50 protein-coding genes and 2 pseudogenes (2 of these 52 cut by a window edge) are annotated in these 57,671 nt (G+C 44.2%); 27 read left to right on the plus strand and 25 right to left on the minus strand.

The window, feature by feature from the left end:
- The 5 genes from ACED42_RS00525 to hinT form a co-directional block, all read right to left on the minus strand.
- A protein-coding gene (locus ACED42_RS00525; RefSeq protein WP_371700947.1) for a phosphotransferase crosses the window boundary here: on the minus strand, positions 1 to 647 show its 5' portion. Its footprint begins 220 nt before the window's first position; the window shows 647 of its 867 coding nt (coding positions 1-647); its start codon is at positions 645 to 647; its stop codon lies beyond the left edge, outside the window.
- 226 nt (positions 648 to 873) lie between these two features.
- Complete coding sequence (gene lpoB / locus ACED42_RS00530) at positions 874 to 1,464, minus strand: penicillin-binding protein activator LpoB (protein WP_012604411.1); 591 nt, start codon at positions 1,462 to 1,464, stop codon at positions 874 to 876.
- Positions 1,465 to 1,603: 139 nt separating this feature from the next.
- Positions 1,604 to 1,987 carry a YcfL family protein gene (locus ACED42_RS00535; protein ID WP_009847158.1) on the minus strand — a complete coding sequence of 128 codons (384 nt, stop codon included), beginning with the start codon at positions 1,985 to 1,987 and terminating at the stop codon, positions 1,604 to 1,606.
- A complete protein-coding gene (locus ACED42_RS00540; RefSeq protein WP_371700948.1) occupies positions 1,987 to 3,378 on the minus strand; it encodes a COG3014 family protein in 1,392 nt (463 codons plus the stop codon). Before ACED42_RS00540 ends, ACED42_RS00535 begins: the two co-directional genes overlap by 1 nt.
- A gap of 228 nt (positions 3,379 to 3,606) precedes the next feature.
- On the minus strand, positions 3,607 to 3,957 hold the full coding sequence (hinT, locus tag ACED42_RS00545; protein WP_009847160.1) for a purine nucleoside phosphoramidase: 351 nt from the start codon (positions 3,955 to 3,957) through the stop codon (positions 3,607 to 3,609).
- Positions 3,958 to 4,233: 276 nt separating this feature from the next.
- Here hinT and ACED42_RS00550 point away from each other — a divergent pair, with 276 nt between their 5' ends.
- Entirely contained in the window at positions 4,234 to 6,225 is a 1,992-nt protein-coding gene (locus ACED42_RS00550; RefSeq protein WP_017096887.1) for a methyl-accepting chemotaxis protein, read from the plus strand.
- A 196-nt stretch (positions 6,226 to 6,421) separates the two neighbouring features.
- The gene (locus tag ACED42_RS00555; RefSeq protein WP_009847162.1) at positions 6,422 to 7,588 is read left to right on the plus strand and encodes a DUF1887 family protein; all 1,167 of its coding nucleotides are present in this window, start codon (positions 6,422 to 6,424) and stop codon (positions 7,586 to 7,588) included.
- A gap of 247 nt (positions 7,589 to 7,835) precedes the next feature.
- Here the strand turns inward: ACED42_RS00555 and udp are convergent, their stop codons facing one another.
- The 4 genes from udp to ACED42_RS00575 form a co-directional block, all read right to left on the minus strand.
- Positions 7,836 to 8,594, minus strand: coding sequence for a uridine phosphorylase (gene udp, locus ACED42_RS00560; RefSeq protein ID WP_009847163.1), 759 nt, complete (start codon positions 8,592 to 8,594; stop codon positions 7,836 to 7,838).
- A 313-nt stretch (positions 8,595 to 8,907) separates the two neighbouring features.
- Positions 8,908 to 11,265 carry a zinc/cadmium/mercury/lead-transporting ATPase gene (locus tag ACED42_RS00565; protein ID WP_269336037.1) on the minus strand — a complete coding sequence of 786 codons (2,358 nt, stop codon included), beginning with the start codon at positions 11,263 to 11,265 and terminating at the stop codon, positions 8,908 to 8,910.
- 171 nt (positions 11,266 to 11,436) lie between these two features.
- Complete coding sequence (locus ACED42_RS00570) at positions 11,437 to 12,900, minus strand: MATE family efflux transporter (protein WP_009847165.1); 1,464 nt, start codon at positions 12,898 to 12,900, stop codon at positions 11,437 to 11,439.
- Positions 12,901 to 13,089: 189 nt separating this feature from the next.
- Positions 13,090 to 13,506 carry a CBS domain-containing protein gene (locus ACED42_RS00575; RefSeq protein ID WP_009847166.1) on the minus strand — a complete coding sequence of 139 codons (417 nt, stop codon included), beginning with the start codon at positions 13,504 to 13,506 and terminating at the stop codon, positions 13,090 to 13,092.
- Positions 13,507 to 13,792: 286 nt separating this feature from the next.
- Between ACED42_RS00575 and ACED42_RS00580 the strand changes: the two genes are divergently transcribed.
- Positions 13,793 to 14,026: a hypothetical protein gene (locus ACED42_RS00580; RefSeq protein WP_012604416.1), complete on the plus strand. Its 234-nt coding sequence runs from the start codon at positions 13,793 to 13,795 to the stop codon at positions 14,024 to 14,026.
- A 238-nt stretch (positions 14,027 to 14,264) separates the two neighbouring features.
- Here the strand turns inward: ACED42_RS00580 and ACED42_RS00585 are convergent, their stop codons facing one another.
- On the minus strand, positions 14,265 to 15,251 hold the full coding sequence (locus tag ACED42_RS00585) for a glycosyl transferase family protein (RefSeq protein WP_017096890.1): 987 nt from the start codon (positions 15,249 to 15,251) through the stop codon (positions 14,265 to 14,267).
- Positions 15,252 to 15,418: 167 nt separating this feature from the next.
- Here ACED42_RS00585 and ACED42_RS00590 point away from each other — a divergent pair, with 167 nt between their 5' ends.
- From ACED42_RS00590 to ACED42_RS00615, 6 genes and pseudogenes are all read left to right on the plus strand, one after another.
- Positions 15,419 to 16,027: a TetR/AcrR family transcriptional regulator gene (locus tag ACED42_RS00590; protein WP_371700950.1), complete on the plus strand. Its 609-nt coding sequence runs from the start codon at positions 15,419 to 15,421 to the stop codon at positions 16,025 to 16,027.
- A 149-nt stretch (positions 16,028 to 16,176) separates the two neighbouring features.
- Positions 16,177 to 16,536 (plus strand): hypothetical protein, encoded by a 360-nt coding sequence (locus tag ACED42_RS00595; protein ID WP_371700951.1) that lies wholly within the window; start codon positions 16,177 to 16,179, stop codon positions 16,534 to 16,536.
- 91 nt (positions 16,537 to 16,627) lie between these two features.
- Positions 16,628 to 17,227: a thiol:disulfide interchange protein DsbA/DsbL gene (locus ACED42_RS00600; RefSeq protein WP_009847171.1), complete on the plus strand. Its 600-nt coding sequence runs from the start codon at positions 16,628 to 16,630 to the stop codon at positions 17,225 to 17,227.
- Between the two features lie 237 nt (positions 17,228 to 17,464).
- Entirely contained in the window at positions 17,465 to 17,959 is a 495-nt protein-coding gene (locus ACED42_RS00605) for a peptidylprolyl isomerase (RefSeq protein WP_012604419.1), read from the plus strand.
- Positions 17,960 to 18,064: pseudogene (locus ACED42_RS00610) on the plus strand (hydrogenase); the annotation flags it as partial. It abuts the gene before it with no gap.
- A 17-nt stretch (positions 18,065 to 18,081) separates the two neighbouring features.
- Positions 18,082 to 18,510: a MarR family winged helix-turn-helix transcriptional regulator gene (locus tag ACED42_RS00615; RefSeq protein ID WP_371700953.1), complete on the plus strand. Its 429-nt coding sequence runs from the start codon at positions 18,082 to 18,084 to the stop codon at positions 18,508 to 18,510.
- A gap of 87 nt (positions 18,511 to 18,597) precedes the next feature.
- On the opposite strand, the gene ACED42_RS00620 is transcribed toward ACED42_RS00615, so the two are convergent.
- The 4 genes from ACED42_RS00620 to ACED42_RS00635 all read right to left on the minus strand — a co-directional run bounded on the left by ACED42_RS00620 (position 18,598) and on the right by ACED42_RS00635 (position 22,211).
- Entirely contained in the window at positions 18,598 to 19,458 is an 861-nt protein-coding gene (locus ACED42_RS00620) for a DMT family transporter (RefSeq protein ID WP_371700954.1), read from the minus strand.
- Between the two features lie 110 nt (positions 19,459 to 19,568).
- Positions 19,569 to 20,666: an alkene reductase gene (locus tag ACED42_RS00625; protein WP_017096896.1), complete on the minus strand. Its 1,098-nt coding sequence runs from the start codon at positions 20,664 to 20,666 to the stop codon at positions 19,569 to 19,571.
- Positions 20,667 to 20,680: 14 nt separating this feature from the next.
- Positions 20,681 to 21,058, minus strand: a complete 378-nt coding sequence (gene gloA, locus ACED42_RS00630; protein WP_017101600.1) for a lactoylglutathione lyase — start codon at positions 21,056 to 21,058, stop codon at positions 20,681 to 20,683.
- Between the two features lie 217 nt (positions 21,059 to 21,275).
- Complete coding sequence (locus tag ACED42_RS00635) at positions 21,276 to 22,211, minus strand: LysR family transcriptional regulator (protein WP_371700956.1); 936 nt, start codon at positions 22,209 to 22,211, stop codon at positions 21,276 to 21,278.
- 330 nt (positions 22,212 to 22,541) lie between these two features.
- Between ACED42_RS00635 and ACED42_RS00640 the strand changes: the two genes are divergently transcribed.
- The 5 genes from ACED42_RS00640 to ACED42_RS00660 all read left to right on the plus strand — a co-directional run bounded on the left by ACED42_RS00640 (position 22,542) and on the right by ACED42_RS00660 (position 28,678).
- Positions 22,542 to 23,471, plus strand: coding sequence for a hypothetical protein (locus ACED42_RS00640; RefSeq protein WP_017096898.1), 930 nt, complete (start codon positions 22,542 to 22,544; stop codon positions 23,469 to 23,471).
- A 634-nt stretch (positions 23,472 to 24,105) separates the two neighbouring features.
- Positions 24,106 to 24,747, plus strand: a complete 642-nt coding sequence (locus tag ACED42_RS00645; RefSeq protein WP_371700958.1) for a magnesium transporter — start codon at positions 24,106 to 24,108, stop codon at positions 24,745 to 24,747.
- Positions 24,747 to 25,736 carry an efflux RND transporter periplasmic adaptor subunit gene (locus ACED42_RS00650; RefSeq protein ID WP_371700959.1) on the plus strand — a complete coding sequence of 330 codons (990 nt, stop codon included), beginning with the start codon at positions 24,747 to 24,749 and terminating at the stop codon, positions 25,734 to 25,736. Before ACED42_RS00645 ends, ACED42_RS00650 begins: the two co-directional genes overlap by 1 nt.
- Positions 25,737 to 25,991: 255 nt before the next feature.
- On the plus strand, positions 25,992 to 27,968 hold the full coding sequence (locus ACED42_RS00655; protein ID WP_102257821.1) for an alkyl sulfatase dimerization domain-containing protein: 1,977 nt from the start codon (positions 25,992 to 25,994) through the stop codon (positions 27,966 to 27,968).
- A 221-nt stretch (positions 27,969 to 28,189) separates the two neighbouring features.
- The gene (locus tag ACED42_RS00660; protein WP_102548248.1) at positions 28,190 to 28,678 is read left to right on the plus strand and encodes a hypothetical protein; all 489 of its coding nucleotides are present in this window, start codon (positions 28,190 to 28,192) and stop codon (positions 28,676 to 28,678) included.
- A 91-nt stretch (positions 28,679 to 28,769) separates the two neighbouring features.
- On the opposite strand, the gene ACED42_RS00665 is transcribed toward ACED42_RS00660, so the two are convergent.
- Both ACED42_RS00665 and ACED42_RS00670 read right to left on the minus strand, forming a co-directional pair.
- A complete protein-coding gene (locus tag ACED42_RS00665; protein WP_371700961.1) occupies positions 28,770 to 31,868 on the minus strand; it encodes an efflux RND transporter permease subunit in 3,099 nt (1,032 codons plus the stop codon).
- Between the two features lie 8 nt (positions 31,869 to 31,876).
- Positions 31,877 to 32,992 (minus strand): efflux RND transporter periplasmic adaptor subunit, encoded by a 1,116-nt coding sequence (locus tag ACED42_RS00670; RefSeq protein ID WP_102249539.1) that lies wholly within the window; start codon positions 32,990 to 32,992, stop codon positions 31,877 to 31,879.
- Positions 32,993 to 33,210: 218 nt separating this feature from the next.
- On the opposite strand from ACED42_RS00670, the gene ACED42_RS00675 reads away from it, so the two are divergent.
- A complete protein-coding gene (locus ACED42_RS00675) occupies positions 33,211 to 33,825 on the plus strand; it encodes a TetR/AcrR family transcriptional regulator (RefSeq protein ID WP_004736309.1) in 615 nt (204 codons plus the stop codon).
- A 43-nt stretch (positions 33,826 to 33,868) separates the two neighbouring features.
- Here the strand turns inward: ACED42_RS00675 and ACED42_RS00680 are convergent, their stop codons facing one another.
- Complete coding sequence (locus ACED42_RS00680; protein WP_102249538.1) at positions 33,869 to 34,780, minus strand: LysR family transcriptional regulator; 912 nt, start codon at positions 34,778 to 34,780, stop codon at positions 33,869 to 33,871.
- A 156-nt stretch (positions 34,781 to 34,936) separates the two neighbouring features.
- Between ACED42_RS00680 and ACED42_RS00685 the strand changes: the two genes are divergently transcribed.
- Together ACED42_RS00685 and ACED42_RS00690 are read left to right on the plus strand one after the other, a co-directional pair.
- On the plus strand, positions 34,937 to 35,242 hold the full coding sequence (locus tag ACED42_RS00685; RefSeq protein ID WP_017101594.1) for a monooxygenase: 306 nt from the start codon (positions 34,937 to 34,939) through the stop codon (positions 35,240 to 35,242).
- A 70-nt stretch (positions 35,243 to 35,312) separates the two neighbouring features.
- On the plus strand, positions 35,313 to 35,687 hold the full coding sequence (locus ACED42_RS00690) for a hypothetical protein (RefSeq protein ID WP_009847186.1): 375 nt from the start codon (positions 35,313 to 35,315) through the stop codon (positions 35,685 to 35,687).
- A gap of 93 nt (positions 35,688 to 35,780) precedes the next feature.
- Here the strand turns inward: ACED42_RS00690 and ACED42_RS00695 are convergent, their stop codons facing one another.
- Positions 35,781 to 36,299: a lipocalin family protein gene (locus ACED42_RS00695; protein ID WP_102249537.1), complete on the minus strand. Its 519-nt coding sequence runs from the start codon at positions 36,297 to 36,299 to the stop codon at positions 35,781 to 35,783.
- Between the two features lie 322 nt (positions 36,300 to 36,621).
- On the opposite strand from ACED42_RS00695, the gene ACED42_RS00700 reads away from it, so the two are divergent.
- A complete protein-coding gene (locus ACED42_RS00700; protein WP_102249536.1) occupies positions 36,622 to 38,337 on the plus strand; it encodes an amidohydrolase in 1,716 nt (571 codons plus the stop codon).
- Positions 38,338 to 38,438: 101 nt separating this feature from the next.
- Here ACED42_RS00700 and ACED42_RS00705 read toward each other — a convergent pair whose 3' ends face one another.
- Complete coding sequence (locus ACED42_RS00705; RefSeq protein ID WP_102249535.1) at positions 38,439 to 39,695, minus strand: MFS transporter; 1,257 nt, start codon at positions 39,693 to 39,695, stop codon at positions 38,439 to 38,441.
- A gap of 101 nt (positions 39,696 to 39,796) precedes the next feature.
- Between ACED42_RS00705 and ACED42_RS00710 the strand changes: the two genes are divergently transcribed.
- The 5 genes from ACED42_RS00710 to ACED42_RS00730 all read left to right on the plus strand — a co-directional run bounded on the left by ACED42_RS00710 (position 39,797) and on the right by ACED42_RS00730 (position 47,485).
- Entirely contained in the window at positions 39,797 to 40,564 is a 768-nt protein-coding gene (locus tag ACED42_RS00710; protein ID WP_371700965.1) for an ABC transporter ATP-binding protein, read from the plus strand.
- Positions 40,565 to 40,581: 17 nt separating this feature from the next.
- Positions 40,582 to 41,493, plus strand: coding sequence for an ABC transporter substrate-binding protein (locus tag ACED42_RS00715; protein ID WP_371700967.1), 912 nt, complete (start codon positions 40,582 to 40,584; stop codon positions 41,491 to 41,493).
- Positions 41,493 to 43,490 (plus strand): Fe(3+)-hydroxamate ABC transporter permease FhuB, encoded by a 1,998-nt coding sequence (gene fhuB, locus ACED42_RS00720; RefSeq protein ID WP_371700969.1) that lies wholly within the window; start codon positions 41,493 to 41,495, stop codon positions 43,488 to 43,490. Before ACED42_RS00715 ends, fhuB begins: the two co-directional genes overlap by 1 nt.
- 281 nt (positions 43,491 to 43,771) lie before the next feature.
- Entirely contained in the window at positions 43,772 to 44,728 is a 957-nt protein-coding gene (locus ACED42_RS00725; RefSeq protein WP_269336062.1) for a GntR family transcriptional regulator, read from the plus strand.
- A 603-nt stretch (positions 44,729 to 45,331) separates the two neighbouring features.
- Positions 45,332 to 47,485, plus strand: a complete 2,154-nt coding sequence (locus ACED42_RS00730; protein ID WP_102249532.1) for a TonB-dependent receptor — start codon at positions 45,332 to 45,334, stop codon at positions 47,483 to 47,485.
- Between the two features lie 140 nt (positions 47,486 to 47,625).
- On the opposite strand, the gene ACED42_RS00735 is transcribed toward ACED42_RS00730, so the two are convergent.
- On the minus strand, positions 47,626 to 48,105 hold the full coding sequence (locus ACED42_RS00735; RefSeq protein WP_009847195.1) for a hypothetical protein: 480 nt from the start codon (positions 48,103 to 48,105) through the stop codon (positions 47,626 to 47,628).
- A gap of 261 nt (positions 48,106 to 48,366) precedes the next feature.
- Here ACED42_RS00735 and ACED42_RS00740 point away from each other — a divergent pair, with 261 nt between their 5' ends.
- The gene (locus tag ACED42_RS00740; RefSeq protein WP_017100407.1) at positions 48,367 to 48,498 is read left to right on the plus strand and encodes a hypothetical protein; all 132 of its coding nucleotides are present in this window, start codon (positions 48,367 to 48,369) and stop codon (positions 48,496 to 48,498) included.
- Between the two features lie 505 nt (positions 48,499 to 49,003).
- On the opposite strand, the gene ACED42_RS00745 is transcribed toward ACED42_RS00740, so the two are convergent.
- The 3 genes from ACED42_RS00745 to ACED42_RS00755 are packed head-to-tail and all read right to left on the minus strand — an operon-like array spanning position 49,004 to position 52,348.
- The gene (locus ACED42_RS00745; protein ID WP_009847198.1) at positions 49,004 to 49,729 is read right to left on the minus strand and encodes a DsbA family protein; all 726 of its coding nucleotides are present in this window, start codon (positions 49,727 to 49,729) and stop codon (positions 49,004 to 49,006) included.
- A gap of 10 nt (positions 49,730 to 49,739) precedes the next feature.
- A complete protein-coding gene (locus ACED42_RS00750; protein ID WP_009847199.1) occupies positions 49,740 to 50,267 on the minus strand; it encodes a protein disulfide oxidoreductase in 528 nt (175 codons plus the stop codon).
- Positions 50,264 to 52,348: a protein-disulfide reductase DsbD family protein gene (locus tag ACED42_RS00755; protein WP_371700972.1), complete on the minus strand. Its 2,085-nt coding sequence runs from the start codon at positions 52,346 to 52,348 to the stop codon at positions 50,264 to 50,266. The genes ACED42_RS00750 and ACED42_RS00755 overlap by 4 nt, the downstream gene beginning before the upstream one ends.
- Before the next feature lie 839 nt (positions 52,349 to 53,187).
- Here ACED42_RS00755 and ACED42_RS00760 point away from each other — a divergent pair.
- Positions 53,188 to 54,434: pseudogene (locus ACED42_RS00760) on the plus strand (lipase family alpha/beta hydrolase).
- 215 nt (positions 54,435 to 54,649) lie between these two features.
- On the opposite strand, the gene ACED42_RS00765 reads toward ACED42_RS00760, so the two are convergent.
- Both ACED42_RS00765 and ACED42_RS00770 read right to left on the minus strand, forming a co-directional pair.
- Positions 54,650 to 55,102, minus strand: a complete 453-nt coding sequence (locus ACED42_RS00765; protein ID WP_371700974.1) for a septal ring lytic transglycosylase RlpA family protein — start codon at positions 55,100 to 55,102, stop codon at positions 54,650 to 54,652.
- A 307-nt stretch (positions 55,103 to 55,409) separates the two neighbouring features.
- Positions 55,410 to 55,901 carry a VOC family protein gene (locus ACED42_RS00770; protein ID WP_029223140.1) on the minus strand — a complete coding sequence of 164 codons (492 nt, stop codon included), beginning with the start codon at positions 55,899 to 55,901 and terminating at the stop codon, positions 55,410 to 55,412.
- A gap of 515 nt (positions 55,902 to 56,416) precedes the next feature.
- Here ACED42_RS00770 and ahpC point away from each other — a divergent pair.
- Together ahpC and ahpF are read left to right on the plus strand one after the other, a co-directional pair.
- The gene (gene ahpC / locus ACED42_RS00775) at positions 56,417 to 56,974 is read left to right on the plus strand and encodes an alkyl hydroperoxide reductase subunit C (protein WP_017078889.1); all 558 of its coding nucleotides are present in this window, start codon (positions 56,417 to 56,419) and stop codon (positions 56,972 to 56,974) included.
- A gap of 227 nt (positions 56,975 to 57,201) precedes the next feature.
- A protein-coding gene (gene ahpF, locus ACED42_RS00780) for an alkyl hydroperoxide reductase subunit F (protein ID WP_371700976.1) crosses the window boundary here: on the plus strand, positions 57,202 to 57,671 show its 5' end (the start). 1,123 nt of this gene lie beyond the right edge of the window; 470 of the gene's 1,593 nt are visible here — the first part of the coding sequence; the start codon lies at positions 57,202 to 57,204; the stop codon falls past the right edge of the window.

The raw sequence follows: 57,671 nt of genomic DNA on the forward strand, positions 1-57,671 counted from the left end.
ACAGCAATAGTCAGCGTAAGATCAAGCCTTGGGTCTGCTAGCGCTGCGTATTCCCAGTCAATGATCTTAATCCCATCGTGGTTCTTAACAAGGTTATAGCCACCGAGATCAAAATGACACAAAGACAGGTCTACACTTGGGATACTTGGAGCCACGCGCCACTCTTGATAAATCTTAGTGCAGGTTTCAGTCTTATGAACCGCATCAAGCTGAAGCCAGTAGTGGTCAACTCGAGCCGTATAACTGAACGGTTGGAGCGGCAGTCGCGCAGTATTAACCAAATGCACTGAGATCAGCGTCTTCAGTAAATCATCCTGCTCGAGTCCTTCGTACAACGTCTCACCCGCGATCCATTCAACCAGTAAGCCTTGCTCATTGACCACTATCGGACTTGGTCCGATATCTAGGCGCTCAATAGCAGACAGTACTTGATACTCTTCATGGCGAGAGATGAAGAACGCTTTGGTGATGGGGGTAATTGGACGCCAAACATACGCGGTGCCATCGGCTAAAACCAATTTCCAACATCGATTAGTCAACCCACCTGTCAGTGTCTGTGCTCTGATTGGAGGCTCAGAAAAGTAGCCATCAAGAGAACTCAAACTGGTATCAAGAAGCTTTGCTTCAGACCAAGAAAAAATCGCCATATTTACTCCCTATAGACGTCTTAACTGCCCTATAAACGTCTTAATTTCCCTAAAAAAAAGGCACTGACCAAAAGCCAGTGCCTCTTCATTAATACCAATCACAGCAAATAACATGTACTGCGTTGAGGCATGACTAAGCCAAGTTAATAGCACACTAAACCATTTAAGAAGCTCAATAAGCTAAATTAAAAACCCAGTAAGCTAATTAGAAGCCAAGTAAACTTAATTAAAAGCCCAGTAAGCTCTTAGATTGTTGCTTACGGATTTCAGTCTCGTCAGCCCACTCAATCAAGCCAGACTCAAGATCCATTAGGCGCATAGTCATTTTGTAGTATACGTCTTCGTCGCTGCCCGCTTTCTTAACGATGCTTGATAGGTTGCCGTACAACATGTACTGAGCACCAACCATTTTACCAAATTGGATTGCTGAGCTTTGATTTACAAGCTCATCGTTATTTTGGAAGTTCAACTGTTCACGAACAGACTCTACACGGTCCATATCAACGAAACGGAACTTACCAGAGTTCAGCATTTTAGTACTGATGGTATCAGTGATTGACTCAGTATCGATGTGCTCACTTGTTTTGTTCTTGATTCGCTCTACGAACACGATTGGGCGTTGATCACGAGTAATGTAAGACACAGAACCAGACGCCATCATGCTATCGACCATTTCGCCCGCAATCGTTTGAAGGTCAGTTGAACCGAAATCGATTGTCGTGGTTTCTACTGATTGTGCATCACCGTAGCTTACCTTGTTTGAACAACCGCCTAAAATAACCGCTAAACCTAGTAGCGCAATGACACTCTTTTTCATTTTGTTTCCTTAACTAATCACTAAGCGGGGTTACCCACTCTCTTAAATTTTTGTATTTTCGAATCCTTAGACCCGTTCTATCTCGTCTTTGCTATAAAGCTTGGAACCACTCTAAATATGAGCGGTTCCAAACGAAAGTTTACTGCTCTCTGAACTGAACTCTGAACTGAGTCGCTTTCGGATTTACCGACACTTCCGACAACGAAATACTTTCAAAGCCACGAACAATCGCTTGCTTCCAAGGGCCTTGCTTTAGGTTGACCTCAAGACCAGCATCGTCGTACCAGTAAAAGCGATAAAGGATATGTTGATCGCCTTTATAGTTACTGTTTAAACGCACGATTCCTCGCGTATGACCGTCGACGAGGTCAGTTCGGATATCTTCAACCTGTAAGCGGCTACCCAATACCTTATCACCAAAGAAAACGTTCTGAGTTTGACTATCTACCCTTACGCCAGCTGTATTATCAGCACAACCAGCCAGAGCCATAACCGCTGCTAAGCTCACTAACCACTTTTTCATTACAGCCTCCCTAGCTGTTTATGCCACATTGTTGCATTGTTTCCTTGTCGAGAAATCCACACCAAAGTGGTCTGCCCTTCTCGAATATCAAAGTCATACGTTTTAGTGCCCGCTTCTAACGTATATTGACCACTGTTTGCTACAAACGTGCTGGTCTTTATTTCCGCAGGTAAAGATTGCCAGCTTCGAGTGTCTGGTTGTTCCGTGAATGCATTCCAGACATTGAACAAAATGTTACCGACATCGTTACCTTGAGTTGCTTCTTTACGGATGCGGTCTTTCGCGACCACACGTAACGCTTGGCGAATAACAATGCTCGTCATACGTTCAGATAAATCATTCTGCGCCATCGCATTCACATCCGTAATCAAATGCTCAGACAACGGTTGCCCGCTGATTCGTAGCGCAGAAAAGCGTTCTACGCTTTGGCTCGGATAATATGGCAGCGCCAGAGAGTATATTGCGCCCTGATCGCGACTGTCATAAATAGGTAAATCTAATCGCCAACTGTCCATCGCTTGAACTGCACTTTGTTCTTGAAGCACAATTACTCGCCCTTCGCTTGCCCCTAACTTAGATGACTGTTTGTAGCGCCTTTTCAGTGTTGCTAAATCTTGTCGCATGCCTAAGCGAGCAGCTGTTGCCATGGTTCTATCGATGATTTCTTGATTCTCAGGCATGATGGCCAAAGCACGTCGATAGTCCACATAAGCGCTGTTCAGATCGTTAGATGCTTCGTAAAGCAGACCAGACAAAAACATCAAATACGCATTTTGCACAGATTGCAGCTTTTTACCCGCATCAGGATAATTCGCAAGAATACTACCCACGTTGGCAGACAACCCTTGAGATTTTGCATCGCTTGCAGCACTTTCTAACTCAGCTTCACGTTGCTTCTTGGCTTGTTCCTGAACTTGGTTAGCACGACGCATTTCGATCACCGCACCTTCTAAGTCGTTTTTCTTTAAATAATTCAAACCAAGATATAAATGCAGAAAGCCCAACTCATAATCGGCTGGCACATACTCGGTAATATTGTCATTCACAGCCAACGCGCCGACACTGGTTGCACTGTCTGATACAGAGATCACCGCTTTACTTTGCTGATCTTTTACTGCCTGATCGGCCAGTTCGAGCGACGACTTACTCTCAGGATATTTTTGATCAAGTAGATTAATTCTACCTTTTTCAAAGTTATCAAGAATGTCACCTGCTACGTAATCTGGTAACTCTTGTTGAGCCGTTGAATAATCCCCAGACTTGACTGCTTGGTAAATTTCTTTGTTTTGCGCGCTGTAATGACTGAACAGGCTCCCTGCCGACATATTCGCACAACCCGCTGTCAACGCCGATAACAGGGCAATGGAAGCGAATCTAAACTGGTGCTTCACTTATCGTCTCCGTGCATGTTTAAAATGCCAACTTTGTTAAAAGGATCTTAAGCAAGTGGATACCTTGCTTTTTAGGCTCTACCTAATCGATGCCGATATTCAGACAACAGATAAAACTAAAAGTTGGCATACAAACAACAAATTTTCCAACTCGCTGTTTATGTTAATTAACCATTAACTTGTATTAATGAGATCATTAACTGTTTCGTTAGCTTATTAGCCTTTTAATTAGCTCATTAAAAGCGGGCCAAGTGGGCGGCCACCAACCAAATGCATGTGAATATGGTAAACCTCTTGGCCACCGTGAGAATTGCAGTTCACAATAAGACGATAGCCATCTTCTGCAATGCCTTCTTCTTTTGCTAACTTACGAGCAACAGTAAACATACGTCCCATCATTGCTTCATCTTCCGCTTCAACATCATTCGTTGTTGGAATCAGCTTGTTAGGAATAATTAGAATATGACTAGGAGCACGAGGGTTAATATCGCGAAATGCGGTTACTAAATCGTCTTGGTATAGCAAATCAGCTGGAATTTCTTTATTGATGATCTTACTAAAAATGGTTTCTTCAGCCATGTGTCTCTCCGATAAAACATTTATTTTTTAATGCTTTGAGTATGCGCTATGCCGCATCAAACCACAATAAACCTGCTTTAAAGCATAATAAAAAACACCGTTCAAATCAAAAAAAAACACGCCTTATCTCTCAAGAACGGCATATTGGCTAGGACAAAGGGCTATTTTTGACGTGTGCGTCATAAAATGCGTAAGCCGAGCTCAATAGAATCCTGATAATTTTGTTAGTTTTGTTTTGACCTGGTATTAGGTCCACATTTATTTAGGGAGAAAGTCATGAAGGGATCTGTGATCAAGCGTATGTACGCTGGTTTCGCACTGATCATCATCATGTTCGCAGTCACGATAACCATCATGATGAGCAGCATGAATCAGATACATAGCAATTTTGAGAGCGTCTCAAAAGTATCATTGCCGCTGGTTGCGCTTTCAAACCAAACAAGTGTCCAATTACTTTCCGCTGACAAGTCATTTAAAGACTTCTTAACCACACAAAATTCTGAGCGTATGTCTGCAATGCGTACAGAGTTTGCTGCATCACAAAACGCTTTTTCTGAAGTTCTAGGTAGCCTAGAAACAGCAAGCCAAGACAATACCTCGCTCACTGAGCGCATCACGCAATTAAGAGCGATGGAAGAACGTTACTTCACCGAAGCAGATGAAGCGATGAACAATTATATCGCTATGTTTGAGGCGCAAGAGCAAGTACAAAAAGCATCACGTGATTTCCAACGCTTACATTCAGAATTGACCGTTGGCATGAAAGAGTACGTTGCCGACCAAAAAAGCATCTCTGTAAAAGTGATGGCAAAGAGCTACTTTATTAAACTACAAGACGCCGAGGTGATTACCTCTGATGCACTAGCAAGTTCTGATGTTGCCTTCGTACAAAAAGCCGTTAACCAAAACAAAAAGGCCGTTACCCACCTAAACTACGCGTACCGTGGCTTAGCGACACAATTGCCTGCGATAAAAAATGTTTTCGATGAATCGGTTAAAAACTTCACCAAAGACGTGGGACAAAAAGGCGGTGTTTTAGATAAGCATAATAATTATCTGAAAGCGAAAGAAGCCTTGTACATCAACATTGCTAATCTAGCCGTTGAGGTCGACCAAGCAATGGCGGTACTGGATTCTTTCAACGTCACAGCGGAAGAGCAACTCAACTCATCATTAGCAGATGCGAGCAGCATCTACGACAACGGTCTATTCAAAGCGATTGCAATTGGCATTGTTGTCACCGTATTCGCTGCAGCAATTGGTTACCACATTGCACATAGTGTAAGAGAACCACTAACGCGCATCCTCGGTACATTAGAAGGCCTGACCGAAGGAGATATGACTCAGCGTATCGATATTCGATACGACAACGAATTCAGCCGAGTAAGCCGTCACATCAATACCTTAGCCGACAACCTGCACAATATTCTGGTGAAACTGAATGACGCTTCAGATGACCTAACCAATACTGCAAGCGTAAACCAAAAAACCTCTTCTGAGACACAGGCTCAATTGAACAGCCAGCGTGAACAAACAGCAACTGTCGCAACGGCAATGACACAAATGTCTCACTCTGTACAAGAAGTAGCAAACAGTGCACAAAGCTCATTAACTATGGTTCAACAAGTAGAATCGGCTTCTGAATCAGGTCGTCAGGTCATGAACACCAACATCAGTACCATTAATCAGCTTGAGGTGCGCCTGACTGAATCCGTGGGTGCTGTAGGCGAGCTACAACAAATGAGTAGCCAGATTGGCTCTATCCTCGATGTTATTCGTGGTATTGCAGATCAAACCAACCTACTTGCACTCAACGCAGCAATCGAAGCCGCGCGCGCAGGTGAACAAGGCCGTGGATTTGCTGTAGTTGCAGATGAAGTCCGAGTACTGGCACAAAAGACAACTCAATCGACGTCTGAAATTGAGACCATGATCAGTAACCTACAATCAAGTTCTAAAACAGCAAGCAATGTGATTGAAAGCTGCATGAGCGATATGGATATGTCGGTTGAACAAGCTTCAAGTGCTAATAGTGCTATGGAAGAAATTCAGGCATTGATTCTAGAAATCAGTCGAATGAGTACGCACATTTCTCAAGCCGCGGCTGAGCAGAGTGAAACTTCGGGTGATATCGCGCGTAACATTGAAGACATCAACCAGATTGCTGATAAGAGTTATCAAGCGATGTCATCAATTGCAGAGGCAAGCCAAAACCTAACAATTCTGGCAAACCAGCAAGGCGATTTAGTTCATCAATTCAAGCTATAAGTAAACGAAGAACCAATAGATATTCACCTGAAATGTTGGGATATCTCACCCAATAGTGATAACTAATTGAACAAGGGCAACTTTTATCAAGGGTTGCCCTTGTTTTTTATGAGCTTTGTCATTATATGATTATAAAGGCTTGCTGCTTCCCGTTTTTCTTTCACCTTTATGAGCGAGCCGCTATTAAGGAATTTATATGGCTGTTCATGTTGGCATTATCGATCAAGACCCCATTCGGTTGATCACCCCACTACTCGACAACCGAACGATCAGCACTCACATCGTGTTCATCGGTGACAAAAATCAAATCAGTATCTATCAACGCTTAGACAGCGTTTTGCAGAAGCGTGATATTACGAGTGAATTTTTCGAGATTCCAACTATCGTAAACACCTCTGCAATTAAAGAATCGATCCAAAACCTTGCTGAAGACTTAAAAGCTCGGGGACAAGAAGTGAAGCTCAACGCAAGTTGTGGCCTTCGTCACCGCCTACTGTCTGTCTACGAAGTATTTCGTACTTACCACTGGCCAATCTTTGTTGTTGAACCAAACAGTGACAAACTGTGCTGGCTTTACCCGAATGGTAAAGAAGACGCACAAGTTCAAGACCGCATCACTATCGATGACTACTTAACGGTATTCGGTGCTCGTGGTGAATTCAGCGATGTACAACTGTCTCCGCAACTTGACCAAAAACTGTATGAACTGGGTGAGCGTTGGGCAAGTAACGCATTAGAATTAGGCCCAGGTCTTGCTACATTGAACTACCTTGCAACAACCTGCCGTAAAGAACAGAGGCTTGATGTGGGCTTGTCTGAGAAGCAACAAGGTTATCGCGAGCTGAACATGCTGTTGAGCGATTTGGTTGAAGCTAAGATTGCCACTTATGACAATGGTATTTTGACGTTTGCCAATGAAGACGCGCGACGCTTCTCAAACGGCGAATGGCTTGAAACATTGGTTCATAGCACCGTTAAGCAGATCCAAGATGACATGCCGACCATTCAAGATCGCTCTTTGAATGTTCAGGTTTATCGTCAGCTCGGTGAGCGCGAAGTTCGTAATGAGCTTGATGTTGCTTCTGTAGTGAACAATAAGCTGCACATCATCGAGTGTAAGACCAAAGGTATGCGAGATGATGGCGATGATACCTTGTACAAGCTGGAATCGCTCAGAGACCTGCTAGGTGGCCTACAGGCCCGTGCAATGTTGGTGAGCTTCCGCCCTCTTCGTCATAATGACATCACACGAGCAGAAGATCTTGGCCTAGCATTGATTGGCCCTGACGAATTAAAAGATCTTAAAACACATCTCGCGGCATGGTTTACCGCTGCCGGTGGTGATGAAGATTTAGAGTGCTAATTTAAGAAACTCGAACATATCGAATTCTCAAAAAACAAAAAGGCGAATGACCGCTTAAGTCACTCGCCTTTTTTGTACCCGTAACGATTATGCCAATCGTAGTAAATGACTTATATCCACTACCCCGCCCGTATTGACAAGGTAAAAAGCTCAAAGGACTTGTAAACACGCAAAAAAATGGCCACATCATTCGATGTGGCCATTTTCAAAATTTGAAGTCGTTTTAAGACTTAAAGCACTTGAAAACTTAAAGCATTTTACGAGCAGCTTCTACAACCACTTTGATTGAGCGCGCTTCCGTTACTTTTAGTGTCTCGTGATCAGGTATCTCTTTTTGAGTACGGTTGATGATCACACCAGCAACACAACCTGCTTTCAAACCAGAACTTGCACACATTGTTAGTAGCGTTGCAGATTCCATTTCGAAGTTAAGAACACCCATGTCTTGCCATTCTTGCATAGAACCTTGGAAACGCTTAACCACGCGACCAGAGAACGTGTCGTAGCGCTCTTGACCTGGGTAGAAAGTGTCACTTGAAGCGGTTACGCCCATGTGAACTGCTGCGCCTGATTCTTCAACTGCTGCTTTCATTGCTGTAGCAACTTCGAAATCAGCAACTGCTGGGAACTCCATAGGAGCGAAGTGCAGACTAGCGCCGTCTAGACGAACAGAACCCGTAGAAACAATCATGTCACCCACGTTTACGTGAGGTTGGATCGCACCAGTCGTCCCAACACGTAGGAAAGTACGAACGCCAAGCTGAGCAAGCTCTTCAACTGCGATAGAAGTAGATGGGCCGCCGATACCTGTTGAACATACAACAACTGGCTTACCGTCTAGCTCTGCGCGGTAAAGCGTGTATTCACGGTGACTCGCAAGAAATACGGGATTCTCCATCTCTTCTGCAATTTTTTGCACACGAGCAGGATCACCAGGAATGATCGCAAGAGTAGCACCGTTAAGATCTGCTTCAGTAACACCTAAGTGGAAAACAGCTTGAGACATAGTTCGCTCCTTTTGGCTTATTGGGCTTTTTACCCTTATTTAAGCTCATAGTAAATTCGTGGGGTACGAACACACTCTAACCAAGCTCATAATGAAATGAAGTGACGAACATCACACCAATGATCGCAACAACATTTCAGGTTTCACGAAAAACCGATTGGCATCACAAAAATAAGCAATCCGAACGGCTGCGTTGCATACTAATGAGACAAAAAACGCCTTTAACGTATGACCGATAAAGGCGTTTTTATGCGAGATGCTTCTTATATAAGACGCTTTTAAAATTAAGAGCGTCTATGTCTGAGAGCTGAACTTAATCCACTTTAGACTTGAATCGAAGCAGGCGCAGTGCGTTGAGTGTCACCAGTGCTGTCGCGCCACTATCTGCAAGAACGGCAACCCAAAGCCCGGTAATACCAAGCAAACTGGTCACCAAGAACACACCTTTCAAACCGAGCGCTAGTGCTACGTTTTGACGAATGTTATTCATGGTCGCTTGCGACAATTCAATCATCGCGGGCAGCTCAGTTAAACGGTTGTGAGTCAGTGCTGAATCTGCCGTTTCAAGCGCAACATCAGTACCACCACCCATAGCAATACCTACATTCGCCGTTTTCATTGCTGGCGCATCGTTGATGCCATCACCGACCATAGCAACGTGTGACTGTTGAGATAACTCTTCAACATAAGACACTTTGTCACTTGGAAGCAGGCTCGCTTTATATTGCATACCAATTTTGCTGCTGATCGCTGCTGCACTTCGTGGGTTGTCCCCTGTGAGCATGATAGATTGAATACCCAAGTCATTAAGTCGTTCAATCGCAAGCTTAGCGTCACTACGTAACGTATCTTGCCAAGCAATCAAACCAATCACAGTCGTAGCTTGTTCTGTTGACTCTTCTAGATCTTTAAGCTCAAGAGCAACCACAACCGTCTTGCCCTCGCCTTCTAATGCTTCTACCTGAGAAACCACATCGGGTCCAAGAGCGAACGTGACTTTAGACGGTGATAAAACCTGATACTTAACACCATCGACATCGCCTTCAACACCGCTACCAATGAGCGCTTTCTTGTTGTGTGACTCAGGGATCTCAACATTCAGCTCTTTAACTTTAGCGACAAGCGATTGCGCCAAAGGATGAGTCGAACCAACTTCAATCGCCCCAACTACACGAAGCATAGCGTCTTGTTTCCAACCTGATAGAGGTTGAATATCCGTAACCTGAGGCTTGCCTTCAGTCAGCGTACCTGTCTTATCAAAGGCAATCGTTTGAATTTTCCCTAACTGCTCTAGTGCCGCGCCGCCTTTAATTAATGCGCCACGTTTCGCCGCTGCTGCTAAACCAGAAGTAATTGCAGCAGGTGTCGAGATAACCAACGCACACGGACAAGCAATCAACAATAGAGCTAGACCTCGGTAAACCCAGGTTTCCCAAGGCTGCGCGAACAGCAATGGTGGGGTGATGATGACCAAAAGAGCCACCAACATCATTAGTGGTGTGTACCAGCGGCTAAACTTATCGAGGAAACGTTCAAGCGGTGCTTTACGAGATTCTGCTTCTTCAATCAAGTGAAGAATACGGTCGATCGCATTCTCACCCTGTTTTGACGTGATGGTGATACGAACGACTTTATCGACCACCACAGCACCAGCCATGATTCTGTTGCCTGCTATATGTTCGACAGGAACAGACTCACCCGTTAGCGCACTTTCATCAAAGCTCGCAGCGTCGGTAATAAGTTGACCATCAGCAGGTAAACGAGAACCCGCCGCCACTTCAATCACGTCACCAGGAGCAAGTTCACTTACTGCAACGTCAACACGGTCGCCGTTGATAATCTTGGTGGCATTTTCTGGCACCAATGCCATTAAGGCTTGAACACCACTTCTTGCTCTTGATGAAGCAAATGCCTCTAGACGCTCACCAATCAAAAACAGTAACAGAACCATCGCAGCTTCAGCGGTTTCGCCAAGGTATAAAGCACCGAGCGCGGCAACACTCATTAAGGTTTCGATTGCAAACGGCGTACCTGAACGTGCCAACTGAACTGCTTTCTTGGCCACTGGATACAAACCAAGCAAACAGGTTACGGTAAACAAACCTTCACTTAGTTGAGGAGAAGTACTTTTCAACAGTGCTGCGAAGAGCATTGCGGCTGCAATCGCTATAATTTGTAAATTAGGTTGGATATGAGCTTGCCAAAAAGTCTCGGGGTGCTGTTTTTCTTTTTTAGAACCAACTTCCGAAAGAGGGAAGCCCGTTTTGATAGAGACCTGTTCAATGGTGTCGGCAAGACTTTCATTGTCGAATTTCACAACTAGCTTTTCGGTGGCAAAGAGAACTTTGGCTTGAATAACACCTTCAATGTTACTAACGGCTTTCTCTATTTTTTTAGCACAAGCTGGGCAGTCCATTCCTGAGACCAACCAACTTTTAGAAAATTGGGCATTTAAAGTTTGAGTAGAGGACTGACTGTCTTCTTCTCCACTGTCTGAACCACAACAATCATCTCCTGACGATGAAGACGCAGTAGCAGAAGAGCTGCAACATGAAGATGAAGTACCTGCTGCGGTAATGCTTGAAATTTTAGGGCTAGAGCAACTTGCTCCAGTCGCTTGTGGTTGAACGTCCACTTTTGTTGAGCGGCACGCTGCGTGTTTTGCGCACATAATGTATCTCCTTAATACTCAAAAGCCTTGAGGTTATTGCTCACTCATGAGCAACAGAACCTTAAGTTCAACAAAAGTATAAACCTTGGAGACTACTCCAAGGTCAAGAACAAATTGTCCAAGACCAAGAAGAAATTTACAAACCAACTAATCTATATTGGAGTGTCGCTGTTATTGCGACTTGAGCTCTTTACACTCTTCTCTGTTCGCCGATACATCATCAATAAGAACGGCATCATGTGAACAGAATGGTTGTGTATTCAAGCTGACTATCGACACATCGTCTTCTACAGGATCAACTTGGGAACCTTGCATAAGCTCTGCAATATGATAGCGAAGCACTAGGGTACCGAGTATTCCGAACAAAACATTGCCCAAGGCTTGCCCATACAGCACACCCAATGCGCCATACCATTGCGAGCCTAAGTAAACGAACGGCAATGTACCGAGAGTGGCTTTACCCAGATTCAGTGCTGTCGAGTAAAGCGGTTTACCTAAGTTATTAAAAGACGTGTTGGCAACAAACAGTGCGCCGTTGAAGGTGAAGGTTAACGCCACATAGGTACAGAATGCGGCAACAATAATTGCTGCATCACCTTGTAGGCTAAAGCCTTGGATCACATAGTCTTGGACAAAGTATAAGAGAATACAAACGGCGATGGTGTACGCCGTAGTAACCAACAATGAGTTGTTGAGTGTTTCTTTTACTCTGTCCATTCGCTCTGCACCAAAGTTTTGCCCAATGATAGGGCCCACAGCGCCAGACAAAGCAAAGATAACCGCAAAACAAACCGGCGTCAGACGACCTATCACAGCAAAGCCCGCGACAAAATCCTCTCCGTATTGTGCAATCCCCGTCGTTACAATCGCATTACCGATAGGCGTTGCGGTATTGGTGATAATAGCAGGCAGCGCAATAGCCAATATTGGTCGAATATTAATGCGCCATTGTACAAGAGAAGGGGGAGCCACCAGCTGGTGACTGCGAATCAAAGGGTAAAGCGAGAAAAAGAGCACCGAAAAACGAGCAAAGACAGAAGCGATAGCCGCCCCTTCGATGTTCCAACCAAAACCAAAAATAAACAAAGGGTCGAGAATCGCGTTAACAATGCCGCCCGACAAGGTCGCCCACATCGAACGTTTGGCATCCCCCGCGGCTCTCAAGCCTGCACCCGCAGCCATCGCTAGCGCTAGAAATGGCCCGCTTGGCAATAAGATCTGCAGGTAAGCTTGCGCCCGCTCTGCGGCCACCCCCTTTGCACCAATCGCAGCAAGCAGCTCTGGGATATAGGCGAACATCACCGCAGTAATCGTCAAACTGATGACAAAAGCGGTCAGCATAATACTCGTGGCGAGGTTTCGAGCGTGTTCTTGATTCTTTGAACCAATAGCTTTGGAAACCAACGCACCCATAGCAATAGAAGTACCGATCGAAACGGAGGTAGAGAAAAATGTCAGTGTGCCTGCAAAACCAACAGCCGCGGCCAATTCGACTTGTCCCAACATACTGATGAACAACATATCGAGTAAATCGACCACGAATAACGCCATCAAACCAACAGAGCCAGCCCCCGACATCACCAATATGTGGCGCATCGTTGAACCTTCTACAAACTTCGCAGTTTGATTTGACATGAAACCTCCAAAAGTTGGAACACCACAAAATAAAGCTCTATAAGCTAGTCAGCCACAAACTAGGGGATCGACAAAAAAGATCCACCAAGAAAAGCTCTACAAAGAAAAAAGGCGCTAGTGCGCCTTTTCAATTGAGGGTATTGAGAAAAATAATCGTTCTTAACACACCACTATACATGATGTTTAAAACTATACCTGATGTTTAAAGCATTCATCTAAGTTCTTGCCGATTGCTCTCAAAACATCGGTTCGAGTAATCATACCCACTAGCTTTTTGTTATCGAGTACCGGATAAGCTTTGGGTTTTCCAACTTGCATCATATCTGCCAATTCAATAATGGATAACTCAGGTGATACCGAGAGAACTTCTTGGTACATACAATCACCTACAATATGCGTGTCTTGGCAGAAATAGCTCACCTTCACTAACTTCTCGAGTAAATCTTGTTCAGAAAGGAAACCAATCACTTGTTCATTATCATCAATGACTGGACCACCCATATGATGGCTGCGCATTACTCTGTCTAACGCGAGACTTAACGGCATATCAGGAGTGAATGTCACAACCTGCGGCGTCATGTAATCTTTCACTTTAATAGAATGCATTGCGTTCTCCCTAAAATACGTTTTGTTATCGATTTTTCTATCGTGTTACCTTAATTGTTGTCTAAAATCTTGATTTTACTAAATGGATTTCAACAATTTTATTGATAGGCAAAACCTACCAAAGCAAAAAACGAGGTAACAAAAGGCTTGCACGCATGCCTATGAAGCAAAAATTTAAACACCGCTTACAAACTCTTACCTTTGATTCCTCCCATAAGCTAGCCTGAATACATAAATACTGTAACCTTCATCACTCTAATAATAAAAAGCTCAACTTAGGTAATTTATGCAACACGACAACAACATGTACGCGTATGTTTATGCAGACAACGAAGGTACAGAGAACACACTTATCGCTACTGTCGACAACCAAGAAAAGCCCCTAATCTCAAGCTGTTTTAATGAGATAAAGCGCATGTCTAACTTAGCTATTGATCTTGCAGCAGAACACAACTTGAAAGTGAAACTGGTTAAATACGGAAGAGAACAAGAGATCGACTTCGGCCTATTCCTAAAATAGCGCACTCATAACGCATGTCTTGTTCGGCAAGCTTAAGCAGCATGGTCAACAGCACAGAACACCGTTGAATAACATGTTATGAGTAGGCAATCACCTTGACAATGATTGCCTACTTAATTCAACAGCGAATACCGACCACGGTAAATATACGAAAAAGGCCAGCATTCGCTGACCTTCTCATTCACGATTTCAATCGCTATACGTTATTTGCTAGCTCTTAAGGACTGGCTAGTAGCTACTAACGAGTGCAATAGGCTTCCCACAAACGCGCTGCCTTTGAGTAAGCTTCAGCCTTATCGTGCGTTTCTGCGAATAAAATCGCCGTCATACTATCCACAACACTATTCGCCATCAGCTCCATCTCATCTTCCGGTGTACCCAGTACACATTCAGAAGGCAGAGGCAGCTCAGCATTCATCGTGCCTTCCCAGTAGAAAGATTCCACCTTTTCAGGAGAACTCATCCAGACAGTTTGGCTTACCTTGGGGTTGTATTCTGATTCGCCATTCATGCCTTTAAATGAAATCACCGAGTGGGATTTATTGCCAATCACATGCTCAACTTCTGCATGAAGCTGTGGGAATCCAGGGTGAAAGCTGCCACGCAAGCCTAAACGTCCACCACCAGGGTTCAATGCACGAACAACGGTATTAATCGGAGTTCTCAGTCCATAACGATGTTTCCAACCAATCATAGTTTGAGCTTGTGGGGCGAAGTTCGCCAAAGGCAAGTAAGCAATACCATCGGCTTCTAGAATCTGCTTTGCGTCTTGCGGATCTTGCGCGCTGCGAACGCCGACACATTCTAAATGTGTTTCGGCATGCGTACGACCACTGGGTTTGTCCATGTAGCCATGCATTAATACTTTATAGCCGTTGTCAGCTAGAATTTTTGCTGCCAACAGGTTCCAAGGCTTTCCACTGGCGTTATCGTTACGCTTACCTGCATAACACGGCCAATCGATATCAGCACCTAAGTCTGGCACTCGAGATTGAAACGCTTTTACAAAGCCTGCGATTTCTTCATTGGTTTCATTCTGCACACGAATCAACATCAGTAGCATAGCCATTTGGTCGTCACCGACCTCTCCGCTTAAATACTCATCCATGATGCGGTAGGCTTGTTCGAACGACAAAGGCTTACGACCTCTTTCCCCTCGTCCAACTGTACGAATACACTCTAAAATACTACTCATTGATTGTTTATTCTCTTCCGTTGATATCAATAAAATTCGAATACGTTTTCGATTCTATGACACCCGCAGTTCATTGCAAAGCGATTCAGGTGCTAGCGTGCTAATTACCAATACACTGATTGGTATTCTAAAAGTAAACTTACTGGTGTAAAATTAGAGTATGCAATGCTAACCGCGACATATTGAGTAATATCCAGATGACGGTAAAAAAAACACTAAGCCAAAGAAAACGCGAATCTATCGTGGCCGCTGCCATCGCAGAGTTTACCGAGCATGGCTATAAAGCCACCAGCATGGATAAAATATCGAGCCGCGCGGAAGTATCAAAGCGCACGGTTTACAATCACTTTGCGAGTAAAGAACTGCTACTGGATGAGATTTTAGACAGCATTTGGAGCAAAACACTCGCAGCGACTCAGTTCCCCTATCAAGCCGAACAACCGCTAGATGAACAACTTGTCTCTATAGCCACCCAAGAACTTGAGCTTCTCGAGTCTGAAGGTTTTATCGACTTATCTCGTGTACTGTTCTCTGAATATTTTCATAACGCAGAACTCGCGCATCAAGCGATGGAAAAATATTCTCAAGCAGAAAGCGGCCTGACGACTTGGATCAAAGCGGCATTGGCTGATGGTCGTTTGGTTGAACTCGACCCATTGTTTGCATCCACTCAGTTTATCGCCCTGCTGAAATCTTTTGCATTTTGGCCACAGATCATTGGTCATGCGCCCTCTCCGGATAAGCAGCACAAACAAATAATCATTAATTCCAGCGTCGAGATGTTCCTTAAACAGTATCAAGCGTAATAAAAGTTGAGCTCTGCTAAGTTTTGTTGGGTTTAATTAGAGATGCGCAAACGAGTGATGTATTATGCTCTCGTTTGACGCTTTCTTGTTTAGCTGTTGCAGAATGTGATTCATACCAACCTTAGTTCCGACACAAAGACCAATACTTCATGCCAAAGTTGATAAGCAAAATTTGGGTACATGCTTTTATGCTATTCGCTATGTTAGTGGCCACCATAAGTGTGGACAGTATCGCGAACGCCAATGCTATGCAGGTAACTCAAAATCTATCAACCTTATCGCAGAAAACCGATTCCTCATTCGACACCAGTGACTCATTCCCATATTCCAGCGCGCAACCCAATGTAGAACACCACTGCTGTGGATCTGTATGCTTACTTAAAATGCCACCGTTGATTGTGTCAGAGTCTTTTGATACCCAAATTGGTTCATTGGCTTTAATCGAGAAAGAGCCTTCACACAAGGCGATCATGTCGCCACAAGCTCCTTACCGCCCTCCTATTTCTTAATTGTTTGTCCCTGTTTGGCAACGCTTGCCAACGTATTACTAATACAGCTCTATCGCTGTAAACAATGACATCCAAATTTAGGAAATAACACATGAAAAAGCTATTTAGCCTATTCGCAGCTCTGATCATGAGCGCTTCAATTAATGCCGCTCAGTTTGAAGAAGGTACTCACTACAAGATCCTCGACGTAGCGAAAGCAGATAAACCTGTCGTTACCGAGTTCTTCTCGTTTTACTGCCCTCATTGCTACAAATTTGAAGGCGTCATTGAGTTCCTTAAACAAGATCTACCAGAGTCAGCAAGCTTTCAAAAAGTGCACGTAGCGTTTATGGGCAACGACATGGCTGTGCCTATGGCAAAAGCTTACGCGACCATGATTGCACTCGACGCTGAAGACAATATGGTTCCAGCAATGTTCGCCAAAATTCACGAGAAGCAACAGACTCCAAGAAACGAAGCGGAACTGCGCCAGATCTTCATTGATAACGGTATCGATGCGAAGAAGTTTGATGCGGCCTACAACGGTTTCGCAGTTAACTCAATGCAGAAGCGTTTTGATAAGCAGTTTGATGCGAGCACATTAACTGGCGTTCCAGGCGTATTAGTTAACAACAAATACATCGTAAAACCGGATCAAATCAAGAGCTACGAAGAGTACAACCAGCTGGTAAATTACCTTCTAACGCTTTAATCAAAAGCAATAATCTTTAAAACCTCAAAAGCCAGCGACCTGTTCGTTGGCTTTCTTGTCTATACAAGTGAAGTGAGCGCGCAACGCACGCTCGAAGATCATTCAGATCGCCCTTGAATACACGTCAAAATCACTGTTCACTGGCATCCGTCGTTATTTCTCATATACTGCACCCTATTACGTCATCCACTACTCTGTAGTACTCAAAATATTAGTACTCGAACATTGGGCACCTTTATGATTATTCTGACCACTAACTTTGGCGACATCGAAATTGAACTTAACCTTGAGAAAGCGCCAGTAAGTTCAAAAAACTTCCTTAAATACTGCCAAGAAGGCTTCTATGAAGGCACCACGTTTCACCGTGTAATTGAGGGTTTCATGATTCAAGGTGGTGGACACACTATCGACATGACAGAGAAACCAACACACGCACCTATCGTCAATGAAGCAAACCGCGGACTAAAGAACGTGATTGGCTCTGTAGCAATGGCTCGCACTGACGCTCCACATTCTGCAACGGCGCAGTTCTTTATCAACCTTGACGACAATGATTTCCTTGACCATACAGCAACGAGCAACGCAGGCTGGGGTTACGCAGTGTTTGGCAAAGTATCGGCAGGCATGGACGTGGTCAACAAGATTGCGCTTGCACCAACCACTACTCGCTGGGGACACGAAGATGTACCTTGCGAAGATATTGTGATTACCAAGGTCACGATTCGCGATTAATTCAAAATTAGCAGTCAATTCGCTTTTTTATCAAATAACGAAGCAATGTTGGTGCTAATTGCATCGGTATTAGTTACGATGACAATAGTTGTAATGTCATCATAAGAATTAGGTACTGACGAATGTCACAAGAATTTGATAGACAAAATAGCTTTGGTTGGATGATCAACGTGATCGCCAATAAAGCGAGCAAAGATTTCGACACAGAATTGAAAGAACATGGCTTAACCATTGCGCTCTGGCCAACCTTGATGTGCCTATGGGAAGAGGAAGGTATTACTCAGCGTGATATCGCGGCAAAGTCCAAAGTCGAGAATTCGACAACGACACGAACATTAGACAAGTTAGAAAAGCTTGAACTGGTTGAACGCAGAGCCGATCCAAACAGTCGTCGTTCTTTCAGAATCTACTTAACGGAAAAAGGGAAAGCACTCGAAGAACAGTTGATTCCAATCCCTACTCGTTTAAACAAAGAACTGATGAATGAGTTGGACGCTGAAGAACAACAACAGATGATCAAGCTACTTCAAAAGATGGTCGCAGCAGTCTGATCTTACTGTGACCGGAGCTTACTGCTAGTACATGCTTAATGAGCTATAAACATGCGCTAACGAGCACTCGGCCTTGCGCCGAGTGTTTTATTTTCGTCTAGACCATTTGATATAACAAAATAGCGAACCAATAATCACCGCTCCGCCAAGTAGCTTTTGCATCTCAACCGTTTCACCCAACACGCTGACACTCAATAACAATGTCCACACTGGCTCAAGAATCATGATCAATGCCGCCACTTCCATGTTCACGGAGTGCTGACCGACAGTTTGCAATAAGTAACGAATAGACGTTGCGATCACCGCAGAGACGATAAACCAGAAGACTAAGGTTTGAGTTATTTCAAACTCTGGTTGAGTAGTCATCGAAGCAAACGCTAACCCACTCACACCCACCACAAACAGTTGCACACAGATTGATGCGATAGGCTTGATATTGGTAATCACACGCTTGTTCATCACAAAGTGAACGGACAACAACATCGATGCTAGTAAGAAGTAAATCTGACTCTGCTCTACATTCCAACCGTTGCCCAGAGTCAGCAATAGCATGCCGATAATCGCGATAGGGAAAGACATCCAAAACGCACGATTAGGCTTAACTCGAAACAAAATCCAAGAGACAAACGGTGCAATGATCATGGCTAAGCTCATGATGAATGCCCCTTCCGACAAGCTTTCTGTCACCGATACTGCAAACACCCATACCTGCAATGAAGCAGACAGCAACAAGCCAACGCCGCAAAGAGAAAATATCTGCTTAAGCGAAAGCTTACGAATGTGATGAATACAAAATGGCAAAAGAATCAAACTCGCGACGAAGAATCGCACACCAATGAACACTGGCCCAGGCATTTCTAACACTACCAGCTTAGATGCAATCCATCCAATCCCAGCTAACAAGGTAGCAAATAGGAGATAAAGCTCTCCGCGCATCGCTTTCATCATCTTACTTGGTCCAATAACAAAAAAAGCAACCCGACTCTGCAAGGTTGCTTTTTATAAACATTCAACAGGATCGAGATATTATCTCAATACTCTGCTTCAGGCAGCTATTTTTAGCCTGCGTATTTTGGGTAATCCGTTAAACCTTTTTCAGCACCACCAAACAATGTGTTTGGATCGTGCGCTGCTAATGGGTAACCATTTTGAATACGAGCGGGTAGATCTGGGTTTGCGACGAATGGACGACCGAAACCAACCATATCAGTTACGCCTTCAGCAACCGCTTTTTCGCCGCGCTCGCTGTCGTATTTACCTGCGTAAATCAACACGCCATTGTAAGCTTTACGAACCGCTGCTTTAAACGCTATTGGCGTTTCAGGTGCGTCGTCCCAATCGACTTCTGCCACGTGCAGATAAACAATGTTGTATAGGTTAAGTAGCACCGCCGCCGCTGTGTAAGTCTCTACTGGCGTAGCGTCAACCGTACCATTCAACGATGTGAACGGAGCAAGGCGAACACCTACGCGGTCAGAGCCAATCGCTTCAACCATAGCTTCAACTACTTCGCCTAGGAAACGTAAACGGTTTTCAATTGAACCACCGTATTCGTCAGTGCGGTTGTTTGCTTCAGAGTCGATGAATTGGTTAATCAAGTAACCATTCGCCGCGTGAAGTTCGATACCATCAAAGCCCGCTTCAATCGCGTTCAAAGCCGCTTGGCGGTATTGACCAACCACGTTTTTGATGTCTTGTTTCGTCATCTCACGAGGTTCAACCACATCCACAAAACCCGGTTCATCAGTGCCATTATCGATGAATACTTTTACGTTCTCCGCTTTAAGTGCAGAAGACGAAATTGGTTGTTCACCACCAATGTTGTCTGGGTGTGTTACACGGCCTACATGCCAAAGTTGAGCGAAGATAACGCCCTCTTTTTCATGTACTGCATCGGTGACTTTTTTCCAACCCGCAATCTGCTCATCAGAGTAGATACCCGGAGTCCAAGCGTAACCTTGACCCATAGGTGAAATTTGTGTGCCTTCAGCGATAATCAAACCTGCAGAAGCGCGTTGAGCGTAGTAAGCCGCCATCATATCGTTTGCTGAATTGCCAGGTTGCGTTGCGCGAGAACGCGTCATCGGTGGCATAACAATACGGTTTTTAAGTTCGATATTACCAAGTTGAATTGGTTGAAATAGTGCGTTTGTCATTGTTATATCCTCGATTAACCCAGTTGAATCAGTTCGATTTGGTAGCCATCTGGGTCTGTGATAAATGCGATGTGCGTTGAGCCACCTTTTACTGGCCCCGCTTCGCGAGTGACGTTGCCACCCAGTGATTTGATCTTGTCGCATGCGGCGTAAATATCTTCCACACCCAATGCCAAATGACCAAACGCGCTGCCCATCTCGTACTCGTTAGTATCCCAGTTGTACGTTAGCTCGATAGTCGTGCCGCCTTGTTCGTAGCCAACAAAAACCAATGTGTAGCGGTAGTCTTTGTTTTCGTGGCGTTCAAGCTCTTTCATGCCTAATACTTTGGTGTAGAACTCGATAGACTTGTCTAAATCAGCAACTCGGATCATTGTGTGTAGGAATTTCATATTTCACCCTTATTGGCACCACAAGCATGGCGCCGTTATGATTTTGAGTGGAGGTTATCCACTAATCTCTGAGTGAAATAATACGATTTAGCGAGGAATTAAGGAAATTATCAAAAATTCTCAATGTGATAATTTTTTGTTATGAATATTATGACTAGCACGAACTCAATGACACAAAAAAGGGAAGCCAATGCTTCCCTTCGAGTTAGACTCTCAATTAAAACCGCAAACGCCTACCTTTAAGCGTCTTCGACATCGCATCTGATGTACTGATGACTTGTTCTCGGAACCATTTATGAGCAGGGTCATTATTCTGCTTCTTTAACCAAATCAAATAGTGAGATATAGGCTGATATTCAAAAGGTGGCTTAAACAACTGTAAACCTAGCCTTTCTTGAAACTGCACAGCCATAGATAAAGGCACTACGGTGATGTAATCCGATTGGCTACATAGCAAGATATTACTGAACAGTGAGCGCCCGTGAAACACGATTTTACGCTTAGATAAATCCAATGATGTGTAGTGATTTAAACTGCGAACTTTCCGCCGTGTTCTATCTAATACGGCATGCTTTTCATTCATGAATTGCGCTTCGCTGATTTCACCTTGGATTCTCGGGTGATCCTCTCTACACACAATAACAAACTCGCCTTCATATAGAGTTTCACTAACAATGCTTGGGTGTTCAGGTACCACAATATCGATCATTGCATCGAACTCTTGAGTCAAAAGGTCTTCGTAAATACGCTCATCACTGTCTGGTTGGTCAAAGACTTCTAGCGATAGATTTTGATTAGGAAGCGCAGCAAAACTATTGAGTAAAATCCACTGTAAGTGCTCAGGTGAAGAAATCACAAACTTACGTTCAGAGGATTGCTCATCAAAATTAGCCATCGACTGAAATACATCATTCAATTCATGAATCGGCGTTTTGATTTGTTCATACAAACTTTGAGCATAAGAAGTAGGCGTAACACCTCTTCCTTTACGAACAAAAAGCTCTTGGCCAATCTCTTTTTTTAGGCGGGCTAACGCGGTACTGATGGTCGATTGGTTGGTACTGAGTTGATCCGCAGCCTTACTTAAACTGCCCTGCTCCATCACCGCAGAAAACACAGCAAGTAGGTTGAAATTGGGGATTTCGTTGCTCATATATCATTACTCGTTAGGCGACCATAAACACCATGCTATCGTAAAAACGATTAAATATCGTCAATAAAAACATTTATTAAAGGTATAACGCATCGATTATTTTGCTAATAAATAGCATATTAACCAGACTTTACTCACACTCATCAACCCTCAATAAATCTTCATATATTGAGACAATAAAGCCCTCCCTTCTCCGTAAGCCCTTTAATAATGGGGCGTACTTCATGCAACGCGCTTTGAAACCACAACATTGTCTCAAATTACATGACACTGAGTTTCCGTTCGGTACATATACATTCCTTTTGTGAATACTACAATGGCACCAAAATAATGACCCTCGGTATCAATATGAAAAACACTAAAATAATTTCCCTACTCTTAAGCGGTGCGGCTATCGCTTACTCTGGTTCTGCGCTGGCTGAAAAGGAACAACTCTCAGTTCAGGAAGCCGCAAAAAAATCGGCTAACCCGGTATCTGACGTATGGATGCTAATCACTCAGAATGATTACACCTTTCTTGAGAAAGAAGATGGCCACCATGAAATGCAAAACCGTTTCAGCTTTCAACCAGTAATGCCTGTTCCTATCATGGATGGCGAATGGAACTTGGTGAACCGTCTGGTAGCCAACCACTACAGTTCACCAGGTGACCGTGAAGACGGTGATTTCTTTGAAGGTCGTACAAATGGCATGGGAGACACCGTCTTTCTATCAATGGCAGCGCCTAACCGTGATGACGGCTGGATTTGGGGTGTTGGTCCAACGGTGATCATGCCAACTGGTACTGATGGTTTAACCCAAGATAAATGGCAAGTAGGCCCTGCGGCAATGGTCGCTCGCCTTGGTAAAGAAACCGGTAACCCAGCAAGTATTGAAAGCTGGAACGTTGGTTTCTTAGCTCAGCAATGGTGGGATGTAGGCGGTAGCGACAGCGTTACTGAATCAACCAATCAAGCGGACATCCAGTACTTCTTAAACTATCGTGTCAGCAACACCGCGTTAATTGGTATGACGCCTAATATTCAAATTGATTGGACAAAAGATGGTTCCGACCAATTTACTGTACCTGTCGGGTTAGGCTATATCGATATGTTTAAGATTGGACCGATGCCTGTTCGTTGGGGTGTAGAACTTCAATATTACGTAATGAAACCAGACGCAAATGTTAATACGACCAATCCAGCTGAGTATGTGCCATATGCACCAGATTGGAACCTAAAATTCTTTATTGCTCCTGTTACATTAAACCCGTTCAAATAATCGATTAAAATCCTCCCTAGAGCTGGTCTAATTTATTCAATATTTTAGGCCAGTCTTTTTAGTACTTTTCATCGACTTCTATGATCCAAACCAAGTTAATGAACAATGTTTTCTATCTGTATATGAGCCTTTTCAAATAAATCACTTTACCGATTTAGAGTTATAACTACTAATCGTAATTACGATATTATCAAATCGTAATTCTGGGTAGATACTGGTCAAAACTCTTCCTATTATCCTGCTAACAAATCAATCACCAGCCCAAATAGAAAACTGACAAATGTTTTACTTTGGTATGTCAATTGTCATGGAAGAGCCCCTCGATTGTCGAGGTAATACACGTAATAAAAACAGTCGCTAGAAAGCCGCGCGAATATTAATTCGAACGCTTCATAGCCATTTCATTTACGTCTGCTAACAAATAATAAAGATTGATTTGTAGAGAAGCATATTCGCTTCTTGATACCGAGAATCGGTTGTCTGGACTGTGCAATATCACTTTAAATATCCATCTATTACTTTTGTTTATTATGAGCACTAATCTACCCACATAATAGACATCTACTTTTTAAGATGTCATTAAAGGTGACTTCTAGGCTGCAAATTCTCTCTTCTTATTGATGTAGGTTGAGATATGAACTTTATAAAAATCATTTTCCAGAAAATCTGGGCCGTTGTGATGGTCTTGATTAAATTCTGCCTGTTTATGGCGGTAATGTTTGCTGGTGCATGGGCTCTTGCACCGTTAGGCACTATCCATTCTAAAGACATCGACATGTCTCAATTCAACAATCATCCCAATGAAATGATGATGAACTTCTTCCAGATGGAGTACTTCTCTGGTTACTTGTTCTCGGTGACCATTGCTGTGGTATTAGCCGGTGTTTACGGCATGTGGCAGTTGCATGAACTGGGTGTGCATAAAGCAAAAGAACACAAAAGCGCTCACGTACAGATCGTGTTTGCACTGTCACTTTGCGGGCTCTTCATCAGCAAAACATTCTGGGTTATCGCCTTGGTTATCGCGCTAGCGAACTGGAAACATATTGGTCAATCACTGAGTGATGTCATTCGCCGTGGTGTGCAGCCTAAACAAGACGCGACCAATTCAGAGGCAGCCGCAGTCCACGTATCACCTGAAAAATCGGCAACAGAGCCGTCTCAAACACAACAGTCTCCAGTAGAACCGTCTTCAGAAGTTCAGCCTTCAAAAGAACAGGCTTCAGAAGAAAAGACTCCAACAAAACCATCCCCTACAGAAAAAGAGGTCGCATAATGAAAGAGATGATGATTCCATACATCCTAATTGTATGGTCACTGTTTGCGACAGGCGCACTGAAGAAGAACTTCAAAAACTACACGTGGGCTGCCATTGGCGGCGTAACGATTCTTGCGGTATTGGCGGTTATTTCTCGCTTGTGGGCGCCGGTTGATTTAACGAACTCAACCACAGTAAAAGCACCACACGCGGTAATGTCGCCTGTATTTGGCCAACAAATTGATGAAATCCATGTTGACCACAACCAACGAGTAAAAGAAAACGATGTACTTTACACACTCGTCGACATTAACTCTGCAGCTGACAAAGCAAAGATCGAATCTGCCATTGTTAAGAAGGAAGAACAGATCAAGCAGATGACACGAGATCTTGAGCGTGCTGAAACATCACCGCAAATCTTTAATGCGCGTGATGTTGAGAAATACGATTCTGACCTACGTGTAATGAACGCTGAACTTAATTCATTGGTTGCCGATCTTCAAAAAGTGAACTGGGCGCAAGAGAAAAAGACGATTCGTGCTGAGTTTGATGGACAAGTCGCGATTGTCAACATTGCCGAAGGTTCAGTCATGGGCAACATGCACCTTTACAACACCAACAAGAAATTTTTAGAAATGCGAGTTTCTGATCAAACTTACGGATATGTTAAAAAAGGCGATTTCGCAGAGTTTTTCGTTGATGCATACCCAGGTCACGTGTTCAGAGCAAAAGTACACAGCTTCACAACCGGTACTGGCGAAGCGGCTATTTCTCCATTTCAAGGCCCACAGAGTGTTGGTCAACACGTTGTAAGAAATAGTAACGGATTAGGCCGTACCATCGTTCTTGAGATCATCGAACCAGAAGGTTTCGATATCCCAATTGGTGCGGCTGGTGCGGCTTGGATTTCTGCTGAGAAACCGCATCCGTTCTGGGGCTTCATTGATGTTATCGGTGCAGCAACAGTTCGCCTGCAATCTTACAAGTCTTACTTAGGAGCTTGGTAAGCACTTAGATAATCGAAAATATTACTTTTAGTTCTTTAAGAAATGCCCTAGTTTTCAGGGCATTTTTGTATCTATCACAAACCAATCTTCCTAATTTAACCTCCGATATAAATCGAAAAAACAATATCAATGATAATCCAATCATCGCAAAAGCGATATGTTGAAATACTATTAGCGTGTAGATAGCGACCTCTACCCTCTCTATTATTTGAGTCAAGAAATCCAATTCCTGTATCCAAATATAAGGTCACTATCATGACTAATACATTCAAAAAAATGGCTCTTCCTGTTGCTATCGCAAGCGCTCTATTTGCTTCTGGTTTTGCATCAGCAACACCCACTGTTGAAGCAGTATCGAAAGTAGGCCAAGAACTTCAAACGGCAAACGCAGCTCAATACCAAAACATCGATCTTGATGCACGCTACAAAAGCGAGGTTCTATTCGAACACAAGTCAAACATGTTCTGGGGTAAAGGCGAACGTATCCAGGTTGTTTCTAAAACGGGCGATTCTCTAGCTTACACTGCAGAATCTGACCACGTTCATCCAATCCTAACCAAGCATGGTCGTAAAATGGACCAAGCTATCATCCAAGTAGATGACAATATTTACCTTGGTTACGGCTTCGGTCTAGACACACCAGTCATGATTGAAGGTACTGACGGCATCATCATTGTTGATCCAGGCGAGTCAGTAGAAATGGCTCAATCGGTTAAAGAGCAGTTCCGTCAAATCACAGACAAACCGGTTAAAGCAATCATCTACTCTCACAACCACATCGACCACATCTCTGGCGTGCGTGCATGGGTTACTGACGAAGAAGTAGCATCAGGTGAAGTAAAAATCATCGCTGAAGAAGGCCTAACAGCTGCAGTGGCTAACTGGTCTTCAAACCTAGGTACTCTATTTGGTCACCGCACTTCTTACACAGGTGCTAAGCACGTAGAAGAAGGTGAGCACGGTACAGTAAATGACGGCCTTGGCCCACGCTTCATGCAAGGTGCTATTTCGTTCATCGAACCAAACCTCCTTGTACCAAGCCAAAGCCACATCGAAATCGAAATCGCTGGCGTGAAAATGCACATTGAGAACGTGCCATCTGAAACGAAAGATGAGTTAGTGGTTTACTTCCCAGATCAGAAAATCCTGCACGCTGCGGAAGTACTTCAAGGAGAGAACTTCCCTAATCTTCACACTATTCGTGGTACTAAATTCCGTGACCCATCAATGTGGTTCAAGGGCATCGACGTAATGCGTAAGTTCGACACTGAGATCATGATTAACTCTCACGGTCGTCCAGTTGAAGGTAAAGAAGCGGTAGCTGACGTACTAACGGCTTACCGTGATGCGATTCAATACACGCATGACCAAACTATCCGTTACATGAACAAAGGTATGACGCCGGACGAGCTAGTTGAAGTCGTTAAACTTCCTAAGCACCTTGCTGAGCACCCTTGGTTAGGAGAGCACTACGGTACCGTTGCACATGCTGTTCGTCAGATCTACGTTGGTTACAACGGTTTCTTCGAAGCAGATCCATGGCAATTAGAGCCAATGGCTTACGAGCAACGTGCTAAAGCGTTCGTAGAGATCATGGGCGGCCGTGAGAACATCCTTACGACTGCACAAGCAGCAATTAAGGCTGAAAACTACACATTTGCAGCAGAAATTCTTTCTTACCCAATCACGGTAAACAAGCAAGATATGGAAGCTCGCGAGATGAAAGCACAAGCTTACAAAGCATGGGCTGCAGACCAAGTGAACATCAACTGGCGTAACTGGGCGCTTAACGCGGCGGCTGAACTAGAGAACAAACGTGACTTCTCTAACATGATCAGCTTCGCTTCTGTTGACGTGCTTACTGCGCTACCAAGTAAGCAGATCTTCGACATGATGACTTCAACGCTTATCGCAGAAAACTCGTTAGACGTGAACATGATGCTAACGTACAACTTCTCTGATACGAACGAAGCATTCACTATCGAAATCCGTAACGGTATTGCTCAGTTACACGAAGAAGCAGTAAAAGGCGCAGACGTTCAAATCGACACCACTCGTGCAGTACTGAACCAAATCTTGATTGCGGGTCCAAACGCTCAACAAGTGATTGGTAGCAACCTACAGTCTGGTGCATTCAAGTTCTCGAACGGCGACATCAAAGGCTTCGGTCAATTCATGAGCTACTTCGATAAGCCAATGACTCCAGAAGAGATCATGCTAATCGTTCGCTAATAGCGAGTTCGAACGGTCGCTCTTCGGCGATAGCTCTTCGATGATAGCTCTTCGATGATAGCGTGTTAGTAAACAATCACTAACACACTATCAACCAATACGCTGACCGCTTCACATGGACGACAAACAAATACAGGGACCCTTTGTGGTCCCTTTTTTTATCGTCAGGTTCGGCTTCTGCCGTCAGATTCTTAACCCTGTTATAGGTCTCGATAACCATTATGTTAAAACGATTTGCTCTGATTCTTTCACTTACCTCTTCACTCACGTTTGCCTGTGGTCTTCACCAAGATACCGGATTTAGTTTGGTGACAGAGCCCGGTTCACTCGAGGTATTTGGCAACGTCATTACAGCCAGACAAGACGATGAATTCAACAACCTCAATAAGCCGGATCACTTTCGAGTCTTTGCCATCAAGGCCGCGCTTGCGAAACCCCACCCAAGCAAAATTGAGTTCAACTTATTCGAAGCAATCAAAGGTCATTACAGCCAAGTGAAACTTGAGAAGGATGTCGATGTGTCAGGTAGAGATACTTTGCCTACTGAAGAAGATCTACTGTTAATTACTGAACTCGATGTGTTCGATGCGCTAGCAACTGGCACTATATCTTGGGATCACGCGACACTAAACGGTTTGGTGATCATCAATGGCCCACAAGATAAACGAGAGCAACTTGAAGATTGGCTTAGTGATATTTTTGAAGGGTAGTTGGAATGAATTTAGTGAGAGAACAACGCCATAATCGAACCAGATACGGCTCGATTATGGGTAATTGAAGAGCACTTAAATTGAAAAACAGTTACGCAGCTTGAGTCACTATGTTTTTACGCTGATTTTTAGTCATCAAATGATAAACCACAGGCACAAAGTAGAACGAGATAAGCGTGGTTAATACTGTACCGCCGACAATCGCGACTGCAAATGGAGGCCAAAAACCGCCACCAGCAATAATCAATGGCATAAAGCCACCAACGGTTGTAATCGTTGTCGAGCTGATATGGCGAGTACACGACATCACTGCCTCAACGACCGCGTCCACATTGCCTGATGAGGCTTGCTTATCGAGTTTCAATTCCGTCAGAATCACAATGGCCGCGTTAATCGCTAAGCCCGCAATGCCGAGCATGGCGATGATCACCGTAAAGCCGAACGGATAACCGAAGATCCACACCGATAACAGCCCTAGCCCACCAGCCAATCCTGCTACCATGAAGATAATGCTACTCATTCGGAACGAGTTGAACGACATCACCACCACCAACACCATCAATACCACCACAACGGCGACATTCGAGATAAGGCTGTTGACTGAATTATCTCGTTCAGCGGATTCGCCACCAAAACCAATCGTGTAACCCGATGGCATCTGATAGCTTGCTAGGCGTTTTTGGAATTCATTAAGCACGGTTTGAGGCAAGACTCCTGCTTCAATGTAGCCCTCAATGGTATTCACACGTTGCCCATTTCGGCGGGTTATCGCGCCGCGACTGGTCGTCAATTCAAGTTCGGCCAGTGTCGATACGTTAATACCTGTCGAGTAGACATCTGAACTGATTGGTAAACGGATATTGCTTAAATGCGCTAAGTTCTCACGCGCCTCATCTGCCACACGAACACGGATTGGTACCGACTCACTGCCTTCAATCACAGAGCCACTTTCACGACCTGTCAGAGTAGTTTGCAGCATACCTGCGAACTGGTTCAATGAAATACCGTTGAGTTTCGCGGTATCTTCATCGACCTTCAACCACACCTTCGGCGTACCCGGTTGCAGCGTTTCCCTTGTGTGCGTCACATGAGGAACACCCGCCAAAATCAATCGCACATCCTCACCAATCGCTTTTAACGTATCGAGGTTTTCACCATACACCCGCAGTTCAACGGGCGCGGTAAATGGAGGCCCTTGATTAAGCTTACGTACCAAGATTTGTGCTTCCGGCACCTCTTCATCCAACACCTTTTGCAACTGTGGAATTAGCGCATTGGCTTGGTCAAAGTTCTCTGTTTTCACCATGGCTTGCGAGAAGTATGGCGCATTATTTTGCCTTGCTTGCAGGTTGTAATAGAAGGATGGGAAGTTTGCACCCACGAGCCAATCGATACGCTCCACTTCAGGGTAACGATGAATGATATCGTCGATTTTTTCAGAGGTGTTTTTAGTGGCATAAATGCTCGCTTGCGGCGGCATATAAACCTGAATCTCAAACATGTCTCGGTCTGATGGCGGGAAGAATTGCTCAGTCAGCTGAGACATACTCCAGTAACCGGTAAACGGAACCAACAACACCAAAGCAATCGTGATGATTGGATGCGTGACACCAAAGCGGACAGAAGATGAGAACCAGCGCGTCAAAGCCGGGATTCTCAAACCCGTCATGTACCAATGGTGCTGTCCTTTCTTGTCGACATCACTGAGTTGCTTGGGCAGTAGCTTGGTCGCCAATCCTGCGATTAAGGTGTGCGAGATAATGTAAGAGCCGATCAATGAGAAAGAAACGGTAATCGCAATTCCCCCCACAAACTCACCCGATGCACCCGGCATCAAGATAATCGGAGCAAACGCCAACACGGTAGTTAAGGTTGAGCCTAATAACGGCACCCATAAATGCTTCAATGCATTCATGGTCGCTTCAGCGCGCTGTTGTCCTTTCAAGCGATAAGCTTGAATGGTATCGACCATCACCACCGCATTATCAACCATGATACCGAGCGCCACAATTAGGCCTGTCACCGACATTTGGTTAATCGGTACACCAGTCATTTTCATGATCGACAGGGTCAATAATGAGGTTAACGGCAGAGAAATGGCGACTAAGATCGCGGCACGTACGCCTAAAGTGACAAACAGCACAATCAAAATCAGACCGAAACCGATCATCAAGCTTTTGCCTAAATCGTCTAAGCGAGTCTCGGTATAACCTTGCTGATTAAACAGCACTGTCACCTTAACGTTACTTGGTAACTCTTGCTCAAATTTACCAATCAGAGCATTAGCTCGCGACGTCCAATTATCAACTCGCAGATCAGGATGCATTCTTGCCGCTACAATCACACCCGGCTCACCATCAATAATGGCAATCTGGTCTTGCGGGGTTTTCTCACCACGCCTCACAGAAGCAATGTCTTCCATACGGATGATGTGACCTTTGCTATCAGTGGCTATTGGCACTTGCTTAATACGTTCAATAGAATCGAGTTCAGATTTAATTTCTAAGCCAAAGCGAGAATAAGCACTCACTAACTCGCCGGCGGAGTTCTTGGCGTCTGCCCCTTCGAGCGACTCAGCAATATTGGCACTTGAACGCCCTAAGGCAGCGGCATCGGCCGTACGTAAACTGATTTGAATCTCTTCTTGTGGCATCCCGTATTCATCAACGAATTCAGTACCCGACAAAGTTCTTAGTCGCTTAGCAAGTTCTTTGGCATAGCGCCCGAGTGTTAATCGGTCAGGTTCACCTGCACCAGACCAGGTTAGAGATGCGATAGTTGTGAAAGCATAGGTATGATCACTGTCGAGATCGGGAGAATGAGAGCCCGCAGGCAAAATGGATTCGATGTCAGATAGCTTGTCGCGAGCTTGAGACCAAACTGGCTCAGGCTCGGTGATGGTGTCATTCAATTCTAAGGTGACAATAGACACGCCCGGCCTTGAGGTTGAGCTCACGAGTTTAACTTCACTCAGCTCACGCAGCTTGTTCTCGATAACTTCTGTTACCAAGGTTTCAACACGCTCGGCACTGGCTCCGGGGAAACTGGTTGTGATGTTCGCGTAACGGTTGATGATTACTGGGTCTTCTGCACGTGGCAACGTCATGAACGCAGAAATACCACTCACCATCAGCAGTGCTGTCATTAAGATAAGCAGTCGAGTGTTGGAAATAGTCTCTATGATTTTCATGCTATTTCCTATTCAGCAGTCACGCTTGCTGGCTTCACGGTTTGTCCAGGAACTAAACGATGTAAGCCACTGGCAATCACTTGTTCACCGTCTTCAATCGCCCCACTCACGTACGCTTGTTGATTGTTGGCAAACAACACCTGAACACTTCGGCGCTCAACTTTGTTGTCTTCACCAATCACAAAGATGTTCCACACACCGCGCAATCCATCAATCAAACCCGTTAATGGCACCCAGTAGCCTTGGTCATCAATCTGCTCATCAAATTTCAAATAGGCAAGTTGCCCTTCTAACACCGACGATTGTTCAGGAAACAAGTAACGCAAACCGACACTGCGAGACTGTGTGTCGACCATTGCGCCCGGATTCAACAGGCTCACAGCGAATTCATCTCGCCCGACGCGAATACTTGGGGCGGAAAGTGAAGTAACCTTTTTCATTTGATGGGCAGGAATACCGATCAAGGCTTCTTTCCCTTCAGAGGCAAGCAGTGTAAGAGTTGGATTCCCTACATTCACTACATCTCCAAGCGAGACAAAGCGTGTTGCGATGGTCCCTGAATATGGCGCACGAACTGTCGATTTCACCAGCTTCAATTGATTGCCTTTTACCGAGGCATCAATACGCAGCAAGTTCGCCTGCAATACGCGTTGCTCACTGGTCAACGAATCAATCTCAGCTTCGGCACTGAAGCCTTTCGCTTTCAATGAACGTTGACGTTTAAGGTTCGCTGCTACCAAACTCAATTGGGCTTTGACTTCTTCAGCCTGCGCTTTCAGTTGGCTAGACTCGGTTTCCAAAAGTTGGTTATCCAGTCTGATCAACGGCTGACCCGTTGTGACTGTGTCACCGACATCCACCAGAATCTCGTTTACTTTTCCCGCCAGTTCGAAACCTAAATTAGCCTGCTGACCCGCCTTAACCACACCCACATATTCACGCTGCACTGCATAAGAGGAAGAGAGCGCCAAGGCCATCGTTTCCACGGTTAAAATGGTTTGGACGCTCGATGCCGTTTCAGCGGTTGAATCAACCCACTCTTGGGCTTGTTCCTTTTCGCCACATCCAACAAGAAAAGCCGACAACGCCACTGCCACTGCGCTTCCCTTCATCAATTTATACATACGTACTGTTCCTATGCGGTACTCAATTATGTTCTTTTTTTAGACTAACCAAATCAAACTAGACTGTCTAGTTTGATTGTGTTAAAAATAAGTTTCATCGTTAATGATTGATAAAAGCATCACAAAAAGCATAATGCTTAGCGTAAAACGAGACACATAGAACTGAGCACCAACAGGCGCTAAGCAACGAGACAAACTAGGTAACGAGAAGCAAGCACGTGACTAAAATCATCAAGAGTGAACAGAAGAGATCGCAGATCTTAACCGCAGCCAGCCAACTTTTCTCTGAACATGGCTTCAAGATCAATATGGATCAGATAGCCAAAGCAGCGAACGTTTCTAAGCAAACGGTCTACTCTCACTTTAAAAACAAAGACGAACTTTTCGAAACCTGCATGCAAACCAAGTGTGCGGAGCGAGAACTCAGTCCTGCAGCCTTTGATATGGATGCTGCGGTGGGTGATGAGTTGGTGAAGTTTGGTGTGAAGTTTCAGGATTTATTACTTGATGAACAATCTAGACAAACCTTTCAAAATGCCATTAGCCAAGCGAATACGCATCCAGAGATCGCCTCTATCTATTTAGAAACTGGGCCTCAGAAAACCACCAAATTACTTGCTGATTATTTGCAGTCGAAAATAGATTCTGGTGATCTCACACTGTCGACATCAAGCTCGCCAGTTATTGCAGCACGCCAACTGTTGCTGATGTTTCACGGCAAATCGGCATATTGGGGATTCTTCGGACACGATAGCGGAGAATCTGAAGAAGAAAGACTTCACTACACTCGCGAATGTGTCGCGCTGTTCTTAAACGGCAATCAGCCTCGTTAATCGTTCAAGGCCCCTAGTTAATCGTTCAAGGTTCATGTCGCCGTTAGCTCACATTAGAAGCTGACTCAAGAAGTAACTCATAGAAACGTTTAGCAGCTGGGCCTGTCTTGGCTCCTTTTGGTAAAGTCAGGTGCAGCGGAACGTGATACCCACTGCCATTTTCGACATTCAACACGGTGAGCTTGTCACTTCCTCGGCTTTCAACAATGTGCTTTGGTAGTCGACAATACCCGACTCCCTGCTCTACCGCGCCAAACGCATGGTCGAAATTGTCCACCGTAATACGCTGACTCGACTTCAACCAGCCCACATCCTGTTTGTTCCCTTGCTTTTTGCTGCCTTGACTAGTTTGAGCACCTAAATCTCGCACCACAATTTGCGGCAAAGACGACAGTTGATTCAACGACACTGAAACGGCACTTGCTAACGGATGTGAGCTAGCAACTACTGGCTCCATCATCGTAAAACCAAAGGCTTCGGCTGAGTAATTAGTAATAGGCAAGTTGATGATAGCCACATCAGCCAGTTCTTGAGTCACCAGTTCGGTTGTTTTAGACAGAGACGTTTCAATCACTTGTATCGATGTGGTGTTGTTCTCCGTCAAAAATGCAGCCATCGGTTGATAAAGGCGTTCAAGGCAGCACAAGTGATCAACAGCAACCACAATTTCAGACTCAACACCTTTCGCTAGCTGTTCACTGATCAACTCTAGCTCGCGAGCTTGTTCCAACATACTGCTTGCACGCCGCAACAGTGATTTCCCATCCTCCGACAATACCGCCCGACGCCCTTCAACCTGCACTAAAGTCACGCCTAATTGGTCCTCCAATTTTCTCAGCGCATAAATCAGCGTGGTATGGCTCTTGTTCAATTGCACTGCCGCCGCCTGAATGCTGCCTGCACGGTCAATTTCGTAAAGCGTTTGCCATTGGTCGAGGGTGGTTTTCAATCTCATCGGTCTAAAATCCTGACAGTTAATAACTATATTATGAACTTTTCTGTCTGTTTTTTACAGGTAATATCTATTTCAACAGGCAATCAAGCCTCCTATGTTTTGCGAAATGACCATGAGTCTCAGCGCAATACCAAGTAACTGTTTGGAGAAATAACCATGAAATTATTACAAGTCGATTTTGAATTTAGCGGCCCATTTGGTGAAGAGATGTCAAACGCACTCGTTGACCTAGCAAAGTCTATTAACAACGAACCGGGCATGATCTGGAAAATTTGGACAGAGAACGAAGCAGAAAAACTGGGCGGTGGTGTCTACCTTTTTGAAGACCAACTCAGTGCAGAGACGTACCTAGCGATGCATAGCGCTCGCTTAAAAGAGATGGGGGTTGAAGAAGTGCGTGGTGTGATTTTTGACGTCAATCAGCCATTAACTACCATTAATAAAGGCCCAATCAACGGTTAATCAAACTTGTTCATTCGCTGAATGACAACAAAGATACTGAATAGCTAAGTAATAAATAGAGAGATACGTAATGAACAACAAAACTTTTCTTAGCCTACACGGCATTATTTACGCAGGGTTTGCCATCGCACTGTTTTTTATCCCAACGGTAATGTGGCCCATGTACGGCGTAGAGATCAATGATAAGTACGCGTACTTTCTCTCTCAACACACCAGTATATTTTTGGGTGGTATCGCTGCAATAAGCTGGCTGCTTAGAGACATTGAACCTGGCTTGTCCGCTAAAAAGCTCATCCAAGGCTTGGTGGTTACAAATATGCTCGGCGCCATCATCACATTGTATGCGGCATTTACAGGAATATTTGTTGGCTTCGGCTGGAGTGATCCGGCGTTCTTCCTTTCACTATCGGTGCTCAGCGTGTTGCAGGTTCGTCGACAAGGCTAGTTCATACAAAACCAAACCAATAAAAAAGGAACAGATGCACTCATCATCTGTTCCTTTTTCTCAATCAACTGTCGTTAACCTAGCGCGCTCAGCTTATTTACCGTGCTCAACGTAAATCAATTCATCAGTATTGAAGCCACGCTCTTTAGACATCGCTTTGAACTTCTCCATCACTCCTGGTGCAACCTCTGGTGTTCTTGAAAGTAACCACAAGTAGTCGGTATCTGGGCCCGAAACAAACGCGTATTGGTAATTCTCTTTGTCCAACTCAAACACCACATAAGCGCCGTAGAAAGGGCCAAAGAAAGACACTTTCAAATAGCCTTGTTCGCTGCCTTCAACAAAGTACGCCTTGCCTTCCGCTTCGTTCCATTCGCCATCTTCCGCCGAATAGCCGCGGTTAATCACCTTAACGCCACCATCATCACGCAAGCTGTATTCCGCGCTGATGTTATCTAAGCCACGCTCAAACGAGTGGTCTAAACGAGCCACTTCGTACCATTTCCCTAAGTATCTATCCAACTCGAACTGTTGAACGGGCTTAACCGTTTCGGGCATGCCGACACAACCACCCAATAAGATCACGCTAAGCAGCAATAATATTTTTTTCATCCTAACCTCGACTTGTTTTTATTAGTAATGCGAGTAAACCTTGTGAAAACATAAACTTACATCCTTGGTAATACGTTAAATCCATTTTTAAAGTTCACCTAACTGTAATTTATTCAGAATCTTATGTGAATTGTTTAGTCTGCGAATGAATCAATGGTGTTTCATTGATGTTCGATATTGAGTCGGAGTCACCACAAAATATACGGCAAGTTAACTTAATCAGGAGAGCAACTATGGACACTTTATTATTAAAAATCCGCGATATGATTCTTACCACTCGCTTTCTATACTTACTAAACAGTGGAACATGGAATAAATAACAATGAACAATAAGCTCACTTTGCCACGCACTGCATGGATTGCATTATTCGCTAGCCTAGTCTCTGTGCCATCGGCTTTTTCTCAAAGCCTAACCGCAGACCAGATCTTTACCAATGCCGACATATATGGGCATCGCGAGTCAGACTCGATCGTTACCCATAAAGGCAAGATCATCTTCATCGGTGACCACGCTCAGGCGCAATCTTTTCAAGGTCAGAGTACCGATGTCATCGACTTGGAGAATGCCTTTGTTTTGCCGGGGTTCATTGATAATCATAACCATGTGTTTGAAGCCGCCTCAGAGCTGGGTGGCAATTGCGAACTAGACTCTGAAGCCACATTAGAAGAGCAAATCCATTACTTAGAAGCGTGTAAAATCAATGCCGAAACCAATGGTCGAGGCTGGCTGATGGGTTATGGCTTTTCTTTGGAATCGACACTCGACAGCGACTCTGAATACACACCACTTGAGATCATCGACAGCATCTTCCCTGATCGCCCCGTGGTGTTTATGGAGCAAACTTCTCACTCGATGTGGGTCAACTCGAAAGCCTTAAAAATAGCCAGAATCAGCCAACAATCTCCTGACCCACAAGGTGGCGCTTATTTAAAAGACCAAGACAGCGGCAAGCTCAATGGCATCTTATTAGATAACGCTGGCGACCAAATTATGGAGATGGCGTGGAACAGCCAAAGCGAGCTCTTTGAACAAAGCTACCAAGGGTTAATGTTCGGTCTTGAAGAAGCCGCTGCGCACGGCATTACCACCATTGGTGACGGCCGGATGTATTGGAAACGAGGTTGGTACGACGTTTGGCTAGAAGCGGAACAAAACCAAGATTTGACGGCTCGCGTGTCATTACGCCCTTGGGTTTACCCATCAATGGCGATACCCTCTCAATTAGAAGTCTTCGAGAAGATGTATTCCGATGATAAAAGCCGTCTGTTGCTCGTTGATCAGGTAAAAATGTACAGCGATGGCATCTTCATTAACGGTACAGCAAAAACACTCGCGCCCTATTTAGATACCTATCTGCCACAGTCTCCCAATGGCCTAAACTATATTCCACCAGCACAGATGAAAGAGTGGCTAACCGCGCTCGATAAAATCGGTTTTAGTGCGCACATTCATGCGATTGGTGATGGTGCCGTTCGTGAATCTCTTGATGCGATAGAAAGCGTGCGTAAACAAGGTTCGCAAAAGCCTTATACCCTAACTCACATAGAGTTAATCAATGATGAAGACGTTCCCCGCTTCAAGCAGCTCAATGCCTCGGCGGACTTCCAAGTCGGTTCCGATGACGTAGCCAAACATCAACACCAATGGGCCGAAGCTTTCCTTGGTGCTCGCCGCGCCAAAGCCATGATGAACTTAGACGCGATACTTAAGACTGATGCCAATATCACCTTGAGCAGTGACTGGAACGTACACGACATCAACCCTCTAGTTGGAATCGCAAATAGCTTAATCATGGGTAAAACAGGCCTAACTGATATCTACACAGCTATCGACGCTTACACGCTCAATGCAGCAAAGAGCCTTGGTATCGAAGACGTCACGGGGTCTATTGAGGTTGGGAAATCAGCGGACTTCGCGATTCTCAACAAAGACATCACTACAGTATCGGCAAGACAAATAGCCAAGACTCAGGTGTTGATGACAGTGTTAAGAGGGGATGTGGTTTTCGAAGACGCTGCTTTCAAAGACATAAATTAGCAAACCAACGTTCGACACAAAGCCGTTTGCTACCAGTTAATTTGCTATCCGTTAGCTCACTTCCAATTGATTCACTAAAAAGTATCAGGGGAAATATAAGATTAAGCTTGCTCAGCGAGCTTGGTATTTCCCTTTATTTTTACAACATAAGTCGTCGCGAAAATCAGTAGAGAAAATAGCCCACATAAGTAGATGGGATACTGAGGGTTCAAGGTTGAAGTAAACGCAAGTAATGAAGCGACGCCATAGCCTAGAGTATGAGACATAGCGATGTACCCTGCGGCTGCGCCCAGAGCCTCACTTTGCTTTTCGGTGGCGAATAACGTGTAAGCAGGAACAAGCAACGCTGCGCCAATCGCTGTCAGTACCATCGCCACAGCTAACGCCCACATACTGGGAATCAAGAACACTCCAAAGCCGACAAGCAAACCCAATGCCCCCCAACGGTACATAACAAACGGTGTCAGCTTTTCTTTTTTGATAACCAAGAGTTGAGTAGCAAAAGTACAGGCAGCACTGATAGTCAAAAGAATCCCGATCGTGTCACTTATTTGATCGGTAGGCCAACGGGTGATCGAATAGATCAGTGGAGAAAAACTGTATTGCAACAACGCGACTGCGGCACACAACAACATCCCGCAAGATAAAAAAGGCAGTAATGTTTTATTCGGTAACCAAGGTGCTTGCCCTATTCCTTCTGCCTTCCGAGTTTCTTCTTTAGGGGTTGGTAACAACATCGTGACAAGTAAAGCAACACACGGCAAAAAGATCATCACGATCAGGGGAGCAAAAGGCGATAACTTTAACGCTAAAATGGAGACCAAAGGCCCAATTAATCGACCAACACTTAGGCCAAGACTCACCGAAGTAATAGCCTGTAAACGGTTTCTCTCACCACACAACAATATCGCCCAATGTTGACTCGCGGGCACCATTCCAGACACCGTACAACCATAAATTATTCGCGCCACCACCAGTCCGATCAAACAAAACACTAGCGCCTTTTCTTGGTCACTATTCATCGCAAAAAAACACAAAAAAGCAAAGCTGACGGCCATGCCTACCAATGCCTGAATGACGACTTGTTTAGGTCCATATTTGTCGCTCTGCCTTCCCCAAAAAGGCGCAGACGGCAGAAATAATATGCTTCCTATTGCGATAAGAATCGACCACGTAGGCAAGCTGAATGCAGACTGTTCCACAAGAAAAGGCAGGGAAACGAGTAAGCCGTTTTGCCCAATTCCCATAAGAGCCGAAGCAAGACCAATAGCCAATAGTTGAAATTTTTTATTTTGTATCACAGACATAATATCGAAGGCGCTAGATAAGGTTGGTAGGTTCGTAGTGGGCACGAGCATATTACAATGATAAATAGATTGATTTAGCGAATAATTATCATTTTGATTTCACTGTGTTACATTAGCGGCTAGCAGCCCATAACTCAACTTCATATTGCATTATGTACACACTTACCAATGCCTCGTTCGAAATCGACGGTAAGAAAATCCTTTCGCCAACGACTTTGACCTTTGAACCAAAGAAGATCACCACCTTGCTTGGTCATAATGGATGTGGCAAATCGACACTAATTAAACTGTTAAGTCGACAAAATACGCCAACAGAAGGTGACGTTTTCTTCAATGAGCAACCACTCGCCTCATACAGTAACCTTGAATTTGCACACCAAGTCGCCTACCTGCCGCAGCACCCACCGATTACTGATGGCGTAACCGTTCGTGAACTGGTTTGCTTTGGCCGTTACCCATGGAAAGGCGCATTTGGACGTTACAGCAAAGATGATTATGCCATCGTAGACGAAGCGATTGAGAAAGTTGGCCTTAACGCCTTTTCTGACCGATTTGTCGCAACACTTTCCGGCGGAGAAAGACAAAGAGCTTGGGTCGCCATGCTGCTTGCTCAGCAAAGCCAATGTATTTTGCTTGATGAACCAACCTCAGCACTCGATGTCGCGCACCAGCATGAATTGCTCGCTTTAATCAAAGAGCTTAATCAGTCACTCGGCTTAACCGTGATCATGGTGCTTCATGATGTCAACATGGCCGCCAAATTCAGTGACCATTTGATTGCGCTTCATTCTGGAAAAGTGATTGCTTCCGGTTCGCCTAAAGATTTGATGACGCCAGAAACACTGATGCAAATCTACGGAATGGAGCTTGCGCTCTTTAAACACCCTGAGACAGGGCAACCTATCAGCTACATCCCTTAAATCAAAAGGAACCTGTTGTGAAAAAGTTCATCACCATGCTGTTCACAGTATTAGCTTTCAACGCCCTTGCTCTAGAGAGCGTTCACGCACTAGAAATCAAACATGAAATGGGCAGTGCCTCTTTCGATGCTACACCTAAAAAAGTGGTGGCTTTAGATTGGGCACTCACCGAAACTGTATTAAGCCTAGGCGTTGAGTTGCAAGGTGTGGCAGACGCACAAGGTTATCAGCAATGGGTGGTAAAACCTGCGTTAAATGCAGACGTGACAGATGTGGGATCTCGAAGAGAACCAAACCTAGAGCTGCTAACAGAACTCAAACCTGACGTCATTTTAATCAGCGAGCATATGGCGGCGGCCTACCACCAGCTCAATAAAATCGCACCTGTCTTGGTTTACAGTGTCTACAGCAAAAAGAAACAACCTCTTGAATCCGCAACTTCGGTTACCCTCTCTTTAGGCAAGCTATTTAACAAAGCACAACGCGCCCAACAAGTGATTGATGAGACAAACAAGAGATTAAGCGATAATGGTGAAAAAATACGTGCCGCAGGCAACTCAGACAAACCACTGATTTTTGCACGCTTTATCAACGACAAAACCTTACGCATTCATAGCCAAGGTTCATTAGCGCAAGCCACCATAAGCAGCATGGGCCTTAAAAACGACTGGCAAGAGCAGACAAACCTCTGGGGTTTTACCACTACAGGTACTGAAAGGCTCGCTGAACACCAACAGACGAATGTGATGATCTTTGGCCCGCTAACGGAAGAAGAGCATAAGAAACTGACTCAATCCCCTCTTTGGCAAGCGATGACGTTTACGCGTACAGACTCCGTTTACGAACTTCCTACCATCTGGACCTTCGGTGGGCTAATCGCTGCTCAAAGGTTTAGTGACCACATTACCGAACTTCTTATCCAAAAATAATGGCTACCGTAAAGATCGAAAAAACCGTCACAGGGCGATTCAATATCAAGGCAGCGGCACTACCTCTCGCTGCTGTTTTGTTGATCAGCTCGCTACTACAAATTACCGCTCCTTACTCGCAAGGGGTTGGCTTGATTTGGGATACGCTGTTTCACTTTGATTCTTCAAATTATCAGCATCTGATTACTCACCTCACCTATTTACCTAGGCTTACCGTCGCTCTCATTTGTGGTTTTGCACTGGCAGTCGCTGGGTGTGTGATGCAATTTGTACTGCGTAACCCCATTGCCTCACCTACCACATTGGGTGTTGCTGCGGGCGCAGAACTCGGCATGGTATTAGGGATCCTTTTAATTCCTGCTAACCTAGCTATCCCAGGGTTTATTCCCGCTTTCATTGGGGGCTGCCTTGCAACAGGCTTAGTTTTTACCTTAAGTTCTGCACGAGGCTTTTCACCATTACACATGGTGTTAGCCGGTATGGTGGTCAGCCTATTTTTAGGCTCACTCAACACCATGTTGCTCATGCTGCATGAACAACGGCTTACCAGTATTTTTGTTTGGGGTGCCGGTGTACTGAATCAGAATGATTGGTCGAGCGTGCAGGTTCTCATACCTTTAGTCTCGATCCCGACGCTGTTATTACTGATTTTACAGCGTCCATTATCAGCGCTGCAATTTGGCGATAATGTCGCCACTTCACTTGGTGTAAACATCAAACAAATCAAATTGCTTTGCTTATCGTTGGCGATCTTTATTACTGCAGCCGTAGTCAGTGAAGTAGGCTTAATCGGATTCGTTGGCATTGTGGCTCCTGCTATCGCTAGGCTTATCGGTGTAAGAGCACTCGCGAAACAGATTCTGGTCAGTGGGTTGGTAGGCAGCTTCATTCTATTGATTGTGGATTTAGTGATTCAGCCCTTCTCTGGCTTCGGTGGCGAACTGCTCCCTACCGGCGCAATGACGGCGCTACTGGGTGCTCCTTTCTTATTGTGGTTACTGCAACGTACCAAGCTGCAGTCCGACCTCAAAAACCGCAGTGAAACCATTGAGCACTACAAATTCGTCAGTACGCGTAAAGTACTGGCCGCGATGTCAGTACTATTGATGGCAATGTGTGTTCTTGCCCTTACAGTAGGTAAAAACCAGTTCGGTTGGAATGTTGAACTCAACCCATCGCTATTCGATCTACGTCTACCGCGTGTATTAGTCGCGCTTTTGGCAGGGATCGGGCTTGCGTTTGCAGGCACGATTATTCAACGCATCTCAAACAACCCAATGGCGAGCCCCGAAGTATTGGGGATCAGCTCAGGGGCTGCTCTGGCGTTAGTGCTCGGCACACTATTTGGCACAGCAGTCGGCCGAGAAGAGCAAATGCTGCTTGGTACACTCGGCGCAACTTCAGTGACTGCCGTGGTTTGGTTAATGGGAAGAAAACACAATTTCGCCCCAACGCAAACCTTGTTAACAGGCATCGCGCTAAGTGCAGGGCTCGACGCTCTACTGCGCATCACAATGAGCTCGGGTAATGAGAATGCAACCGCGCTCCTCACTTGGCTTTCAGGATCGACTTATTTAGTCGCGAATCAAGATGTCATTTTGCTCGCCGTTGGGGTTACCATCATCAGTGCAGTGGCGCTGTCTTTGAATCGCTGGATAGAGCTGATTAACTTAGGCGACGTCACCACAAGCAGCCTAGGTATGAACACAACCGCTGTTCGATTGGCTTTGCTTTTGCTAGTCGCGGCACTAACAACTCTGTGCACCATCGTCATTGGGCCATTAAGTTTCATTGGATTATTGGCGCCGCACATGGCGCGTTCGCTTCACCAATATCGCGCGATTCCTCAAATGCTCACTGCAGCATTATTAGGCGCTATCATCATGGTTGCTGCCGACTGGATTGGTCGTACGCTATGGTTCCCTTGGCAGTTCCCTGCAGGTCTATTAGCCTCTCTAATTGGTGGCGGTTACTTCCTCTATCTAATGAGAAAATAAGCACACACGAGCAGTCAATTTCTCCGCTTAAAGCCCCGTTTGAAGCCTCCATTTGAAGTCGAGACTTTAAGCGGGCTCTCTTCTTACCCACTCATTAATACACTTGCCAATAAAGCTATCACTAACCGATCAATTCCCTATGAACCGCTAAATTACCAACCAACCTATCCATTGCAACAGGTTAATTAACATTGTCTTTTGGTTACAAAAACACAATTTATGGTATTTAAGCCTTTTTGTGTTTACCATGGAATCAAGATTAAACACATACTCTGAGCGTCATGGACATAACGACAATTACAAAGCTCCAACAAAATTTGTTATTCAAGGTCATCGCGAGACTAAAAGCCGACAACGCGAAAGCGGGAAGCAGCCTAAATGAATCATCTTTGGCGCAGCAATTCGAAGTATCAAGAAGCCCTATTCGAGCGGTGCTAAAACACTTGTCAGCGCAAGGCATCACTAAAGTCGTCCCTTATAAAGGGTCTGTATTACAAACCGATGCGGCAAATATCGAAATTTCAGGCCAAGACAACGACCAACAACCTCGCCAAGAACAATTATACCTGCGCGTACTCATGGATTTATTTTTTAGTGAGTTAGGTCAGTCGTTTTCCGAGAAAGACCTGCAACAACGTTATGATGCCAACCGTGGTGAGATGCAAAGCGTACTGCGCCTATTAGAAAACGATGGTATTTTTCGTCGCAGTCCAGGATACAAATGGCAGCTTGATGGTGTGTTGAACACCTTAGAAAGACACACCGAAAGTTATCGCTGTCGACTCATTTTCGAGCCTGCTGGCCTACTCGAACCAACATGGACACTTGATAACAGTGCAATTGAAAGCTGCCGAGATCGCCATGCTCAAGCGATTCAGACCCCAGAATCTGTCAACGCCAGTCATCTCTTTAGCCTCAGTGCTGAGTTTCACGAGCAACTTGCCGCATGTTCGGGAAATCGCTTCTTATTGAGCACCATGCAACAACATAATCGCCTACGTAAAGCGACCGATCTCGTCTCGATGCACATTCAATCTTCGGTCACTAAATCGTGCCAGCGTCGCCTAGAGATCATCGAATTGGTGCTCGAAGGTGACAACCAAACGGCCTCGACAAAATTAGCTCAGCTACTGGAAAATGACATTCGAGTCATGAAACGCACCTACAACGACGTAATGACGGTCTCTATGGAGCAGCGAGAAAGCTTAATCAACAGCATCATGGCAAAAAACAGTTAACTACGTGAGCAGTCAAATCATGGCTGCCCTTATCGTGTCCTTCTACCATCGAAAATACCATTCTGACTTCACGAACACACGAGGGCCTGTTTACCTTTCGTTGTTAAATTTTGTTCAAAAGATCAACAGGCCCTAATACCTGCACTTTCACACCTTCTGAATTATATGGTTCACACCCGCTTAAACACTTGCGGAACAAGGCACTGGCTCTGTTCCGCCCGAGTGACTAACCCCCTCGGCAAACAAGTGTTTCCAAATCTATAAAATAAAATTGTATTTTCATATTGTATTTTCGCAACAAAAACACAATAATAATGATTCTTATTTAGAATTGATAAACTTAACGATAATACTTCGTACTTTAACTATAGAAGTAGTAACCGCTTAGGTGGCGTGAATGCGAACGTATACAAGCTTGAAAGATATCGAGATGAGTATGTTTGGGGCCATAAGTAAGTGACCACGTTAACCTCTTTTCTAATTTAGGAGGCTTCATTTATTACTAACCAGTAAAGATGAACGCTTGTTTACTTATAAAAAACAAAGTCATCGCACAAATATGAGTCTTTGTGCAGCCTTTTATTGATCAAGATTGAGAACAAAATGAAAACCGAAAAAGGAAGTTTCAAGCTTTCCACCGTTACGCTAGCGATTGTCGCAGCAAGCACAGTGTTTACAGCCCAAGCACAAGAATACACAACCGAAGAAAACATGGTGGTTGTCGCAAGCCGAACACCAAAAGCGATCAGCGATATTCCGGGAACAGTTTGGTACATCGACGCAGATAAAATCGAACAGGAATACCGTGGCGGTAAATCATTAGGTGAAATTCTATCGGCGAGCATTCCCTCTTTAGATGTAAGCAGCGGCGCTCGTACTAACTATGGTCAGAATCTACGTGGCCGTAAGATGCTCGTTATGATCGATGGCGTATCACTGCAATCCTCTCGCCAAATCAGCCGCCACTTAGATTCAATCGACCCATTTAACATTGATCGCATCGAAGTGTTATCGGGTGCAACATCTATCTACGGTGCCGGTGCTTCTGGTGGTGTCATCAACATCATCACCAAAAAAGCACAAGGTGAAGAGTTAGAATTCGAATCTTATGTCGGTGGCTCATCGGGCTTTAATTCAGGTGAAGATTTCGATTACAAAGTCGGTCAATCTATCTCTGGCGGTAACGACAAAGTTCAAGCTCGCTCTTCTGTGGTTTACACCGAGACACAAGGTGTATTCGATGCAGATGGCGATATTGTTACTCCTGACATTTCACAAGGCTCACTGCAGTTCAACAAGACGGTAGATTTCCTGACAACTGTCGGCGTGAACCTGTCTGAGACCAAAAAGCTCAACTTCCTAGCACAATATTACGATAGCCAGCAAAACTCTCCTTACGGTCTATACATCACCGGGCGCGATTTTGTTGACGTACGTAAAGGGTTTTACTCGGATCGCGAACACGGAACTGAGCGCATCATGCTGAGTGCCTCTTACGTCGATGATCAATTCCTTGGGCATCAGTTTATTGCTGAAGCTTCATACCGTAAAGAAGACCAAACTTACACGCCTTACTTCCAATCTTCTGGTCAACAAATTACCGATGTTATTTCATTAAAAACAGCACTGGCTAAGAGCTTCAATAAGTTCAATATTGTTTATGGTATCGATGCGTATCAAGATCAGCTTGATAGCAATCAAGCGCTTTACGATCGCACCATTGCGAACAATTCAGGCAACTTAGTCAACAAGACCTATGCACAAGTGGGTCGCTATGCAGGTGTTAAAGTCAGCTCTATCGCAGGCTTTATACAATCTGACTATGCGATCACCGATGATTGGACGGTGGAAGGTGGATTCCGCTACCAATACATCTCTAACAAGATTGATGATTTTGTCGGCTACAGCCAGCAGAAGAAAATTGCTGCTGGTAAAGGCAAAACAGCAGACGCAGTACCAGGTGGTGAAACTGATTACGGTGTTGGCTTATTTAACCTAGGTACGATCTACCACCTTAATAACGAGTCTCAAGTTTGGGCAAACTTCTCGCAAGGTTTCGACCTTGCAGACCCAGCTAAATACTACGGACAAGGCAGCTACAAGCTCGTTGGTGATCACTGGAAACTCAACGACAGCATCAACGTTAATGACTCAAAAATGTCTGGTATCAAAACCAACAGTTTCGAGTTAGGTTACCGCCTTGATACTGGCGAGCTAAGCTTGCAAACCGCGGCTTATTACTCACAATCTGACAAATCAGTGAAGTACAACAGAAAGACATTGCTGATTGAAAACATCAATGACAAAAAGCGAGTGTACGGGCTAGAGGCGATGGCTTCTTACTGGGTACATGACAACATTCAACTGGGCGCTTCTGGTCACTACGTCACCTCTGAAGTGAAAGGTAACGACGGTTGGAAAGATGTATCTGCAGGAAGTGCAAGTACTTCTAAAGCAAGTGCTTGGGCAGGTTGGTATGACACAGACCTATCTGTAAAAGTACAAAGCCAAACTATGTTTGATTACGAAGACGACAAAAACAAACTTGATGGCTACACCGTGTTTGATCTAGTGAGTACGTATCAGCTTCCTGTCGGTAGTCTAGGTTTTGGTATTCAAAACTTACTGAACAAAGACTACACCACTGTTTGGGGTCAACGTGCTCAAATCCTTTACTCGTCTCATTACGACTCAGCAGCGTATGACTACAAAGGCCGCGGCCGTACTTACACTCTGAACTACCAGGTTAAGTACTAATTAATCGGTCTGCATAAGCTGAATTAGTCGCCCACTCTGAAGTGTGGGATGGCTAAAAGACAAAAAGGGTTGGCAAACATGCCAACCCTTTTCAATTGAGAGTTCATTCCGAACTCCCCTATGTTTAATTCTACTTATGCTTAAGCTGTCTTTTCTTTCAAGTTTGATTCTTGTTTATCATCAAGCGCAAAGTAGATCTTCGATACAATTACTTCAGCAATGAGAATCGTAAATACCACGGCGAAGAACGCCACTACACCATTCCAAGGGCCTGTAAAGCTCACCTTCTCGCCGAACAATAAGTTAATCGCTTCTAGCATCACGAACTTTGAACCCACCAAGATGATGTAAGTAGTGATGGCGCGATAAACCTTAGGCCCGGTACCCGGTTTACTTTTGAAGTGCTCAGCAATCTTGTGCTCTAAGCCAATAGAGAGCTTCAACAATAACTGCAGTAATAACGCTGCTATCAAAGAAATAGTGAAAGACTCAATGTTGACGAAGTCCCAGTACTCATCGAAAAAGTTAAGTACCACTAAGTCCACCAGCACAGCTAACGTGTAACCTACAAATAGACGTTGTGGTGTGTTGAACCCGTAAACTTTGTCTGATTTAGTCATTCTGTCTCTCTCTAATTTGATAAGTCGCCTTGATTTGAAATACATCTTAGCGCTCGAAAAGGAGCAAAACTTACCATTTTGTGACACCACCAATAATCATTATTCAAATTAATGATTCGACAGAAATCCCCCTTCCTTCTCTTATAGCAATAGCAAAAACACACCCAATTCATCACTGTCACCAAATGGCCATTCTTCAAATGCTGCCCCCATATGATGACTCCATCAGCGACACACACTCATTTCCAAAAGGTGCAGACTATGAAAAAGCTAATCACTAACGTGAACGTATTTAACGGTGTTGATAACAACTTAATCGAGAGCGTATCAGTCCTCATCGAGGATAACTTGATCACCCAGATTAGAGAAATTAACTTCCATTCTACGAGTTAGTTTCCGTTTTTCGAGTTAATTCCCACTCTATGAATCAATTTACATTCACGTATTACCAACCCAAATAACAACCACACAAGAAACAAAATTGAATATCAACCTGTAAAAATTAAACATAAACAACCTCTAATTACTTCGTAAAAAATACAGAGTAAAGGGAATTATTTCAGCATGGGAAACTCTAACTAAATGTTAAGTGATAATTTATCTGGAGGTGCTATTTTAATATAACCTTGTCAACCCCACGCCCTTAAATTGCACATAAGACAATTTATAAAAGTAAATACTATTAATAATTTTTTGTAATCAGGAATTAACAATGAGACTGTTGTTGTACTCGACATGTGGTGTTCTGAGTTTTCTAGGCATATTTGGACTAGCTGCGTTGTATATTGTTTATTAATTTGTAATCTACTTTTACAATTAATATTTAAATGATATAAAGCCCTAATCAATAGGGCTTTTTATCCATCAAAGATAATAATTAAGTTATCGTAAATTTATTCTATTTACTTTTCTCTTCTAGCTTAGCCTTTACTATTGGATATAGTTTTTCGTATGGCAAGTAGCCGGGGAGCAATGTTCCATCAATTAGCATCGCTGGTGTACCCCGAACACCCAGCCTCGTAAATAAGTTATAGTTTTCAGCAACTTCAATCGCTATTTCACTGTCTGAAGAAACATAATCGGTGGCTTTGTTCTTCTTCGCTACTTTCATTATCGAACGAACGTTGTGAATACCAGGCTTACTGATCAACATCTCTTCAACTGCTTTGTATTTTTCTTTGTCATTGTTCCAGACATTGAGTCCAAAAGTTGCTGAGTTCAATGGCGAATCTCTCTCCTTTAGAGGGATATAAATATTTATCACCTTGATGTCATTAGGGAACTCATCCGCTATTTTTCGAAGAACAGGATCTAATTTTTTACACCACGGGCAACTAAAATCAGTCATATTTACGATCGTCAGTTTTGGATGTTCGGAACCATACCAAGGGTGATGTGGGTTGTTATAAATAAAGTCATGACTCTCAACTAACGTTTTATCAAAGCTACTTTGTTGATCTATGTAAGCAGCTAGACTGTCGTGAACTGAATCGATAATACCTTCGTTCGTTTCTAGCATTTGCGTTATCTCGGCAATTTTTTCTTGTTTTGTCATTGCGAAAGTGACGGGTGAGAAAGCCAGAGTAACCAATAGTGTGATGATGCTTTTTGTAATGAATTTCATATTTTTCCCATTAATACTTAGCTAACCAAAGTCGGGCTGCGATACCTATTGGCGTAGTAATTCCTGAAGTAACACTTGTTACTTTTCCATCATTAATAACAATGAGTGTTGGCGTTAAGGAGATTCCCCAATCGCGTGCAATTTTACCTTGAGTGTCATTAATGTTGTCGTAGCTATACCCTTTAGCATTCATATAGCGTTGAACTCTTTCATCTTTACCCGAAGTCAGTGATACACCAACGACGGGATAGCTCGATGAAAACCAATCAACCACTGGCGTCACAAATTTGCAGGCGACGCACCATGTCGTCCAAAAATAAACTAATACCGGCTCTTTCTTACTCATCTCTATTACATCTATCGGTTTACCGGATAACGACATCCCAACCATTGGCGGAACGTTCTGCATTGGAACGTCTTTTGTACGCCAATAATCAACACCAAAGACCACGACCAATGCGAACAAGGTATACAGTAATGCCGATCTCAACTTCTGCTTTTTGGACTGAGGTTTTGCCTTAGCTTTTTTTCTCATCATTCGTCACCACCTTTTGCTTTCTCAATGGCTTCCATCACCGCATCACTGGTTAAGATGACAGGAAGCTCAATACCTTCCGGAGCGTTAGGGCCATAAACCATGTTGAACGGAACACCGAAACGGTTGTGATCTTGTAGGTATGACGTGACACTATCACTTGGGACTGTCCAATCGCCCTCCATCGGCACTACATCACCTTCAGTCAATACGCTGTAAACAGGATCTTGTAAGAGAACCCCGATCTTGTTTGCTTTACAAGTCACGCACCAATCAGCGGTAACATCAACGAAAACTACTTTGTCGTTAGCAACATGATCATCAATGGCTACGGTCGACAAAGCTTCCCACTCAGGTTCTGGTGGCAGAATTTTGGATGTTGCCTTCTCGACAAATAACGAGGCAGAGATAACACTCAACAGCAGCAAGGCAACAGCACCCGCAGTCTTGATTCCATGCACTTGAACCAACCTGACAAGCAATAGGCAAACACTGACCGCCAGTATTGCGTATAGCCACAATTGAGGGACATGAGGTCGAAGCAAGCTAAAGAGCCAAACGCTAGTGATGCCGAACAGGTATTTAACACGGTTCATCCATGCTCCTGGTTTAGGCAGCGCCAAAGCTATCGATGGGAATGCAGCAACGATGATCCATGGAAGTGCCATACCAACGGCAAGTGCGGTGAAAATACCAAACATCGTCGGGATAGTCGTGGCAAGAGCAAATGCAACGGCTGTCCCAAGAAATGGAGCAGAACATGGCGTAGCCAATAGCGTTGCGAACATGCCTTGTGTAAAGTGTCCGACGTAACTACTGTCTCCCTTGGTTGCCATCCACGTATTGGTATTCGATGAAAGACGGATCTCGAAAAGCCCTAACATGTTGGCGCTGAAAAGGGCTGTGACGATAAACATCCCACCGATAAACCAACCGTTTTGGAACTGAATTCCCCAACCGATAACGCTGCCTGATATTTTTAACACAGCCAAGAAAGTGGCGATTAACCAGAAGGATGCGAGGATGCCACTCGCAGATGCAAGGAATTGGAACCTAACCTGTTTTCTTGCCATGCGTTGAGCAGAAATAACCCCACTCAGTTTCATTCCAAGTACAGGGAATACACAGGGCATGATATTGAGAATCAACCCACCTAATAGCGCCAAAAGCACCATACTTATCATAGAGCTATTACCCACTATGCCGTTGGTAACAGTGGCTGGGTATTCTGTAATGAAGTCTTTGTCTTTGATGCTGACACGAATGTGTTGGTTGTTGAGATCGGGTGTGCCCATCCAGCTGCTTACGTCATAAGTCGCAATGGCTTGGTTACCTTCAATTTCAATGTGAGGAATACCAAATTCAGCATCTTGCATTTCATCTGAATCACCATCCACGATTATATCGGGTGCAGTCCAACCAATTTTATGTGTAGCAATAACTTGAAGTTGCGACTTGTGAGCATCCCAAATCGTAGATGTACCCTCTACAAGCGGTGAGTCTTTCGGCACTTCGCTCATTGCTTTTGCGTAGACAAGCATCGCGTCGTTATTCACGGTCATCTCACTTGGGTTAAACACCAAGTTGATGTCAAAATCCGTGAGAATACATATGGTGGTGCATGAAGACATCGTCAGCACTGCATGGAGCTCAACAGGTTTGTTCATATCATCAATATGAAGATTCATCGGAAAGATGATGTTGTGCTTGTAGCCTAGCGTATCTATGCCGAGCAAGTTGAAGCGTTGAGGAAACTTCCAAAACCATTGCAGTTGCGAAACGTTCTTAGAGTCAGCCCATTTAATTTTGGGCGCAATGCCTCCTTCGCCAGGACTTCTCCAGTAAGTTTTCCATTCATCAGAAAGGTTCACTTCCAGATAACCCGCCGCGGTTTTATCTTCTTTATTAATTTGTCCTGTCATGACAAAACGCGTTTCTACATACGGATGTAACTTGTCTTGCATCCAACCCGTTGTAACAGGAGTCATCGATTCGCTCGCACTTGCGTTCACAGTGAATGTTGAACACAACGCAACGAATAGCCAAAGCACAACAAAGCGCAATGACATTTTGCTTTTAGGCATGTCTAATTTTTCCTTAAAAAATGAATAATATGAGTGTTAGTTAAACGCTCTTATTTTCATTCTTTAAAGACACAGATCTTGAGATGGATGCGCCTACCTTTGTGGAGGATTGGCTCAGTGAAGGGAGGGAAATACGGGACAGTACTTAGCAACCACAATACGACGACAACGAGTATGAAGTACGTGAATATAGCTTGATCATTGACTTGGTGGTGATCAAAATTTATCAGATGTTCTGATAACTCACATTTTTGGACGGATTGGCCGTCTTGGGATTGAGATGCCCCATCAATAAAAACGCCACTATCGCTAATCTTGTTTGCCTGCACGGCAGTAGAAATAGCAGAATCACTGTTGTCATAATTTACTTTGCAGCCTTGGATAAAACTCATATTACTGGCGAGACAGAAACAGATAACCCAACCCACTAATAATAGTGCGCTACGAGTTAGCTGATGTGTGTTTCGACTTGAGATCATATCTAAACTGCAGATGTCTTGTTATGGTAAACGTAGCAATACGACTTAACTAAAATAATAAAGTTCAATTTTTTTCTTAATGTCGATAATTTTCATGAATCAAAGCGATTGAGAATCGTAAAAATCATACACCAACAATCAGGGTCGGAAAGACAATCAGTATCGAAAAGACAATCGACATCAGCCATACCGCGGTCGAGCAGTGTGAACTAAGTAAACTCGGACCAAGACAATACATGCTCAGGAACAACGTATGACCTAACTCTCTGTTTTCTTGCTAGTATTAAACTCATGCAGTTTGTTTATGTATAAAATTGTTGATTGAAGGACGAAGCTTATTGAGATGGGGATGAGATTAGAATGAGGCGATTACTTACTGCAATATTTTTCAGTTCAGCATTGTTACTCAGTTCAGTGCTATCAGGGTGCAGCAATTTTAGAAATCTATCGAATGAAATAGACGCAATTGATGCCTATACCGACCAGTACCAAATCATTTTGACCGAACCAGCGTCGGGCTCAGCCGTCGTTATTCAACAGATAAAAGATATCAATAAAAGCGAAGTTGATGGCTACGACGGCATAATAGATAGCGACAGTATTCAATTGCAGCTATCTAGAAAAATACACTACCTACTTGTCTTTGATGATAAAAACCAAGATTTAACCCTACAAGCTGACGAACCATTCAGTGTCGTTAATCTGCATGATCACCAAGACAATTCTACAGTAAGAATTTCACTCGCCATTAACGAAAACAAAGCGCCCAGAGCCTTTGTTAATCACTCATTGTCCTCTTTACTGAAAGTGGAATTGGATCTTGTCGATATAGGCACCGTTGTGAGTTTAACGGATCCGCCCTTTAAGCGAGAAAACGCTAAGCTCGGCATGTGGCAGCCAGTAACATTCTTTTTTGAAGGGAATGCTGGACTCTACTTTTGTCGGAATACGACCCAACTAAAATCCCTATCCTATTTGTACATGGTATCAACGCAACCGCTTTAGATTTTGCTCCATTAATCGAAAAAATCGATCAATCTAAATACCAAATATGGGTATTCAACTACCCTTCTGGCTTATCTCTGATTTTAAGTTCGAAAGGCTTAAATAACCTGCTGCATACCATAGTGACTGAATACAAGATCCAACAATTACACGTGGTGGCACACAGCATGGGCGGGCTGATCGTGGCAAACAGTGTTCGTCAGTGCCAAATCGGGCAGTTGTGCAATTTTGTCAGCAGCATCACCACCATATCTTCCCCGTTTGGTGGTGTGGCATCCGCCAAGCAAGGGGTTGAATACTCCCCTATCGTGATGCCAGCCTGGGTAGATTTAAATCCAGACGGAAAATTTATCGCCGAGTTATTTGGTAGTAAAACTAAAAACCATACCCCGCACTTTTTAGCGTTTGGATACAATTCAGGGGAGTTATTTAATACCAACAATAATGATGGCGTAATTGACCTATCAAGCCAGCTTTCGCGCCCAGCTCAATTAAACGCCGACCAAATTCTTGGTTACGATGAAAACCATTTAAGCATCTTAGACAACGACGACTTGTTTGAAGATCTTTCTGAGTTTTGGTTGAGAGCCGAACAGGAGTAAATACTGGGCGTATTGGATATGGGTGAATCAACCTCAAGTATTACTGATAGCAGATGCTGATTAAGGAGAGGTTAGGACGGGACTTGTTATTTGAGCTTACACGGATTTGTCCAAATCCACTTTAGTATCCCCCAGTAATGCCCCCCAGTAATGCCCACACAAAAAAAGAATTGGTATCTCTACCAATCCTTTTAGTTCCACATACAAGCGGAGTCTTAGTGCTTATACCTAAAGGTATTACTGTCATCAACAATCTCAATTTTGACAGGCACAGTGCCTTGCTTAACGTTACCTATTTGTGCAAATGCCTTGTGAGAAAGGTCGATCACTCGGCCTTTTACGTAAGGGCCTCGATCGTTAATTTTCACATCGACCGACTTGCCATTGTCTGTATTGGTCACTCTCACGATCGTCCCAAAGGGCAAGGTTTTATGAGCCGCCGTATAAGCATTCATATTATACGTCTCACCACTTGCTGTGAGTTTTCCATGGAATTTATCGCCATACCAAGAAGCTTTACCCACAAGAGCATGTGACTTGGCATAGTCCTTTGTTTTAGAACTGCCGACAGCCGACGTCGAGGTACATCCGGCTAATATCATAAGAATAAGAGCGGTAAAGATGATATGTCGTTTTTTCATGTGATTTGGGAACACTAATCTCTGCATGTTTCTCTATTTTCGTTGTTGTTGGTTAGCAATATTGAGCTGAGTATAGTCACAACTCAATCAAGGCTACCATTCGGTATGATGGCGCAATGTTTTCATGAACAACGCTTTATTCCGTCATATTCATGAAAGGTTTTATCTTCAAAACGTCAACTTTAGCAACGCCTTAAATCTGTACCTTTCTTAATCACTTCATATAGATAAGTCACTCAACCAAACATCCAAAAACAAAAAAGGATTGGTATCTCTACCAATCCTCTTTAGGGGGTGTTTCGGTTTTCTACCTTATGACAGGCAGGTAACGCGATTACTCGTAATCAGTCGCGTACGTGTCTTCGTATGTGTGCGAGTAGAATTCGAATAGGTTGCCAAACGGGTCTTCTAGATAAACCATTTGCGCTTGTTTTAGTTCGTCTTCTGGGTGGTAACGCATGATGTCCATACGAACCTTACCGCCATACTCTTCAACACGCTTAATAGCTGAATGAAACTGCTCTTTTGGAAGTTGCAGACAGAAGTGGAAGATACCTAGGCGAGAGAAATCAACTTCGTGACGCTCTTGGCGATCTTTCATTTCGAACAGCTCAACACCAATACCATCAGAAGTTACTAGGTGTGCAATGTTGAAGCCTTTAAAGCCTTCACCGAACACAGCGATACACATACGGCCGATTGCTGATTCGCGCTCTTCCATCACTTTAGTGTTGTTCATTACGATTCTTAGACCCAGCGCTTTCGTGTAAAACTCGACTGCTTGATCCATGTCACCCACCATGATGCCTACGTGATTCATTTTCATAACTTACTCCAAATTCGTTTTTAATTCTGTGCGTTTCGAAGACTGGCTTCGATGTTTCGTTTCGATGGAGAGAGTATATGGAGATGTAACGATTAACTGAAATTATCATTAATTACATTAATGATAATTTTTTGTTATTTACAGATTTAGCATCAAATCCCAGCTCGCTTAAAGAAGCCACGCCTGACCTTGCCTACTTGCCTACTTGCCTACTTGCCTACTTGCCTACTTAGATACATAGATACATAGATACATAGATACATAGAGGCTTACGTGAATAGAGATAAGCCGAAATAGAGAACAGCCTAAAGAGCATAGCTACCCAAATAGAACGTGGCCCTAGTTTGATAACTTTTATCGATAGTTTTTGTCGATAGCGATCTTCTTACGAAGATAGGATTTGCCTATTGAATCTATAGAAATGTCCGATTTCACTAATTTTCGGTGCGAATGCAATATATCTCCATCGACGCGGGATAGCGTTAAACACTACAAATTAGAAAGAGAGTCGAATCATGATCAACACAGAAATCAAACCATTCAACGCAACAGCATTCAAAAACGGCGAATTCGTAGAAATCACTGAGCAAGACGTTAAAGGCAAGTGGGCTGTATTCTTCTTCTACCCAGCAGACTTCACGTTTGTATGTCCAACTGAGCTAGTTGACCTACAAGACAAATACGCAGAGCTTCAATCTCGCGGCGTAGAAGTTTACTCAGTATCAACTGACACGCACTTCTCTCACAAAGCATGGCACGATACTTCTGACAAAATCGGCACTATCGAATACTTCATGGTAGGCGACCAAACAGGCAACATCACAAATAACTTCAACGTTATGCGTGAAGGTCAGGGCCTTGCAGACCGTGCAACTTTCCTAATCGACCCTGAAGGCGTTATCCAAGCAATGGAAATCACTGCTGAAGGTATCGGCCGTGACGCTGAAGACCTACTACGCAAGGTTAAAGCAGCGCAATACGTAGCCGCTCACCCAGGTGAAGTTTGCCCAGCTAAATGGAAAGAAGGCGAAGAGACTCTAGCGCCATCTCTAGACCTAGTAGGCAAGATTTAATCTAAGCCTAGTTCAAACAAGAACAGCTAAGAAATAACAAGTAAAACAGAACAGTTAAACAGTTCTACAGGCGCGCTTCGGCCCCCTCCTAAAGGGCAGTTGCGCGCCACCCTTTCAAAACATCAACACCACAATATTTGCCGACTTGCGCCCCCTTTTTATTTTCCTTTTTCAGCAAGAAGGTATTGGTCAATACCAAGACACCGAATTTAAGAGCAGGCACGATTATGTTAGATCAAGCAATGAAGCAGCAGCTAAAAGCATACCTAGAAAACCTAAAAACCAATGTTCAGTTAGTGCTGAGCCTTGATAGCAGCGACACCGCAAACAAACTTCAAGATCTGGCGAATGACATCGCGTCTTTAACCGACAAAATTGAAGTAACTCGTGATGATAGCGTAAGCACGCGCAGCCCAATCATGCAGGTAGTGAACCAAGAGAAAGGCACCGCGATCGGTTTTGCTGGTTTGCCAATGGGTCACGAATTTACGTCACTGGTTCTAGCACTGCTTCATAGCGGTGGTCACCCTATCAAGCTTGAAGCGGACGTAATCGAGCAAATTAAAGAACTCGATCAAGAGCTTAATGTAGAGATTTTTATCTCGCTCTCATGCCAAAACTGTCCAGAAGTGGTTCAAGCCTTCAACATGATGTCGGCGATTAACCCTCTAGTTAAGACAACGATGATTGATGGCGC

Origin of the sequence: Vibrio sp. FF145 (assembly GCF_041439075.1) — a bacterium.
GTDB classification, from domain to species: Bacteria; Pseudomonadota; Gammaproteobacteria; order Enterobacterales; family Vibrionaceae; genus Vibrio; species Vibrio tasmaniensis_A.

Excerpts from the sequence above, each read along its gene's own strand:
- lpoB (WP_012604411.1), bottom strand. The coding sequence starts at position 1,464 with ATGAAAAAGAGTGTCATTGCGCTACTAGGTTTAGCGGTTATTTTAGGC.
- ACED42_RS00535 (WP_009847158.1), bottom strand. The coding sequence starts at position 1,987 with ATGAAAAAGTGGTTAGTGAGCTTAGCAGCGGTTATGGCTCTGGCTGGT.
- hinT (WP_009847160.1), bottom strand. The coding sequence starts at position 3,957 with ATGGCTGAAGAAACCATTTTTAGTAAGATCATCAATAAAGAAATTCCA.
- ACED42_RS00550 (WP_017096887.1), top strand. The coding sequence starts at position 4,234 with ATGAAGGGATCTGTGATCAAGCGTATGTACGCTGGTTTCGCACTGATC.
- ACED42_RS00555 (WP_009847162.1), top strand. The coding sequence starts at position 6,422 with ATGGCTGTTCATGTTGGCATTATCGATCAAGACCCCATTCGGTTGATC.
- udp (WP_009847163.1), bottom strand. The coding sequence starts at position 8,594 with ATGTCTCAAGCTGTTTTCCACTTAGGTGTTACTGAAGCAGATCTTAAC.
- ACED42_RS00565 (WP_269336037.1), bottom strand. The coding sequence starts at position 11,265 with ATGTGCGCAAAACACGCAGCGTGCCGCTCAACAAAAGTGGACGTTCAA.
- ACED42_RS00570 (WP_009847165.1), bottom strand. The coding sequence starts at position 12,900 with ATGTCAAATCAAACTGCGAAGTTTGTAGAAGGTTCAACGATGCGCCAC.
- ACED42_RS00575 (WP_009847166.1), bottom strand. The coding sequence starts at position 13,506 with ATGCATTCTATTAAAGTGAAAGATTACATGACGCCGCAGGTTGTGACA.
- ACED42_RS00580 (WP_012604416.1), top strand. The coding sequence starts at position 13,793 with ATGCAACACGACAACAACATGTACGCGTATGTTTATGCAGACAACGAA.
- ACED42_RS00590 (WP_371700950.1), top strand. The coding sequence starts at position 15,419 with ATGACGGTAAAAAAAACACTAAGCCAAAGAAAACGCGAATCTATCGTG.
- ACED42_RS00595 (WP_371700951.1), top strand. The coding sequence starts at position 16,177 with ATGCCAAAGTTGATAAGCAAAATTTGGGTACATGCTTTTATGCTATTC.
- ACED42_RS00600 (WP_009847171.1), top strand. The coding sequence starts at position 16,628 with ATGAAAAAGCTATTTAGCCTATTCGCAGCTCTGATCATGAGCGCTTCA.
- ACED42_RS00605 (WP_012604419.1), top strand. The coding sequence starts at position 17,465 with ATGATTATTCTGACCACTAACTTTGGCGACATCGAAATTGAACTTAAC.
- ACED42_RS00615 (WP_371700953.1), top strand. The coding sequence starts at position 18,082 with ATGTCACAAGAATTTGATAGACAAAATAGCTTTGGTTGGATGATCAAC.
- ACED42_RS00620 (WP_371700954.1), bottom strand. The coding sequence starts at position 19,458 with ATGATGAAAGCGATGCGCGGAGAGCTTTATCTCCTATTTGCTACCTTG.
- ACED42_RS00625 (WP_017096896.1), bottom strand. The coding sequence starts at position 20,666 with ATGACAAACGCACTATTTCAACCAATTCAACTTGGTAATATCGAACTT.
- gloA (WP_017101600.1), bottom strand. The coding sequence starts at position 21,058 with ATGAAATTCCTACACACAATGATCCGAGTTGCTGATTTAGACAAGTCT.
- ACED42_RS00635 (WP_371700956.1), bottom strand. The coding sequence starts at position 22,211 with ATGAGCAACGAAATCCCCAATTTCAACCTACTTGCTGTGTTTTCTGCG.
- ACED42_RS00640 (WP_017096898.1), top strand. The coding sequence starts at position 22,542 with ATGACCCTCGGTATCAATATGAAAAACACTAAAATAATTTCCCTACTC.
- ACED42_RS00645 (WP_371700958.1), top strand. The coding sequence starts at position 24,106 with ATGAACTTTATAAAAATCATTTTCCAGAAAATCTGGGCCGTTGTGATG.
- ACED42_RS00650 (WP_371700959.1), top strand. The coding sequence starts at position 24,747 with ATGAAAGAGATGATGATTCCATACATCCTAATTGTATGGTCACTGTTT.
- ACED42_RS00655 (WP_102257821.1), top strand. The coding sequence starts at position 25,992 with ATGACTAATACATTCAAAAAAATGGCTCTTCCTGTTGCTATCGCAAGC.
- ACED42_RS00660 (WP_102548248.1), top strand. The coding sequence starts at position 28,190 with ATGTTAAAACGATTTGCTCTGATTCTTTCACTTACCTCTTCACTCACG.
- ACED42_RS00665 (WP_371700961.1), bottom strand. The coding sequence starts at position 31,868 with ATGAAAATCATAGAGACTATTTCCAACACTCGACTGCTTATCTTAATG.
- ACED42_RS00670 (WP_102249539.1), bottom strand. The coding sequence starts at position 32,992 with ATGTATAAATTGATGAAGGGAAGCGCAGTGGCAGTGGCGTTGTCGGCT.
- ACED42_RS00680 (WP_102249538.1), bottom strand. The coding sequence starts at position 34,780 with ATGAGATTGAAAACCACCCTCGACCAATGGCAAACGCTTTACGAAATT.
- ACED42_RS00685 (WP_017101594.1), top strand. The coding sequence starts at position 34,937 with ATGAAATTATTACAAGTCGATTTTGAATTTAGCGGCCCATTTGGTGAA.
- ACED42_RS00690 (WP_009847186.1), top strand. The coding sequence starts at position 35,313 with ATGAACAACAAAACTTTTCTTAGCCTACACGGCATTATTTACGCAGGG.
- ACED42_RS00695 (WP_102249537.1), bottom strand. The coding sequence starts at position 36,299 with ATGAAAAAAATATTATTGCTGCTTAGCGTGATCTTATTGGGTGGTTGT.
- ACED42_RS00700 (WP_102249536.1), top strand. The coding sequence starts at position 36,622 with ATGAACAATAAGCTCACTTTGCCACGCACTGCATGGATTGCATTATTC.
- ACED42_RS00705 (WP_102249535.1), bottom strand. The coding sequence starts at position 39,695 with ATGCTCGTGCCCACTACGAACCTACCAACCTTATCTAGCGCCTTCGAT.
- ACED42_RS00710 (WP_371700965.1), top strand. The coding sequence starts at position 39,797 with ATGTACACACTTACCAATGCCTCGTTCGAAATCGACGGTAAGAAAATC.
- fhuB (WP_371700969.1), top strand. The coding sequence starts at position 41,493 with ATGGCTACCGTAAAGATCGAAAAAACCGTCACAGGGCGATTCAATATC.
- ACED42_RS00725 (WP_269336062.1), top strand. The coding sequence starts at position 43,772 with ATGGACATAACGACAATTACAAAGCTCCAACAAAATTTGTTATTCAAG.
- ACED42_RS00730 (WP_102249532.1), top strand. The coding sequence starts at position 45,332 with ATGAAAACCGAAAAAGGAAGTTTCAAGCTTTCCACCGTTACGCTAGCG.
- ACED42_RS00735 (WP_009847195.1), bottom strand. The coding sequence starts at position 48,105 with ATGACTAAATCAGACAAAGTTTACGGGTTCAACACACCACAACGTCTA.
- ACED42_RS00740 (WP_017100407.1), top strand. The coding sequence starts at position 48,367 with ATGAAAAAGCTAATCACTAACGTGAACGTATTTAACGGTGTTGATAAC.
- ACED42_RS00745 (WP_009847198.1), bottom strand. The coding sequence starts at position 49,729 with ATGAAATTCATTACAAAAAGCATCATCACACTATTGGTTACTCTGGCT.
- ACED42_RS00750 (WP_009847199.1), bottom strand. The coding sequence starts at position 50,267 with ATGATGAGAAAAAAAGCTAAGGCAAAACCTCAGTCCAAAAAGCAGAAG.
- ACED42_RS00755 (WP_371700972.1), bottom strand. The coding sequence starts at position 52,348 with ATGCCTAAAAGCAAAATGTCATTGCGCTTTGTTGTGCTTTGGCTATTC.
- ACED42_RS00765 (WP_371700974.1), bottom strand. The coding sequence starts at position 55,102 with ATGCAGAGATTAGTGTTCCCAAATCACATGAAAAAACGACATATCATC.
- ACED42_RS00770 (WP_029223140.1), bottom strand. The coding sequence starts at position 55,901 with ATGAAAATGAATCACGTAGGCATCATGGTGGGTGACATGGATCAAGCA.
- ahpC (WP_017078889.1), top strand. The coding sequence starts at position 56,417 with ATGATCAACACAGAAATCAAACCATTCAACGCAACAGCATTCAAAAAC.